Source organism: uncultured Kocuria sp. (genome assembly GCF_947500125.1).
Taxonomy (GTDB): Bacteria; Actinomycetota; Actinomycetes; order Actinomycetales; family Micrococcaceae; genus Kocuria.
Genome location: NZ_CANMRA010000004.1, coordinates 112,124 through 168,441, shown reverse-complemented (window position 1 = coordinate 168,441; position 56,318 = coordinate 112,124). Strand labels below are relative to the sequence as shown.

Annotated in this window: 48 protein-coding genes, 3 tRNA genes and 3 pseudogenes (2 of these 54 running past the window's edge); 23 read left to right on the top strand and 31 right to left on the bottom strand. The window is 73.9% G+C overall.

Annotated elements, in window-relative coordinates:
• Positions 1–1,187, top strand: the 3' portion of a protein-coding gene (locus tag Q0817_RS04355; RefSeq protein WP_298584824.1) for an MFS transporter. The gene continues 61 nt to the left of window position 1, outside the view; the window shows 1,187 of its 1,248 coding nt (coding positions 62–1,248); its start codon lies off the left edge, out of view; the stop codon is at positions 1,185–1,187.
• Positions 1,188–1,228: 41 nt separating this feature from the next.
• Positions 1,229–2,179, top strand: a pseudogene (locus Q0817_RS04350) (Gfo/Idh/MocA family oxidoreductase); the annotation flags it as partial.
• On the opposite strand, the gene Q0817_RS04345 reads toward Q0817_RS04350, so the two are convergent.
• Complete coding sequence (locus tag Q0817_RS04345) at positions 2,122–3,639, bottom strand: carboxylesterase family protein (RefSeq protein ID WP_298584822.1); 1,518 nt, start codon at positions 3,637–3,639, stop codon at positions 2,122–2,124. The pseudogene Q0817_RS04350 and the gene Q0817_RS04345 sit on opposite strands and share 58 nt — an antisense overlap.
• A gap of 263 nt (positions 3,640–3,902) precedes the next feature.
• On the opposite strand from Q0817_RS04345, the gene Q0817_RS04340 reads away from it, so the two are divergent.
• The gene (locus Q0817_RS04340; RefSeq protein WP_298584820.1) at positions 3,903–4,961 is read left to right on the top strand and encodes a DMT family transporter; all 1,059 of its coding nucleotides are present in this window, start codon (positions 3,903–3,905) and stop codon (positions 4,959–4,961) included.
• Positions 4,962–5,005: 44 nt separating this feature from the next.
• Complete coding sequence (locus Q0817_RS04335; protein WP_298584818.1) at positions 5,006–6,709, top strand: glycoside hydrolase family 13 protein; 1,704 nt, start codon at positions 5,006–5,008, stop codon at positions 6,707–6,709.
• 76 nt (positions 6,710–6,785) lie between these two features.
• Here Q0817_RS04335 and Q0817_RS04330 read toward each other — a convergent pair whose 3' ends face one another.
• From Q0817_RS04330 to Q0817_RS04315, 4 genes are all read right to left on the bottom strand, one after another.
• A complete protein-coding gene (locus Q0817_RS04330; RefSeq protein WP_298584816.1) occupies positions 6,786–7,247 on the bottom strand; it encodes a hypothetical protein in 462 nt (153 codons plus the stop codon).
• A gap of 105 nt (positions 7,248–7,352) precedes the next feature.
• A tRNA-Phe gene (locus tag Q0817_RS04325) sits at positions 7,353–7,425 on the bottom strand.
• Positions 7,426–7,488: 63 nt separating this feature from the next.
• Positions 7,489–7,562: transfer RNA gene (locus Q0817_RS04320), tRNA-Asp, on the bottom strand.
• 79 nt (positions 7,563–7,641) lie between these two features.
• Positions 7,642–7,714 (bottom strand) — tRNA-Glu (locus Q0817_RS04315).
• Positions 7,715–7,867: 153 nt separating this feature from the next.
• Here Q0817_RS04315 and Q0817_RS04310 point away from each other — a divergent pair.
• A complete protein-coding gene (locus Q0817_RS04310; protein WP_298584814.1) occupies positions 7,868–8,221 on the top strand; it encodes a metallopeptidase family protein in 354 nt (117 codons plus the stop codon).
• Between the two features lie 10 nt (positions 8,222–8,231).
• On the opposite strand, the gene Q0817_RS04305 is transcribed toward Q0817_RS04310, so the two are convergent.
• Positions 8,232–9,311: a universal stress protein gene (locus tag Q0817_RS04305; protein WP_298584811.1), complete on the bottom strand. Its 1,080-nt coding sequence runs from the start codon at positions 9,309–9,311 to the stop codon at positions 8,232–8,234.
• 180 nt (positions 9,312–9,491) lie between these two features.
• Here Q0817_RS04305 and Q0817_RS04300 point away from each other — a divergent pair, with 180 nt between their 5' ends.
• Entirely contained in the window at positions 9,492–10,853 is a 1,362-nt protein-coding gene (locus Q0817_RS04300) for a D-arabinono-1,4-lactone oxidase (RefSeq protein WP_298584809.1), read from the top strand.
• 119 nt (positions 10,854–10,972) lie between these two features.
• Here Q0817_RS04300 and Q0817_RS04295 read toward each other — a convergent pair whose 3' ends face one another.
• The 9 genes from Q0817_RS04295 to Q0817_RS04255 form a co-directional block, all read right to left on the bottom strand.
• On the bottom strand, positions 10,973–12,400 hold the full coding sequence (locus tag Q0817_RS04295; RefSeq protein WP_298584808.1) for an FAD-dependent oxidoreductase: 1,428 nt from the start codon (positions 12,398–12,400) through the stop codon (positions 10,973–10,975).
• 99 nt (positions 12,401–12,499) lie between these two features.
• Complete coding sequence (locus tag Q0817_RS04290) at positions 12,500–13,453, bottom strand: ABC transporter permease (RefSeq protein ID WP_298584806.1); 954 nt, start codon at positions 13,451–13,453, stop codon at positions 12,500–12,502.
• The gene (locus Q0817_RS04285; RefSeq protein WP_298584945.1) at positions 13,443–14,198 is read right to left on the bottom strand and encodes an ABC transporter ATP-binding protein; all 756 of its coding nucleotides are present in this window, start codon (positions 14,196–14,198) and stop codon (positions 13,443–13,445) included. The genes Q0817_RS04290 and Q0817_RS04285 overlap by 11 nt, the downstream gene beginning before the upstream one ends.
• A 5-nt stretch (positions 14,199–14,203) precedes the next feature.
• Positions 14,204–15,352 (bottom strand): ABC transporter substrate-binding protein, encoded by a 1,149-nt coding sequence (locus tag Q0817_RS04280; protein WP_298584804.1) that lies wholly within the window; start codon positions 15,350–15,352, stop codon positions 14,204–14,206.
• A gap of 1 nt (position 15,353) precedes the next feature.
• Complete coding sequence (locus Q0817_RS04275) at positions 15,354–16,736, bottom strand: sulfate adenylyltransferase subunit 1 (RefSeq protein ID WP_298584802.1); 1,383 nt, start codon at positions 16,734–16,736, stop codon at positions 15,354–15,356.
• Between the two features lie 2 nt (positions 16,737–16,738).
• Complete coding sequence (gene cysD / locus Q0817_RS04270) at positions 16,739–17,671, bottom strand: sulfate adenylyltransferase subunit CysD (RefSeq protein WP_298584800.1); 933 nt, start codon at positions 17,669–17,671, stop codon at positions 16,739–16,741.
• 26 nt (positions 17,672–17,697) lie between these two features.
• Positions 17,698–18,465 (bottom strand): phosphoadenylyl-sulfate reductase, encoded by a 768-nt coding sequence (locus Q0817_RS04265; protein WP_298584798.1) that lies wholly within the window; start codon positions 18,463–18,465, stop codon positions 17,698–17,700.
• Positions 18,462–20,156 carry a nitrite/sulfite reductase gene (locus Q0817_RS04260; RefSeq protein WP_298584796.1) on the bottom strand — a complete coding sequence of 565 codons (1,695 nt, stop codon included), beginning with the start codon at positions 20,154–20,156 and terminating at the stop codon, positions 18,462–18,464. Before Q0817_RS04260 ends, Q0817_RS04265 begins: the two co-directional genes overlap by 4 nt.
• A 258-nt stretch (positions 20,157–20,414) precedes the next feature.
• Positions 20,415–20,894, bottom strand: a complete 480-nt coding sequence (locus Q0817_RS04255) for a general stress protein (protein ID WP_298584794.1) — start codon at positions 20,892–20,894, stop codon at positions 20,415–20,417.
• A 294-nt stretch (positions 20,895–21,188) separates the two neighbouring features.
• On the opposite strand from Q0817_RS04255, the gene Q0817_RS04250 reads away from it, so the two are divergent.
• Together Q0817_RS04250 and Q0817_RS04245 are read left to right on the top strand one after the other, a co-directional pair.
• Complete coding sequence (locus tag Q0817_RS04250; RefSeq protein WP_298584792.1) at positions 21,189–22,658, top strand: NCS2 family permease; 1,470 nt, start codon at positions 21,189–21,191, stop codon at positions 22,656–22,658.
• Positions 22,655–23,044 (top strand): YchJ family protein, encoded by a 390-nt coding sequence (locus Q0817_RS04245; RefSeq protein ID WP_298584790.1) that lies wholly within the window; start codon positions 22,655–22,657, stop codon positions 23,042–23,044. Before Q0817_RS04250 ends, Q0817_RS04245 begins: the two co-directional genes overlap by 4 nt.
• Before the next feature lie 10 nt (positions 23,045–23,054).
• Here Q0817_RS04245 and Q0817_RS04240 read toward each other — a convergent pair whose 3' ends face one another.
• The 3 genes from Q0817_RS04240 to Q0817_RS04230 form a co-directional block, all read right to left on the bottom strand.
• The gene (locus Q0817_RS04240; protein WP_298584788.1) at positions 23,055–23,420 is read right to left on the bottom strand and encodes a VOC family protein; all 366 of its coding nucleotides are present in this window, start codon (positions 23,418–23,420) and stop codon (positions 23,055–23,057) included.
• A gap of 9 nt (positions 23,421–23,429) precedes the next feature.
• A complete protein-coding gene (locus Q0817_RS04235; protein ID WP_298584786.1) occupies positions 23,430–24,314 on the bottom strand; it encodes an SDR family oxidoreductase in 885 nt (294 codons plus the stop codon).
• Positions 24,315–24,447: 133 nt separating this feature from the next.
• A complete protein-coding gene (locus Q0817_RS04230) occupies positions 24,448–25,473 on the bottom strand; it encodes an AraC family transcriptional regulator (protein WP_298584784.1) in 1,026 nt (341 codons plus the stop codon).
• A 69-nt stretch (positions 25,474–25,542) separates the two neighbouring features.
• On the opposite strand from Q0817_RS04230, the gene Q0817_RS04225 reads away from it, so the two are divergent.
• From Q0817_RS04225 to Q0817_RS04215, 3 genes are all read left to right on the top strand, one after another.
• Positions 25,543–27,150, top strand: coding sequence for an NAD(P)/FAD-dependent oxidoreductase (locus tag Q0817_RS04225; protein WP_298584781.1), 1,608 nt, complete (start codon positions 25,543–25,545; stop codon positions 27,148–27,150).
• Positions 27,147–28,142: an alpha/beta fold hydrolase gene (locus tag Q0817_RS04220; RefSeq protein WP_298584779.1), complete on the top strand. Its 996-nt coding sequence runs from the start codon at positions 27,147–27,149 to the stop codon at positions 28,140–28,142. Before Q0817_RS04225 ends, Q0817_RS04220 begins: the two co-directional genes overlap by 4 nt.
• 171 nt (positions 28,143–28,313) lie before the next feature.
• Complete coding sequence (locus Q0817_RS04215) at positions 28,314–29,663, top strand: NAD(P)/FAD-dependent oxidoreductase (RefSeq protein ID WP_298584777.1); 1,350 nt, start codon at positions 28,314–28,316, stop codon at positions 29,661–29,663.
• Between the two features lie 159 nt (positions 29,664–29,822).
• On the opposite strand, the pseudogene Q0817_RS04210 reads toward Q0817_RS04215, so the two are convergent.
• The 5 genes and pseudogenes from Q0817_RS04210 to Q0817_RS04190 form a co-directional block, all read right to left on the bottom strand.
• Positions 29,823–30,632 (bottom strand): annotated as a pseudogene (locus tag Q0817_RS04210) (macrolide 2'-phosphotransferase); the annotation flags it as partial.
• Positions 30,633–30,770: 138 nt separating this feature from the next.
• Positions 30,771–31,610: pseudogene (locus tag Q0817_RS04205) on the bottom strand (fused MFS/spermidine synthase); the annotation flags it as partial.
• Entirely contained in the window at positions 31,607–32,074 is a 468-nt protein-coding gene (locus Q0817_RS04200) for a GNAT family N-acetyltransferase (RefSeq protein WP_298584941.1), read from the bottom strand. The pseudogene Q0817_RS04205 and the gene Q0817_RS04200, both read right to left, overlap by 4 nt.
• Positions 32,075–32,145: 71 nt before the next feature.
• Entirely contained in the window at positions 32,146–32,463 is a 318-nt protein-coding gene (locus Q0817_RS04195; RefSeq protein ID WP_298584774.1) for a thiamine-binding protein, read from the bottom strand.
• A 165-nt stretch (positions 32,464–32,628) separates the two neighbouring features.
• The gene (locus tag Q0817_RS04190; RefSeq protein ID WP_298584771.1) at positions 32,629–33,198 is read right to left on the bottom strand and encodes a rhodanese-like domain-containing protein; all 570 of its coding nucleotides are present in this window, start codon (positions 33,196–33,198) and stop codon (positions 32,629–32,631) included.
• A 123-nt stretch (positions 33,199–33,321) separates the two neighbouring features.
• Here Q0817_RS04190 and Q0817_RS04185 point away from each other — a divergent pair, with 123 nt between their 5' ends.
• The 4 genes from Q0817_RS04185 (at position 33,322) to Q0817_RS04170 (ending at position 37,703) form a co-directional block, all read left to right on the top strand.
• Positions 33,322–33,579 (top strand): metal-sensitive transcriptional regulator, encoded by a 258-nt coding sequence (locus Q0817_RS04185; protein WP_058875528.1) that lies wholly within the window; start codon positions 33,322–33,324, stop codon positions 33,577–33,579.
• Between the two features lie 145 nt (positions 33,580–33,724).
• Complete coding sequence (pta, locus tag Q0817_RS04180) at positions 33,725–35,818, top strand: phosphate acetyltransferase (protein ID WP_298584765.1); 2,094 nt, start codon at positions 33,725–33,727, stop codon at positions 35,816–35,818.
• A gap of 49 nt (positions 35,819–35,867) precedes the next feature.
• Entirely contained in the window at positions 35,868–37,025 is a 1,158-nt protein-coding gene (locus Q0817_RS04175; protein WP_298584763.1) for an acetate/propionate family kinase, read from the top strand.
• A gap of 171 nt (positions 37,026–37,196) precedes the next feature.
• Positions 37,197–37,703: a hypothetical protein gene (locus tag Q0817_RS04170; protein ID WP_298584761.1), complete on the top strand. Its 507-nt coding sequence runs from the start codon at positions 37,197–37,199 to the stop codon at positions 37,701–37,703.
• A 37-nt stretch (positions 37,704–37,740) separates the two neighbouring features.
• On the opposite strand, the gene Q0817_RS04165 is transcribed toward Q0817_RS04170, so the two are convergent.
• Genes Q0817_RS04165 through Q0817_RS04155 form a run of 3 tightly spaced genes read right to left on the bottom strand, consistent with a single transcriptional unit; the run spans position 37,741 to position 40,093 of the window.
• A complete protein-coding gene (locus Q0817_RS04165) occupies positions 37,741–38,187 on the bottom strand; it encodes a MarR family winged helix-turn-helix transcriptional regulator (protein WP_298584759.1) in 447 nt (148 codons plus the stop codon).
• On the bottom strand, positions 38,184–38,873 hold the full coding sequence (locus Q0817_RS04160) for a CE1759 family FMN reductase (protein WP_298584757.1): 690 nt from the start codon (positions 38,871–38,873) through the stop codon (positions 38,184–38,186). The genes Q0817_RS04165 and Q0817_RS04160 overlap by 4 nt, the downstream gene beginning before the upstream one ends.
• The gene (locus Q0817_RS04155) at positions 38,870–40,093 is read right to left on the bottom strand and encodes an LLM class flavin-dependent oxidoreductase (RefSeq protein WP_298584755.1); all 1,224 of its coding nucleotides are present in this window, start codon (positions 40,091–40,093) and stop codon (positions 38,870–38,872) included. The genes Q0817_RS04160 and Q0817_RS04155 overlap by 4 nt, the downstream gene beginning before the upstream one ends.
• Positions 40,094–40,307: 214 nt before the next feature.
• Between Q0817_RS04155 and Q0817_RS04150 the strand changes: the two genes are divergently transcribed.
• Positions 40,308–41,225, top strand: a complete 918-nt coding sequence (locus Q0817_RS04150) for an IS982 family transposase (RefSeq protein WP_298584753.1) — start codon at positions 40,308–40,310, stop codon at positions 41,223–41,225.
• A gap of 34 nt (positions 41,226–41,259) precedes the next feature.
• Positions 41,260–43,671, top strand: a complete 2,412-nt coding sequence (locus Q0817_RS04145; RefSeq protein WP_298584750.1) for a TIM-barrel domain-containing protein — start codon at positions 41,260–41,262, stop codon at positions 43,669–43,671.
• A gap of 80 nt (positions 43,672–43,751) precedes the next feature.
• Here Q0817_RS04145 and Q0817_RS04140 read toward each other — a convergent pair whose 3' ends face one another.
• Entirely contained in the window at positions 43,752–44,312 is a 561-nt protein-coding gene (locus Q0817_RS04140; protein ID WP_298584747.1) for a hypothetical protein, read from the bottom strand.
• 296 nt (positions 44,313–44,608) lie between these two features.
• Here Q0817_RS04140 and Q0817_RS04135 point away from each other — a divergent pair, with 296 nt between their 5' ends.
• Positions 44,609–45,871 carry a glycerophosphodiester phosphodiesterase family protein gene (locus Q0817_RS04135; RefSeq protein ID WP_298584744.1) on the top strand — a complete coding sequence of 421 codons (1,263 nt, stop codon included), beginning with the start codon at positions 44,609–44,611 and terminating at the stop codon, positions 45,869–45,871.
• Between the two features lie 94 nt (positions 45,872–45,965).
• On the opposite strand, the gene Q0817_RS04130 is transcribed toward Q0817_RS04135, so the two are convergent.
• Positions 45,966–47,093, bottom strand: a complete 1,128-nt coding sequence (locus Q0817_RS04130; RefSeq protein WP_298584741.1) for an MFS transporter — start codon at positions 47,091–47,093, stop codon at positions 45,966–45,968.
• A gap of 185 nt (positions 47,094–47,278) precedes the next feature.
• Here Q0817_RS04130 and Q0817_RS04125 point away from each other — a divergent pair, with 185 nt between their 5' ends.
• Entirely contained in the window at positions 47,279–47,743 is a 465-nt protein-coding gene (locus Q0817_RS04125) for an OsmC family protein (RefSeq protein WP_298584738.1), read from the top strand.
• A gap of 64 nt (positions 47,744–47,807) precedes the next feature.
• Entirely contained in the window at positions 47,808–48,743 is a 936-nt protein-coding gene (gene ppk2, locus Q0817_RS04120) for a polyphosphate kinase 2 (protein WP_298584735.1), read from the top strand.
• Positions 48,744–48,938: 195 nt separating this feature from the next.
• On the opposite strand, the gene ppc is transcribed toward ppk2, so the two are convergent.
• Positions 48,939–51,755, bottom strand: a complete 2,817-nt coding sequence (ppc, locus tag Q0817_RS04115; protein ID WP_298584732.1) for a phosphoenolpyruvate carboxylase — start codon at positions 51,753–51,755, stop codon at positions 48,939–48,941.
• 253 nt (positions 51,756–52,008) lie between these two features.
• Here ppc and Q0817_RS04110 point away from each other — a divergent pair, with 253 nt between their 5' ends.
• On the top strand, positions 52,009–52,536 hold the full coding sequence (locus Q0817_RS04110; protein WP_298584728.1) for a hypothetical protein: 528 nt from the start codon (positions 52,009–52,011) through the stop codon (positions 52,534–52,536).
• Between the two features lie 59 nt (positions 52,537–52,595).
• Here the strand turns inward: Q0817_RS04110 and Q0817_RS04105 are convergent, their stop codons facing one another.
• The gene (locus tag Q0817_RS04105) at positions 52,596–53,099 is read right to left on the bottom strand and encodes a phosphoribosyltransferase (protein WP_298584725.1); all 504 of its coding nucleotides are present in this window, start codon (positions 53,097–53,099) and stop codon (positions 52,596–52,598) included.
• A 109-nt stretch (positions 53,100–53,208) separates the two neighbouring features.
• Between Q0817_RS04105 and Q0817_RS04100 the strand changes: the two genes are divergently transcribed.
• Both Q0817_RS04100 and Q0817_RS04095 read left to right on the top strand, forming a co-directional pair.
• Positions 53,209–53,784 carry a cysteine hydrolase family protein gene (locus Q0817_RS04100; RefSeq protein ID WP_298584722.1) on the top strand — a complete coding sequence of 192 codons (576 nt, stop codon included), beginning with the start codon at positions 53,209–53,211 and terminating at the stop codon, positions 53,782–53,784.
• 176 nt (positions 53,785–53,960) lie between these two features.
• On the top strand, positions 53,961–55,913 hold the full coding sequence (locus Q0817_RS04095; RefSeq protein ID WP_298584719.1) for a hypothetical protein: 1,953 nt from the start codon (positions 53,961–53,963) through the stop codon (positions 55,911–55,913).
• A 132-nt stretch (positions 55,914–56,045) separates the two neighbouring features.
• Here the strand turns inward: Q0817_RS04095 and Q0817_RS04090 are convergent, their stop codons facing one another.
• Positions 56,046–56,318, bottom strand: partial view of a cation diffusion facilitator family transporter gene (locus Q0817_RS04090; RefSeq protein WP_298584716.1) — the end only. The gene runs 459 nt beyond the window's last position; only the last 273 of its 732 coding nucleotides appear in the window; its start codon lies beyond the right edge, outside the window; it ends in the stop codon at positions 56,046–56,048.

Here is a 56,318-nt window from a genome sequence, read left to right as displayed (position 1 = left end):
TGGTCGTGCTCGCGGTAGTGGCCGTGGCCGTCAACCTCCGTCCGGGGGCCACCTCGGTGGGGCCCGTCCTCGCCGAGGTGCAGCAGGGGCTGGGGCTGAGCCCCACGATGGCCGGGGTGCTGACCGCCCTGCCCGGGCTCACGTTCGCCGCGGCGGGGGCGTGCGCGGCCGCGCTGTCCCGCAGGACCGGGATCAGCGGTGCCGTCACCGCCGGTCTCGCCCTGGTCGCCGTCGGGCTGCTGGCCCGGTCGGTCACCGGATCGGTGCCGGTGTTCCTGGGCCTGTCCGTGCTGGGCTTCGCGGGCATGGCCGTCGGGAACATCCTGGTGCCGGCCTTCGTCAAGCGCCACGGGGGCGGGCGCACGGCGGCACTGAACTCCCTCTACACGACCGGTCTGGCCGTCGGCGCCACGCTGCCCCTGCTGGCGGCCGGGCCGCTGGCCGCGCACGGACCGGGCGGATGGCGGTCCGCACTGGGCCTGTGGGGCCTCGTGGCCATGGTCGCCGTCGTCCCGTGGGCGCTCGTCACCGTCCGCGACCGGCGCGAGCCCGCCACGGCCCCGGGCCGGGCGCTGCGCGCCGGACGCGGCTCCTCGATCCTGCGCTCCCGCACCGCCGTGGCGCTGTGCGTCTACTTCGGCATCCAGTCGATGCACGCCTACGTCCAGTTCGGCTGGGTGGCCCAGATCTACCGCGACGGCGGCCTGGAGCAGGCGCAGGCGGGACTGATGGCCGCCCTCATCGCCGCCATGGGCATTCCGGGAGGGCTGCTCATGCCCGTCCTCGTGGCCCGCTCGCCCCACCTGAGACGGTGGATCGTGGGCCTGGGCGCGTGCATGGTCGCGGGCTATCTCGGGCTGCTGCTGGCACCCGCCGCCGTGCCCTGGGCCTGGGCCCTGCTGCTGGGGGTGGGCAGCTTCGCCTTCCCCACCGCCCTGGCCCTGCTCACGGCCCGCTCCCGGGACCCCCGGGTCACCGCGCAGCTGTCCGGGTTCACCCAGCCGGTGGGCTACCTGCTCGCGGCGGCCGGCCCCTTCGCCGTCGGCGCCCTGCGCGAGGCCACCGGCAGCTGGACCGCGCCCCTGCTGCTGCTGATGGGCACCGCGGTGCTCCTCGTCGTCGCCGGCGGCGTCGCGGCCGCGCCCCGCTACGTCGACGACGAGCTCGCGGGCCCGCCGGAACCGTAGCGGCACAGCCGGGTCCCGCGCCGAGCGGCTATCGTGACCGCATGACGGAACAGGGTGCAGGGCGGGCGATCACCGCCGGACTGGTCGGCTACGGCATGGCAGGACGCGACTTCCACGGGGAGCTGCTGCGGCAGGCCGGTGGCCGGGTCACCGACGTGGTCACCGGTAACCCGGAGCGTGCCGACCGAGCGGGCGCCGACTGGCCCGGAGTGCAGGTGCACCGGGACCTGGCCGGTCTGCTGGCGGGCTCGAGGCCCGATGTGCTGGTCATCGCCTCCCCCACCGGGCTGCACGTGGAGCACGCGCTGGCCGGCCTGGAGGCGGGGATCCCCGTGGTGGTCGACAAGCCGCTGGCCATGGACCACGAGGGCGCCACGGCCGTGGTCCGCCGCGCCGAGGCGACGGGGACCCCGCTGACGGTCTTCCACAACCGGCGCTGGGACAGCGAGCAGCTGACCCTGGCCCGTGTGCTCGCCGAGGGGCTCCTCGGGGACGTGCACCGGTTCGAGCGCCGCTGGGAGCGGTGGCGCCCGGTGCCCAAGGACCGCTGGCGGGAGAACGCGGTCGGCCAGGGCGGCGGGCTGCTGCTCGATCTCGGGCCGCACCTGGTGGACGCGGCGATCCAGCTGTTCGGGCCGGTGGCGGCGGTGCGGGCCGAGCTGCGCGCCCTGACGACGCCCACCGAGGACGACGTCTTCCTCGCCCTGGACCACGCCTCGGGCACGATCAGCCACCTGTGGGCCGGGAGCCTGGTCGGGGCGCCGGGTCCGCGGACCCGGGTGCTCGGCTCGGACGGAGCCTTCCTCGTTCCCGGCCACGACGACAGCCCGGGACCCTTCGACCTCCTGGGTCCCGGGGAGGGCAGGACGGGTCTGCTGGTCCGCGGCACCGAGACCACCCCCGTGCCCACCGCCCCCGGCGAGCCGGCCGACTTCTACCGGGCCGTGGCCCGGTGGCTCCTCGAGGACGGCGAGGCGCCGGTGGACCCCCGGGACGCCGTGGCCGTCGCCGCGGCCCTGGACGCGGCCCGGCGCAGCGCCCGCACGGGGGCGCAGGAGGTTCCCGCCGGCTCCTGAGGGCGGCGCGCCGCCCCGCGGGAGGCGGGTTGCGGGGAGCTGCGCGCCCCGGCCGACCGGTAGCGCAGGACACCGGGGACGCACCCGGTGTCCGCCAGCCGCTCGCCGCGGGCGAAGTCGGCCCACAGCCGCCGGAGCCGCCGGCCGTGGTCCTGGACGTCCGCCCACGCGGCCCCGGCGAGCAGCCCGGTGCCGGCCCAGGTGTCCTCGTCGCCGAACAGCAGCGGGAGGTCGATCGTGTGGGCGGCGCCGTACGGGTTGCCGGGGGCGGCCCAGGTGAGCACGTAGGTGTGCGCCGTTCCGCCCGCCCTGGCGTGCCGGGCGGCGAAGCGGCGGACGGCCCGGGAGTAGACGGCCGAGGTCACGTGGCCGACGACGGCACGGCGGAGCACCGGTCCGAGCAGCGGGACCCGGGTGGCCCGGTGCAGGACGGGCAGCCCGGGCAGATAGAGCCTGGCCTCCTCGGCGGTGCGGCCGACGAGGACGTCGATGTGCGGGGCCACGCGGTCCCAGGCCGCCTCGACGTCCTCCTCGTCGGGCAGGGGGTGGTGCCCGTACTGGGTGCCGAACGGCATCCGGCCCATCAGACCGAAGGAGGAGGCGCGGGCCTCGACCTCGGACTGCAGGGTCACCACCTCGGCGGCCGGTGTCCCGGCGGTGACGGTCTCGGCCAGGGCCGCCATGGCCGCGGTCATCGCCGCCCGGCCGCGGGCGATGCCCAGCGGAGGGCTCTGCAGGATGGCCCGGCGGAACAGCGACTCCGCGCCGGGCACGGCCATGAGGTGGGCCACGGCGTCGCCGCCGGCGGACTGGCCGAACACGGTCACCCGGTCCGGGTCCCCGCCGAAGGCCGCGATGTTGCGCCGCACCCAGCGCAGCGCCTCGAGCTGGTCGAGCAGTCCGAGATTCGCCGGGCGGTCCCGCCCCGAGCCGAGGTAGCCGAACAGTCCCAGCCGGTAGGTGACGCTCACGACCAGGACGCGCTGCTCGGCGACCAGGGGCCGGGGGTCCATGATCGGGGCGTCCCCGGCGCCGGTGGTGTAGGAGCCGCCGTGGATCCAGACCATCACCGGCAGCCGCTCCCCCGTCTCCCGCTCGAGGGGCAGGGTCACCGACAGCCGCTGGCAGTGCTCGTCCCGCGGGAGCCCGGCGAGGGTGTCGCCGAGGACCTCGGCCAGGAAGGGCGAGTGGGCCTGGGGGCAGGCCGGGGCCGGTTCCGTGGCGTCGAACGGCTCCTCCCGGTCCGCGACCGCCACGGGCGCGGCGAACCGCTCGGCCGTGGCGTACGGGATCCCGGTGGCCCGGACGACGTCGCCGTCGACCCGGCCGCGCACCGGACCGCTGGGCGGGGCGAACGTGCACGTCGCAGTGGTCATGCTTCCTTCTACCACGCCGCCCGCAGGTGTGTCGGCGGCGCGCACGGACCGGCCGCGCCCCGGGCCGTCCCGTGCGGCGCCGGCCCCGCGGGGAGACTTGGAGGCGCCCCTCGGCGGCCCTGGGTAGATTGAGCTGTCGACCGACAGGAGCCGCCCATGGCCGCACCCCCGCAGCGCCCGGCCCGATCCGCCCGTTCCGCGCGCCTCCGCGCGGTGGCCTCCGACGTGCCGGCTGCACGGTGAGCCGCACCGTGAGCCGCGCTGTGAGCCCCACCGTGAGCCGCCCCGGGCACCGCGCCGGCGTCGCCGCGATCCTGGTCACCGCGGTCCTGTGGGGCACCACCGGGACCGCGGCGACCTTCGCCCCCGGCGCCGGCCCCCTGGCGATCGGGGCCGCCGCGCTGGGGGTGGGCGGACTGCTGCAGGCGGCGATCGCCCTGCCCGCGCTGCGCCGCTCGCGGCGGGCACTGCGCACCCACGCCGGGCTCGTGGCGGCCGGGGCCGTGGCGGTGGCCGTCTATCCGCTGGCGTTCTACAGCTCGATGCACCTGGGCGGCGTCGCCGTCGGCACGGTCGTCTCCCTGGCCTCCGCGCCGCTGGCCTCCGGCGTGCTGGAACGCTTCCTCGAGCGCCGCCCCCTGAGCCCGTGGTGGATGCTGGCCGCGTTCCTGGGCGTCCTCGGGAGCGCCCTGCTGTGCCTGTCCCGGGCCGGCGGGTCCGGGGCCTCGGCCACGGACACCGCCGCCGGCATCGGGCTCGGCCTGGTGGCCGGGGCGACCTACGCGCTGTACTCGTGGGTGGTCCACCGGCTGATGGGCCGCGGGGTGGGGCGCGCGGCCTCGATGGGCGCGGTCTTCGGGGCCGGCGGGGCGCTCCTGCTCCCCGTCCTCGCCGTCACGGGGGCGCCCCTGCTGGCCTCGGCGCAGTCGTTCGCCGTGGCCGCGTACATGGCCCTGGTGCCGATGTTCCTCGGGTACTTCCTCTTCGGCGTCGGGCTCACGCGGGTGCGCCCGAGCACGGCGACGACCCTCACCCTGACCGAGCCGGCCGTCGCCGCGGTCCTGGCCGTCGCGGTCGTGGGCGAACGGCTGACGGCCGCCGGCTGGACCGGGCTGGCTGTCATCGCCGCCGCGCTGGTCGTCCTGGCGCTGGCCCCCACCAACGTCGTCGTGCCCCGGCCGGGCGCGCCCGGCGGAGCCCCGGCCGCCCGGGCACCGGCCGCTCGGGCACCGGCCGGCGGGGTGCCCGGCGCGGCGCACCCGGTCGGGGCGCGCGCGGCCGCGGAGGGGGCGGCCGTGACACCGCGCCCGGGGACTGACTAGGTTGGGGACGCCCCCGCACCGGACGTCCCCGAGGAAGAACCCCCATGACGCAGCAGGTCAGCCAGCCCCCCACGACCGAGAACGACCCGTGGTGGCGCTCCGCGGTGATCTACCAGATCTACCCCCGCTCCTTCAACGACTCCGACGGTGACGGGCTGGGCGACCTGCCCGGCGTCGTCGAGCGACTCGACTACCTCGCGGACCTGGGCGTGGACGTCCTGTGGCTGTCCCCGTTCTACGTCTCGCCGCAGCACGACGCCGGCTACGACGTCTCCGACTACCGGGACATCGACCCCCGCTTCGGCACCCTCGAGGACTTCGACCGGATGCGCGCCCGGACGGCGGAGCTCGGGATGCGGCTGATCGTGGACCTGGTGCCCAACCACACCTCGAGCGAGCACGAGTGGTTCCGGGCCGCGGTGGCCGCCGGGCCCGGCAGCCCCGAGCGGGACCGGTACATGTTCCGGGACGGGCGGGGCGAGCACGGCGAGCTGCCGCCGAACAACTGGCGCTCCGTGTTCGGCGGCGAGGCCTGGACCCGCCTGCCGGACGGGCAGTGGTACCTGCACCTGTTCGACAGCACCCAGCCGGACCTCAACTGGGAGAACCCGGAGGTGTGGGAGGAGTTCCGCTCCGTCCTGCGCTTCTGGCTGGACCGGGGCGTGGACGGCTTCCGCGTGGACGTGGCGCACGGCCTCGTCAAGGCCGAGGGGCTGCCGGACTGGGACCGGCAGGTGCACATGGTCGAGGGCGAGTTCGACGCGCGGGAGCACGACGACCCGGACACCCCCATGCAGGAGTCGAGCCCGTACTTCGACCAGGACGGCGTGCACGAGGTCTACCGCGACTGGCACCGGGTGCTCGCCGAGTACGAGGGCGACCGGATGATGGTGGCCGAGGCGTGGGTCGAGCCGGCACACCGGCTGGCGATGTACGTCCGCTCCGACGAGATGCACCAGGCGTTCAACTTCGACTTCCTGGTGGCCGGGTGGGACTGGGCCCGGATGTCCCGGGCGATCGAGGACTCGCTCCGGGAGGCGGCGGGAGTCGGCGCGCCCACCACCTGGGTGCTGTCCAACCACGACACCGTCCGGCACGTCTCCCGCTTCGGTCTCGCCGACCCCATCGCCTACCCCAAGGGGATCGACGCGGACGGCGAGCAGCCGGACCACGAGCAGGGCCTCGCCCGCGGCCGCGCCGCCGCCCTCGTGGAGCTCGCCCTGCCCGGCTCCGCCTACCTGTACCAGGGGGACGAGCTGGGCCTGCCCGACCACACGCGCCTGCCCGCGGAGCTCCGCCAGGACCCGGCGTTCGCCCGGACGCGGGGTGAGGAGATCGGCCGCGACGGCTGCCGAGTCCCGCTGCCCTGGGCCGCGGAGGAGCCCGGGCACGGCTTCGGGCCCGACCCGTGGCTGCCGCAGCCCGAGGTCTTCGCGGAGCTCGCGGCGGACCGGCAGGTGGGGGTGCCCGACTCCACGCACACGGTGTACCGCACGGCGCTGCGGGTGCGCCGGGAGCTCGGACTCGGCCGCGGCACCTTCGCGTGGCACGCGAGCCACGACGCCGCGACGGGCCTGCTCTCCTTCGTGAACACCACCGGCGCCGGGGAGCGGATCCTCGTGGCGGCGAACCTGGGCGGCGCCACGGTCCCCCTGCCCGCCGGAGAGCCGCTCGTGCTCAGCCGGCAGGACGCCGTGCTGGACGGCGCCCTGCGGCCCGAGCGGGCGGTCTGGTGGCGCCTGGCCTAGCCGCTGCCTCCGCCCGGGACCGGGTGCCGGTGCCCCCGGGGCCGGGCGGCCCGGCCCCGGGTCCCGACGGGGCCCATCAGTCCGAGGGGGTGGGCTCCGCGCACGCCCGGCGCAGCCAGTCGCCGACCGGGGACAGCGTCCGCTGCAGCTCGGCCAGCTCGGCGGGCTGCACGGAGGGGCCCGCGGCGTCCAGGGCGGCCACGGCGTCGTCGAACGCGGGACGCAGCTCGGCGGGCAGCCGCGGGACGAGCTCCCGCACGGAGGCGGCCGCGTCCTGCGGTCGGAAGTGGGGGTCCGGCTCGTCGCCGGACAGCGGCACGAGGGTCAGTGCGGTGTAGGCGCTCGCCACGTCGAAGCAGGTCTTCGGCTCCGAGGAGGGCCCGGACGGCACCGGTGAGGGCGAGCCCGTCGCCGTCTCGAGGACGAGCCCGGGCGGCTGCTGGCCGGCGCCGCAGCCCGTGAGCGCCAGCAGGCACAGGGCGGACAGCGCGGCCGCTGCTGCCCCGCGGGGGCTCGGGCGACGGGGATGGCGGCTCACGGCTCCCAGGGTAGGGAGCGAACCTCGGTGTCGGCTGGCAGCCGCCGGGACGACCCCCGGCACGACGAAACCGCCGGCCCCCGAGGGGACCGGCGGTTTCCGCGGTGGCTCCGACCGGCGTCGATCCGGTGACCTTACGATTTTCAGTCGTACGCTCTACCAACTGAGCTACAGAGCCCCGGCACATCCGCAGCGGATATGCCGCGACGGCGCCGCATCGTGTCGATGAACGCCGTCTGAGCGACCCTGACGGGACTTGAACCCGCGACCTCCGCCGTGACAGGGCGGCACGCTAACCAGCTGCGCTACAGGGCCTTGCTGTTTCCAACGAGGATTGATCTTACCAGCATTCCTCGGCGGTTGTGCAAATCGGCGGGAAGACCCTCCGATCGCGTACCCCCAACGGGATTCGAACCCGTGTCGCCGCCGTGAAAGGGCGGTGTCCTAGGCCACTAGACGATGGGGGCCGGACACCCGCGTCGACGGCCACGACCTCGGCGACCGAGGACCGTGACACGGGGGAAACCGAGTACAGCTTAGAGGCTCGCCCGGAGTCCGCACAATTCCCGTCCGGCCCCGGGACCCAGCCGGCGCACGGGCTCGTGCGGTAGGAAGGGACGGTGATCGAGATGACCCGCAAGGAGTTCGACGGCGCCGTCGACGACGCCATCGACCTGATCCCGGACGCGCTCTTCCGGGCGATGGACAACGTGGTGATCCTGGTCGAGGAGGAGCCGCCGGAGCACTCCCCGGAGCTGCTCGGCCTCTACGAGGGCGTGCCCCTCACCGCCCGGGACGGCGGCTGGGGCGCCGGCTCCCTGCCGGACCGGATCTTCGTCTACCGGGGACCCCTGCAACGCATGTGCGCGGAGCGCGAGGAGCTCGTGGAGGAGATCACGGTCACCGTCATCCACGAGGTCGCCCACCACTTCGGCATCGACGACGACCGCCTGCACGAACTGGGCTGGGGCTGAGCCGGTCCGCTCAGGCGTCCCAGGGGCGGATGTCGTCGGAGTCGAAGTCCTTGCGGGTCTCGATCCGCTCGTCGTAGCGGTCCGGGACGATCAGCACGGGCCCGGCGGCGTTGTGCAGCACGCCCTGCGACGTGGAGCCCAGGAGCATCCCGGCGAACCCGCCCCGGCCGCGCGTGCCCACCACCACGAGGCCGTTGCGCCGGGTCTGCTCGACCAGCACCTGCACCGGCGCCCCGTCCGCGAGCTCGGAGCGGATCTCCAGGTCCGGGAACCAGCTCTCGAGCCAGGCGACCCCGCCGTTCAGCGCCCGCGCGACGTCGTCGTACATCACCTCGAAGTCCACCGCGGTGGGCATCCACGCGAGCGCCCCGCTCACGGGCGGGAGCGCGCACAGCACCGTCAGCGGCACGCCGAGCAGGCGTGCCTCCTCCGCGGCGTAGAGCATGGCCGCCCGGGCCTGCGCGGAGCCGTCCGAGCCGACGACCACGCGGTCCACGAGGGCCCGGGTGCTCGTGAGCTCCTCCGCGCCCAGGTGCTCCTGCGCCCACGGGAGGGGGACCACGCCCGTGGGGCACTTCGCGTGCGCCGGCACGGCCGTCGAGACCGTGCCGAGCAGCCGGCCCAGCAGACCGCCCCGGCCGCGGGAGCCCAGCACCAGCAGCTCCGCCGTGCGGCTCAGCTCGAGCAGGGCGCCGGAGGGGTCCCCCGTCTCGACGGTCGCCCGCAGCTCGACCCCCACCTCCCGGACCTGGTCCGCCGCGTGGTTCAGCAGCTCCTCGACGCCCTGGGTGAGGGCGGCCTCGTCCACGGTGGCGTAGCCGGTGTCGAATCCCGAGCCGGAGAACACGGGCAGGCTGTACGCGGTGACCAGGCGCACCGGGCGGCCGCGGCGGCGCGCCTCCCGGGCCGCCCACCGCAGGGCCCCGAGGCTCTGCTCGGATCCGTCGATGCCCACGACGATCTCCCCCGTGGCGTCGAGGGAGCGGCTCTGCCCGCCGCCCGAGGGGATGCGCCGCCGCACCGCCTCCTCGCCCAGGCTGGTCTCGTGCGGCTCCTCGCGCTCCCGGTCCCGGGACGGGTGGTCGGTCATGGTGCTGCCTCCTGTGCGCGTCCTCGGTCCGCGGCGCTCCGGTCCCGCCGCGGGCTTCGCCTCCGATGGTACGCGCGGCGGGGCGACGGCCGGTGCCTCGCAGGGCACCGCGGCGGCCCTCCGGGATGAGAGGATGAGGACGCACTGTGCACCTGCCTGCGAGGAAGGACGGTCCCGCCGATGAGCGAGGTCTCGCTGCCCGACGCCCTGCCCGGCGAGACCGGGACGAGTGAGTGGGCCACCTGGGGCAGGACGCACTCCGTCACCCCCCGGCACGTGCTGCGCCCCGCCACGGTGCCGGAGCTCGTGGAGGGCGTCGCCGCCGCGGCGCGCCGCGGCCTGGGCGTGCGCGCGGTGGGCTCCGGGTGCAGCTTCTCGGCGCTGCCCCTCGCCCCCGACGTCATGCTCGACCTCTCCGCGCTGTCCGGGCTGTCGGACGTGGACCAGGACGCCCTCCGGGTCACGGTCCTGGCGGGCACCACGATCCGCGACCTGAACCAGGAGCTGGACGCCCACGGCCTGGCCGTGACCAACTTGCCGGACAGCGACTGGCAGACGGTCGCCGGCGCCGTCTCGACCGGCACCCACGGCACCGGTCTGGCCTTCGGCTCCCTGTCCCAGCAGGTGGTCGCCCTGAGCCTGGTCACGGCCGCCGGCGAGCTGGTGGAGTGCTCCGCCGAGCAGCGCCCCGAGCTGTTCCAGGCCGCGCGCGTGGGCCTGGGCGCCGTGGGGGTCCTCGCGAGCGTCACCCTGGTGTGCGAGCCGACGTTCCGGCTGCACGCGGCGGAGCTCAAGGAGCCCCTCGGCCAGCTCGTGGACACCCTGGGGAGCCGGATGTCCGGGGCCGACCACTTCGAGTTCTTCTGGACGCCGGGCACCGCCACCGCCCAGACCCGGATCCTGACGCGCCTGCACAAGCTCCCGGACTCCTACACGCGGCCCGGCTCCCCCGTGGCCCGCACCGTGCGCCGGCTCGACGACGCCCTGCTGCGCAACACCCTCACCGCGGGGCTGCACCAGCTGGCCACCGTCCTGCCGCGGTCCACGCCGGGGATCAACCGCCTCGACGCCCTCACGAACAGCCCGCGGCAGTACAGCGACCTCTCCTTCCGGGTGTTCACCGTGCCGCGCCGGACCCGGTTCGTCTCCTCCGAGTACGCGCTGCCCGTCGAGGAGCTCGTCGTGGCCTTCCGGGAGCTGCAGACGCTCATCGAGCGCCGCGACTACTCGTTCTCGCTCCCGGTGGACGTGCGCTGCTCCGCGGCCGAGGACGCCTGGCTCTCCCCCGCCCACGGCCGCGAGACCGGGTGGATCGCGCTGCGGCAGTACTGGCGGAGGTACGACCCGAAGGTCTTCGCCGCGGCCGAGGAGATCTTCGTGGCCCACGGCGGCCGCCCGCACTGGGGCACCGTGCACACGCAGGACGCGGAGCACCTGCGCTCGGTGTACCCGCGGTTCCAGGACTTCCTCGACGTCCGGGCGTCGGTCGATCCCGACGGGGTGTTCCTCAACGACCACGTCCGCGGGCTGCTGGGCCTGTAGACCGGCCCCTCACGGAGGGGAGAACGGCGAGGGGGCCGCGTCCGGCAGGACGCGGCCCCCTCGCCGCTCGGCACGGCCGGCCCGGAACGGTGGTTCGGCACGGCCGCGCGCAGCGCGGCTCAGACGGGCGAGGAGACCGGCTCCGCCACGCCCTCGCGGGAGACGCTGACCATCTCCTCGCGCTCGACCACCTTGACCCGCTCGCGCGGGTTGCCCTCGGCGTCGTGGGAGGACTGGCCGAGGCCCTGCTCGTACTCGTCGAGGGCCAGCCAGCCCTCCCAGGTGGTGTACTCGACGCCGCGGGCCTCGAGCACGTCGTTGACGGACCGGGGGTCGGGGCGGGTGGCGCCCGGGAGCACCGAGCGGTCCTCCAGGAGGTGGGTGACCGTCTCGAGGGCGTCGGACTTGGTGGCGCCGATCAGCCCCACCGGACCGCGCTTGATCCACCCGGTCGCGTAGAGGCCGTGCAGCACGGTGCCGTCCTCGGCCAGGACCCGGCCCTCCGCGTTGGGGATCACGCCGCGGCCGTCGTCGAACGGCAGCTCGGGCAGACGGGAGCCCAGGTAGCCCACCGCGTGGTAGACGGCCTGCACCGGGTAGTCGACGTGCTCGCCGGTGCCGGACACGGAGCCGTCGCCGTTGAGCCGCGTGCGCTCCATGCGCAGACCCGTGACCCGGCCGTCCTCCCCGAGCACCTCGCGGGGGCTCTGCAGGAAGTGCAGGTGCAGCCGCCGGGAGGCGGTCTTCGGGGAGTCGTCGGCCCGCCACTTCTCGAGCGTCTTGACCATGACCTTGACCTGGTTGTTCTCCGCGATCGCCTGCTCGGAGCCCTCGTCGTAGACGAAGTCCTCGTCGTAGACCACGATGTCGACGTCCCGCGACTTGGCGAGCTCGCGCAGCTCGAGGGGGGTGAACTTCACCTGGGCGGGGCCGCGGCGGCCGAAGATGTGCACGTCCGTGACCGGGGACGCCTTGAGCCCCTGGTAGACGTTGCCGGGGATCTCGGTGACGAGCATGTCGTCGGCGTGCTTGGAGAGCACGCGGGCGACGTCCAGGGCCACGTTGCCGTTGCCGATGACCGCGATCTCGCGGGCCTCGAGCGGCCAGGTGCGCGGGAAGTCCGGGTGGCCGTCGTACCAGGCCACGAACTCGGCGGCGCCGTGCACGCCCTTCAGGTCGTTGCCGGGGATGTTCAGCGGGGCGTCGTAGACGGCTCCGGTCGCGAAGATCACGGCGTCGTAGTGGGCGCCGAAGTCGGCCAGGGTCAGGTCGCGGCCGAACTCCACGTTGCCGAAGAAGCGGATGTCGCCGCGGCCCAGGATGGCGCGCAGCGCGGTGATGATGCCCTTGATGCGGGGGTGGTCGGGGGCCACGCCGTAGCGGATGAGGCCGAACGGGGTCGGGTAGCGGTCGAACAGGTCGATGCTGACCTCGAGCTCCCCGTTCTGCACGGGCGCGGACTTGGTCAGCATGTCCGCGGCGTAGATGCCGGCCGGGCCGGCGCCGATCACGGCGACGCGCAGGGGGCGGGTGGTGGTGTCAGCCACGTGGGGTCCTTTCGATTGCGCGCACGGCGTCCACCGCGCGCATCGTAGATCGGGTTCAAGGGTAGTGAATCAAGCGCAGAATCTCCTGGGTGAGCGTGCTCACGACCGGTGGCCGAGCAGCCCCCGCCCGCGCAGCAGACGCCGTTCCACGGGGTTGAAGAACAGCAGCTCCACGAGGATGCCGACGGCGAGGATCGCGAGCACCGCGACCATCACCACCGCCATGTTCGACACGGTCCGGCCCTGGGCGAGCAGGGAGCCGAGGCCGAAGCCGATGGAGCCGCCGATCGCGATGAGCTCGGCGCCCATGAGCGAGCGCCACGAGAACGCCCAGCCCTGCTTGAGGCCGGCCACGTAGCCGGGCAGGGCCGCGGGCAGCACGACCCGGCTCGCCATCGTCCAGCCCGACGCGCCGAGCACGTGCCCGGCGCGGCGCAGCTGCGGCGGGATCTGGTCCACGCCGGCGAGCATCCCGTTGACGATGGAGGGGACCGCGCCCATGAGCACCACGAAGTACACGGTGGCGTCGGAGAGCCCGAACCAGATGATCGCGGCGGGCACCCACGCCACGGAGGGCAGCACCTGCAGCCCGGAGATGAGCGGGCCCACGGCGTTGCGCAGCCCCTGCCACTGCGCCACCAGCAGACCCAGCGGGGTGGCGACGGCCACGGCGATCAGGAAGCCGCTGACCCCGCGCCACAGGCTCGTGCCCAGGGCGCCCAGCACCGTGCCGTCGGAGAGCAGCACGGCGACCTGGCGGGCGACGTCGAGCGGGCCCGGCACCACGTCCGGGCGGGGACCGAGGACGGCGACGAGCAGCTGCCACAGCAGCAGGGCGAACAGCAGCGCCACCAGGGGCGGTGCCACCTTGGTGCGCAGCACCTCGGCCCCCGGCGTGCGGCGGGTGCGCTCGGTCTGCAGGGCGTCGAGCCCCGCGAGCTCGTCGGCGCCGGGGCTCGGGCGGGTGCCGGCCGGGGCCGCGGGGGGCGCGACGGCGGGGCGCGCCGCGGCCGGCGGGGCCGGGACGGAGGGTGCGGCGGTCTCAGGCGGCATGGCGGCTGATCTCCTCCCGGAGTCGTGCGGTGATCGTGCGGGTCAGTTCCCCGAGCGTGTCGTCGAGCGACTGGGCGTTGCCCTCGAAGCCGTAGGCGTCGGGGTCCTTCCAGGGGCGGGTGTCCCACTCCTGGACGATCCGTCCCGGGCGGGAGGACATGAGCAGCACCCGCTGGCCCAGGCGCACGGCCTCGCCCACGTTGTGGGTGATGAACACGATGGTGCGGCCGGTGGCGCGCCAGATCCGCAGCAGCTCCTCGTGCAGCAGGTCCCGGGTGATGGCGTCCAGCGCGGAGAACGGCTCGTCCATGAGCAGCACCTCACGGTCCTGGGCCAGCGCCCGGGCCAGGGCCACGCGCTGGCGCATGCCGCCGGAGAGCTCGTGCGGGCGCTTGTCCCCGGCCTGGGCGAGCCGGACGAGCTCGAGCAGCTCGCGGGCCCGCTCCGGGCGCTCGGCCCGCGGCATGCCGCGCAGCTCGAGGGCCAGCTCCACGTTGCGGCGCGCGCTCAGCCACGGGAAGAGGGCGGCGTCCTGGAACATCAGGGCCGCGCCCTCGGCCGGGACGGTCACGGAGCCGCCGGTGGGCTCCTCGAGCCCGGCCACGATGTTGAGCAGCGTGGACTTGCCGCAGCCGGAGGCGCCGAGCAGCGCCACGAACTGGCCCCGCTCGACCGTCAGGTCCACGTCCTCCAGGACGGGGCCGTCCACGGGGCCGAAGCTCTTGCTCAGGCCCTCGAGCCGGATCGCCGTCACGGTGACTCCTCCCCGGCCGGGGCGGACGGGCGCACCCGCGCCAGGAACCGCTCGTCCACGAGGCCGTCCAGCGAGGCGCCCTGGGTGGTGCCGGCCGCGACGCCGTCGGCGAGCAGGGCGGGATAGGTCCCGGTGAGCGGGTCGAGCGTCCACTCGAGGGTCCGCAGGGCGTCCAGCACCGTGGTCTGCGGCAGGGCCTCGGTGCCGGCCTGCACGAGCCCGGCGTTGAGCGTGTCCGCCACCGCCACCGGATCGTCCTCGTGGGCCTCGAGCCACTCCACGGAGCGCTGCAGACCGCGCACGAGCCGCTCCACGGTCTGCGGGTGCCGCTCCAGGTAGTCCTGGCGGACCACGAGCACCGTGGTCGGGAACCGGCCGTCCTCCCACAGGTCCCGCTCGTCCACGAGGACGCGGGCGCCCTCCTCCTGGACGGCGCGGGTGGCCCAGGGCTGCGGCAGCCAGCCGCCGTCGATCTGGCCCTGGCGCAGCATCTGCAGCGCCTGGCCGCTGGGCATGGGGGTGATGGCGGTGGCGCGGGGGCCGTCGCCGTCCACGCCGTAGTCGTGCTCGGCCAGCCACGTGCGCAGGGCCACGTCCTGGGTGCCCCCGAACTCAGGGGTCGCCAGGGTGCGCCCGGCGAGGTCGCCGGAACCCGCGACGTCGCCGGTCACCACGAACTGGGCACCGCCGGAGGCCGCGCCCGCCACGATCGTGAGGGACTCCCCGCCGGACTGCGCGTAGGAGTTGATCGCCGGGCTGGGACCCACGAACGCGGCGTCCAGGGTCCCGGCGTTCATGGCCTCCACGGCGGTGGGACCGCTGGTGAACACCTGCGGGGAGAGCTCGGTGCCGCCCAGCTCCTGGGCGAAGAGGTCCTCCTGCAGTCCCACCAGGGCGGGCCCGTGCGTGAGGTTGCCGAAGTAGCCCAGGCGCAGCTGCCCGGCGTCGGAGGTCTCGACCGCGGCCTGCTCCCAGGCCGCGAAGGTGCCGTCGGCGCGCAGCCACGTGGCGGCGGCCGTGAGCGCGGTCAGGAGCGCGAGGGCGGTCAGCACCAGCGGCCAGCCGGGGCGGCGGCGGGGCGCGGCGGGGCGCCCGCCGTCGCCCGCCGTCACCGTGGCGAGGTCCAGCGGCTGCTGCCGGCCCACCTCAGGCGTCCCGCACGAGCCCGGCCGCGAGCGTGTTGCCCGTGGCCGGGTCGACGACCAGGAAGGCGCCGGTGCGCCGCAGCCGGTCGTAGGGGTCGACGGGCAGCGGGGAGGCCAGCCGGAGCCGGACCCGCCCGATGTCGTTGAGCTCGAGGGTCGCCGCGTCCCGGAGCACGAGCTCCTCGAGGTCCAGCCGTCCCTCGAGCTCCTGGACCATGGCCTGCACCGTGGCGGCGCCGTGCTTGACGAGCACGCGGGCGCGGGGCTGCAGGGGCCGCGCCCCGAGCCACGCCACGGACGCGACGAGGTCCTGGACGGGCTCTGGCAGCTCGGCGTCGGCGCTCGCGACGAGGTCGCCGCGGGCGATGTCGATGTCGTCGGCCAGCCGCAGGGTCACGGACAGCGGCGCCGCCGCCTCCGTCAGCTGCTCGCCGGGCAGGGGCGCCCCCGGGGCGGGGGCGGTTCCCGCCACGTCGATGCCGGTGACCGTGGTGCGCCGGCCCGCGGGCAGGACCACGACCTCGTCCCCGACCGAGACGGTGCCCGAGGCGATCTGGCCCGCGTAGCCGCGGTAGTCCCGCAGCCGCTCGGCGTCCGCGCCCGGCGCCGTGCCGCCCTGCGGGCGGATGACGTACTGGACGGGGAAGCGGAAGGGGCGCGCGGTGCCGCGGCCGGACTCGTCCACCGTGGGCAGCTCCTCGAGCACGCGCAGCAGCGGGCGCCCGGAGTACCAGGGGGTCCGCGCGGAGGGCTCCACCACGTTGTCACCCTCGAGGGCGGAGACGGGCACCACGTGCACGTCCTCGACCCCCAGCCGGGCGGCGACGGCGGTGGCGTCCGCCGCGACCCGGTCGAAGACCTCCTGGTCGTAGTCGACGAGGTCGATCTTGTTCACGGCGACCACCACGTGGGGCACGCGCAGCAGCGACACGACGGCCAGGTGCCGGCGGGTCTGCTCGACCACGCCGTGGCGGGCGTCCACGAGCAGCACGACCGCGTCGGCCGTCGAGGCGCCCGTGACGGTGTTCTTCGTGTACTGCACGTGGCCGGGGCAGTCGGCGAGGATGAAGGAGCGGCGGTCCGTGGCGAAGTAGCGGTAGGCCACGTCGATGGTGATCCCCTGCTCCCGCTCGGCGCGCAGGCCGTCGGTGAGCAGGGCGAGGTCGAGCCGGCCCGTCCCGCCGCCGAAGCCGCGCTCGGCGGAGGTGCGGCCCACGGCCTCGAGCTGGTCGGCGAGGATCGCCTTGGCGTCGTGGAGCAGCCGGCCCACCAGGGTGGACTTGCCGTCGTCGACGGAGCCGGCGGTCGCGAAGCGGAACAGCGAGCCGGGGTCGATCGTGGGGACCTGCTCGGTCGCCGGCGCGGCGGTGCTGGGGGAAGTCATGTCTAGAAGTACCCGTCCTTCTTGCGGTCCTCCATGGCGGCCTCGGAGATCCTGTCGTCCGCGCGGGTGGCCCCGCGCTCGGTGAGCGTGGACACGGCGACCTCGGCCACCACGTCGGCCACGGTCCGCGCCCCGGAGAGCACGGCGCCGGTGCAGGACATGTCCCCCACGGTGCGGTAGCGCACCGTGCGCCGCTCCACGGTCTCGGCCCCGGCCGGCGCCGAGAACTCGCCCACCGCCATCCACATCCCGTCCCGGCGGAACACGTCCCGCTCGTGGGCGTAGTAGATGGGCGGCAGCTCGATGTTCTCGCGCTCGATGTAGCGCCAGATGTCGAGCTCGGTCCAGTTGCTGATGGGGAACGCCCGCACGTGCTGGCCGGGGGTGTGCCGGCCGTTGTAGAGGTTCCACAGCTCGGGGCGCTGGTTGCGGGGATCCCACTGGCCGAACTCGTCGCGCAGGGACAGGATCCGCTCCTTCGCGCGGGCCTTGTCCTCGTCGCGGCGGCCGCCGCCGAACACGGCGTCGAACCGGTGCTCCGCGATGGCGTCCAGCAGCGGGAGGGTCTGCAGCGGGTTGCGGGTGCCGTCGGCGCGCTCGAGCAGCCGGCCGTCGTCGAGGTAGTCCTGCACGCTCGCCACGACCAGCCGCAGGCCGAGCCGCTCCACGGTGCGGTCCCGGAAGTCCAGGACCTCCCGGAAGTTGTGGCCGGTGTCCACGTGCAGCACCGGGAAGGGGATCCGTCCGGGCCAGAAGGCCTTGGCGGCCAGGTGCAGCATGACCACCGAGTCCTTGCCGCCGGAGAACAGCATGGCCGGGCGGTCGAACTCCGCCACGACCTCGCGCAGGATGTGGATGGACTCGGCCTCGAGCGCGTCGAGGCTGCTGTGCACGCCGGCCTCCGCAGGGGCCGGGGCGGTGGTCGGGGTGGTCACGTTCGCCTCCGTCGTCGTAGGTGCGCTCACAGGTGGATCCCGCACTCGATCTTGTCGTTGCCGGCCCAGCGGCCCGCGCGCGGGTCCTCGCCCGGGGCGGTGGGCCGGGTGCAGGGGGCGCAGCCGATGGAGAGGTAGCCCTCCGCCATCAGCGGGTTCGTCGGCACGCCGTGGTCCTGCGACCACTCGACCAGCTCGTCGAGGGTCCAGCGCACCATGGGGTTGACCTTCACGAGCTTGTGGGTCTCGTCGAAGGTGACCATCGGGGCGTTGGTGCGGGTCCACGACTCGTCCCGGCGCACGCCGGTGAACCACACCTCGTAGCCCGCCAGGGACTTCTTCAGCGGGGCCACCTTGCGGATCGCGCAGCACAGTCCGGGGTCCCGGGCGAAGAGGTCCTTGCCGTGCTCCTCGTCCTGCTCGGCCACGGTCAGCTCCGGCAGGGCGTCGACCACGGTGATGTCGAGCATGTGCGCCACGGCGTCCCGGGTGCCGAGGGTCTCCGGGAAGTGGTAGCCGGTCTCGAGGAAGAGCACGTCCACGCCGGGCAGCTGCTCGGCGACCAGGGCCGGGAGCACGGCGTCGGCCATCGAGCAGGCCACGGTGACGTTGCGCAGGTCGAAGTTCTCCGCGACCCAGCGGATCGCCTCCTCCGTGGAGGCCTCGCCCTCGGCCGGGACCCGGCCCTCGGCGTCGAGCTCGGCGTGCAGCGCGGCGGCGCCGGCCGCCGCGAGGTCGCGCAGCCGCTGCTCGTCGCGCAGCGCGGGGCGGGTGCCCGTGTCGGTGCCGGTCATGCCAGGTCACTCTCCTCGACCCTGCGGGTCCACTCGGCGAAGCTCTCGTCCTCGGTGCGCTGGGCCAGGAAACGGCGGACCAGCCGCTCGACGTAGTCGGCGAGGTCGTCCTGGAACACCTTCAGCCCGCGCACGGTCCGGCCCAGCTCGGCCTCGGCCCGGTCGTCGTCGGCGAGCCCGCCGCCCAGGTGGACCTGGTAGCCGGGCTTCTGCCCGCCGTCCTCGGTGGGCAGCAGCTGGCCCTTGAGCCCGATGTCCGCGGTCTGGATGCGGGCGCACGAGTTGGGGCAGCCGTTGACGTGCATCGAGATGGGGTGGGGCAGCTCCACGCCGTCGAGCCGTCGCTCGAGCTCGTCGATGGTGTCCGAGGCGGTCTGCTTGGTCTCGACGATCGCGAGCTTGCAATACTCGATGCCGGTGCACGCGACGGTCGAGCGGCGGAACGCGGAGGGCTTCGCCTGCAGGTCCAGGGCGTCGAGGTCGGCGACGGCGTTCTCGACGTCGGCCTCCTCGATGTCGAGCACGACGAGCTTCTGGTGCGGGGTGGTGCGCAGCCGGTCGGAGCCGTACTTCGCCATCACGTCGGCCAGGGCCAGCAGCTTCGCCCCGGAGACCCGGCCCACGCGCGGGGCCACGCCGATGTAGAACCGGCCGTCCTTCTGCCGGTGCACGCCGATGTGGTCGCCCGGCGTGGCCGCCTTCTCCGGTGCGGGACCGTCCGCGAGCTCGTAGCCGAGGTACTCGTCCTGGAGCACCTGCCGGAACTTCTCGGGGCCCCAGTCCTGGACCAGGAACTTCAGGCGGGCGCGGTTGCGCAGCCGCCGGTAGCCGTAGTCACGGAAGATGCTCGTGACGCCCTTCCACACCTCGGGCGCCTGCTCCTCGGTCACGAACGCGCCCAGGCGCTTGCCGAGGAACGGCACCACGGACAGGGCGCCGCCGACCCACAGGTCGTAGCCGGGGCCGAGCTCGGGGTGGACCACGCCCACGAACGCGCAGTCGTTGATCTCGTGCACCACGTCCAGGGACGGGTGGCCGGTGATCGCGGTCTTGTACTTGCGCGGCAGGTTGGAGAACTCCGGGGAGCCGATCCAGGTGGACTTGATCTGCTCGATCACCGGGGTGGGGTCGATGATCTCGTCCGCGGCGATCCCGGCGAGCGGGGAGCCGAGGATCACGCGCGGCACGTCGCCGCAGGCCTCGACCGTGTCCAGCCCGGCGTCCTCGAGCCGGCGCCAGATCTCCGGGACGTCCTCGACCCGGATCCAGTGGTACTGGATGTTCTGGCGGTCCGTGATGTCGGCCGAGTCCCGCGCGAAGTCCGCGGAGATCTGCCCGAGCACCCGCAGCTGCTCGCGGGTGAGGGCCCCGCCGTCGAGCCGGACGCGCATCATGAAGTACTCGTCCTCGATCTCGGCGTCGGACAGCGAGCCCGTGCGCCCGCCGTCGATGCCCGGCCGGCGCTGGGTGTAGAGGCCCCACCAGCGGAAGCGGCCGTGCAGGTCCTGCGGGTCGATCGAGGCGAAGCCGTGCTTCGAGTAGACCTCCTCGATCCGGGTGCGCACGTTGAGCCCGTCGTCGGCCTGTTTGAAGACCTCGTTGGGGTTCAGGGGGTCCCGGCCGTCGACCTTCCACTGCCCCTCGGGCTTCGGCTTCCGGGCAGCGCGGGGCGCGCGCGTCGTCTGTGTCATGCCTCGATTGTTCGCGCGTCCCGCGGGGCAGTCACGCCGATCGTCACAAACCGCCATGAACCGTCGCTCCGGGACACAGGGGTGGACACGGGGAGCGGCTTGTGCAAGGAGACCGGGCCCCGGTCCGCCCGGGGCAGGGCGGACCGGGGCCCGGTGGGTCCGTGCTGTCCTGTCTTGTCCTGAGCCGTCCTGTGCCGTGCCGTGCCGTGCTGTGCCGTGCTGTGCTGCGCCGTGCTGTCCGGTGCCGTGGGCGGACGCTCAGGCCGTGGGGCGCTCACCGGCCAGGTGCGCCGCGGCGTCGTCGACGTGCTCGGCGTCGACCAGGACGTCGTAGGCGTCGGCCTCGAAGCCCTGCACGCTGCGGAAGTCCCGGCGCCCGCCGGTCGTGGCGTGGCCCACGAGACCGAGGACCAGGCCCCAGACGGCGCCCAGGGCAACGCCCCAGAGCACCACGCTCAGCCAGGCGCCCACGGCGAAGAGGCCGAGGAGCAGCCCCACGAACAGGCCGAGCCACGCGCCGGAGGCCATGCCGTAGAGGGCGGCCTTCCCGTTGGTCATCCGCCCGGTGACCTGCTCGACCGAGCGCAGGCCGGTGCCCACCACGCGGACGTGCTCCACGGGGAACCCGGCGTCGGAGAGCGTGTCGACGATCTCCTGCGCCGCGTCGTAGGTGGGCACCGTGCGGAGGATCCGGTAGTTGCCGGACGCGGTGGGAGGGATCGGTGAGGGCTGGCTCATGAGGGGTGCGCTCCTTCGTGCGGTCGTCGTTCCGGTCGTCGTTCCGCTCGCCGCTCCGGCCGTGGTGCCGGCCGGCCGCGGGGGCCGTGCGGACCGCGGCCCGCACGACCACGTCAACGAGTCCTGGCGGCCCGGTGTTCCGCACCGCGACGACTCCCCGGCCGGGCCCCCGCGCCGGGGACGCGCCCGGACGCAGGAAGGTAGTGTCGTCCCGGTGGCAACGGTGCCGCTGTCAGCCCGGGAGCGCTCCTCGTGGAGTCGTGCTCCCTCCCGTCGAGTGCCTGAAGGACCACCATGGCATCCTCCGCTTCCGTCTCCACGGAGACTCCCTCCGGCCCGCCGCGCAACGGCCTGGACCGCTTCTTCAAGATCAGCGAGCGCGGCTCCTCGGTGACGAGCGAGGTCCGCGGCGGCGTGGCGACGTTCATCGCGATGAGCTACATCGTGGTGCTCAACCCGCTGATCCTCGGCTACGGCCCGGACGGCGCCGGCAACGTCCTGGGCGGTGAGCGCGTCGCCGCCGTGACGGCGCTCGTCGCCGGTGTGCTGACCATCCTCATGGGCGTCGTGGCCCGCGCGCCCTTCGCGATCGCCACCGGTCTGGGCGTCAACGCGTTCCTCGCCGTGACCATCGTGACCACCCCGGAGCTCACCTGGCCGCAGGTGATGGGGCTGGTGGTGTGGGCGGGTCTGATCATGTTCGTCCTGGTGCTCACGGGCTTCCGCACCGCCGTGTTCAACGCCGTGCCGGCGTCCCTGAAGACCGCCATCGTGGTGGGCATCGGCCTGTTCATCGCTCTGATCGGCTTCGTGAACGCCGGCTTCGTGCGCCGCATCCCGGACGCCGCCGGCACCACCGTGCCCGTGCAGCTCGGCGACGGCGGGACGCTGCTGGGCTGGCCCATGCTGACGTTCGTGGTCGGCCTGCTCCTGACCGTGGCCCTCATCGTCCGCAACGTCCGCGGCGCCATCCTGATCGCCGTGGTCACCACGACGATCCTCGCCCACGTGCTCGAGGCGGTCGTCCCGTCCGGCTCCTCGGTGGACGCCCCCACCGGGTGGTCGCTCGTGGTGCCGGCGGCCCCCACCTCGTTCGTGGCGCTGCCGGACCTCTCCCTCGTGGGCTCGGCCGCCCCGCTCGAGGCGTTCCAGAGCCTCGGGGCCCTCGCCGCGGCACTGCTGATCTTCACGATCCTGCTCTCGATCTTCTTCGACGCGATGGGCACGATGGTCGGGCTCTCCCAGCAGGCCGGGCTCGTGGGCCGCAACGGGCAGATCCAGAACGTGGACAAGATCCTGCTCGTGGACGCCGCGGGCGCGATCGCGGGCGGCGCGGGCTCCGTGTCCTCCAACCAGATCTTCGTGGAGTCCTCCACCGGCATCGCCGACGGCGCCCGCACCGGCCTGGCCAACGTGGTCACCGGCGTGCTGTTCCTGCTCGCCATGTTCATCACCCCGCTGGTCAACGTGGTGCCGTTCGAGGCCGTGGCCCCGGCCATGGTCGTGGTGGGCTTCCTCATGGCCAAGCAGGTCGTGCGCATCGAGTGGGACGACTGGGGCCTGTCCGTGCCCTCCTTCCTGACGTTCGCCGTCATGCCGTTCACCTACTCGATCGCGGACGGCATCGGCGCCGGCTTCGTCTCCTACGTCTTCATCCGTCTCGTGCAGGGACGCGGCAAGGAGGTCCACCCGCTGATGTACGTCGTGGCGGCGGCCTTCGTGGTGTTCTTCGGCAAGGGCGTGGTCGAGGGCTGGATGGCGTGATCGACGACGACGCCCGCTGCCCCTGCGGCACCGGGGAGACCTACGGCGCGTGCTGCGGCCGCTTCCACGGCGGCCGCCCGGCGCCCACGGCCGAGCTGCTCATGCGCTCGCGGTTCAGCGCCTTCGCCGCCGGGGACGAGGCCTATCTGCTGGCCACGTGGCACCCGGGCACGCGCCCGGAGTCCGTGGGGCTGAACCCCGCACTGCGCTGGACCCGGCTGGACGTCCACGGGGTGACGGGCGGCGGTCCCTTCGACGCCGAGGGGTGGGTGGACTTCACCGCCCACTGGCGCGGTGCGGGCGGCACCCGGGGGACCCAGCGGGAGAACTCGCGATTCCGGCGGGAGGACGGCCGGTGGTACTACGTGGACGGCGTGGTCGCCTGAGCCCGCCGGGTCACGCGTCCTCGAGGTCGGCGAGCACGCAGAACTCGTTGCCCTCCGGGTCGGCCAGCACCACCCAGGTCACCTCGGGCCCCTGTCCCACGTCCGCGCGACGGGCCCCGAGGGACTCCAGGCGCGCGACCTCCGCGTCCTGGTCGGTGTCCACGGCGCGCAGGTCGAGGTGCAGGCGGTTCTTGACCGTCCGGGGCTCGGGGACGAGCACGAAGTCCAGGTGCGGGCCGCCGCCCTCGGCGGGAACAATCCCCACGTAGCCCTCGGCCTCCCCGTGGACGACGTAGCCCAGGGCGGCGCACCAGAAGCGCGCGAGGGTCTCGGGATCGCGGCAGTCGACGACGACGGCGGAGAGCGTGCTGGTCATGCGCTCAGCCTAGGTCCGGCGCCGTCGCCCGGGAAGACGCCGCAGGACCCGGGGCGCGTGCTTCAGGACCCGGGGTGCGTGCCGCAGGACCGGCCAGTAGGAGCCCGGGAGGACTCGCGCCACGAGATCCGGCAGCACGGCGCTGGGGGCCACGAGCAGCCGACCCCGGCGCCGCTCCACGGCCCCGAGGATGTCGGCGGCCGCCCGCTCCGCCGGATAGCTCAACAGCGCCGCGAAGTCCTCCCGGTCCTTCCGCGCCCGATCCTCGGTCACGACGGCCGGGGTGCGCGCGGTCTCGGCGATCCGGGTCCGGACCCCGCCCGGGTGGACCACGGTGACCCCCACGCGCCCCGCCAGCTCGTGGCGCAGGCCCTCGGTGAACCCGCGCAGGGCGTACTTGCTCGCGGAGTAGGCCACCTGTCCGGGCGGGGCGATCAGGCCGAACAGGCTGGAGAGGTTGACCAGGTGGCTGCCGGGGGCGGCGAGCAGGGCGGGCAGCAGCTCGCGGGTGAGCACCACGGGCGCCCGGAAGTTGATGTCCATGAGCCAGTCGAACTCCTCGGCGGAGACCTGCTCGAAGGTCCCGCCGAGTCCCACGCCCGCATTGTTGACCAGCAGGTCGATCCGCGGGTGCTCGGCCCGGATCCGCCCGGCCACCCCGGGCAGCGCGGACAGCTCGGCCAGGTCGGCCACGACCGTGCGCACCGGCAGGTCCGGGTGCCCGGCACGGATCGCCCCGGCGACGGTCTCGAGTCCCGCCGCGTCCCGGTCGAGGAGCACCAGGTGGGTGCCGCGGGCGGCGAGGCCGTGGGCCAGCTGCTCGCCGATGCCGGAGGCGGCGCCGGTGAGCACCGCGGTGGCGCCGGCGAAGCGGAAGGGTGCGGACGGGGACACGGGCTGCTCCTGGGGTCGCGGTTCGGGGGTCGTGGATCGGGGTCGTGGATCGGGGGCCTGCTGTCCAGTGTGCGGGCGGGCCCCGGTCGCCGCTTGACCCTCCGCGACAGGAAGTTGACGCGCCGCGACACCGTCAGGCGGTCCGGGGGCCCCGACGGCGGACGTCCCGCGGTGGGGCGCCCCACCAGCGGCGGGCGCACCGGGTGAGGGCCGAGGACTCCGAGAGCCCCACCAGCCCGGCGATCTGGCCGAGCGGGACGTCGGTGGTGGTGAGCCAGCGCAGGGCCGCGCTGCGCCGGGTCTCGTCGAGGACGGCGCCGAAGGTGGTGCCCTCCTCGGCGAGCCGGCGCTGCAGGGTGCGGGGGTGCAGGTCCAGCACGCGGGCCACGGCCTCGATCTCCGGGGCCGCGGTGCCGAGCAGCTGCACCAGCACGCCCCGGACCCGGGGCGCCCACGCGGAGCCGGCCCCGGGGAGCTGGGTGTCGAGGAAGGCGAGCGCCACCTGCCGGACCCCGGCGTCCCCGTGCAGCGGCCGGGCGAGCGTGCTCGTGGGGATCCGCAGGAGGACCTCGGGGCGGCCGGTGCGCACGGGCGCGCCGAAGAACTCCTCGTAGGCCCGCAGCGGTGCCGCCGGCCGGTGGGCCAGCTCGACCGTGCGCAGCCCGTAGCGACCGCCCACCAGGGAGGTCAGGGCCCGGTGCAGCAGGCCCAGGCCGAGGTCGGTGCCCTGGGGACTGCCGTGCCCGGGGTCCCGGGCGGTCGCGGATGACCCGCCGTAGCGCACCGCGGTCACCCCGCGGGCGCCGTAGGGGTCCTGCACCAGCGCCAGCTCGAGGGACGGGGCGTGGACGAACAGGTAGCGGGAGGTGCACTCGAGGGCGTCGCGCACCGTCTCGGAGTGGCGGGCGGCGAGCGCGAGCGGGCCGAGCACACCAGGGTCCTGCCGGGCGGCGACCCGCAGTCCCAGGTCGGGGCAGCACAGCTCCCGGGCGGCGGTCTCGAGCACCCGCCCCACGGCCCGCTCCGGCACCAGGAGGTCGTCGGTGTCCAGGGCGGCCCGCGGCAGGCCGGCGGCGTCCGCGAGGGCCTCGGCGTTGCCGCCGAGCTCCGCGACCGCGGCGCGGAAGCCGCGCAGACCCGCGGACCGGATGACCGTCATGTCGCCCAGGGTCAAGCAATCGTCGCGCAGCGTCAAGTCTTCCGGGGTGCGCCGGGCGATCCTGGAACCATGCCAGCACCTTCCACCGCCAGCGCATCGCCCGGTGCGACCACCAGCGACTCCCCCGGCGAGCTCCCCGGCGCGGCCCCCGGCGCGGCCCCCGGCGCGTCGTCCGGCGGGACCGACCACCGGGACGTCGTCGTCGTCGGAGCCGGCCTGTCCGGCATCGGCGCGGCCTACCGCCTGCAGACCGAGTGCCCCGAGCTGTCCTACGCCGTGCTCGAGGCGCGGGACGCCCTGGGCGGGACCTGGGACCTGTTCCGCTACCCGGGCGTGCGCTCCGACTCCGACATGTTCACGCTCGGCTACTCCTTCAAGCCGTGGCGGGACCCGCAGTCGATCGCCGACGGACCGTCGATCCTCGCCTACATCCACGAGACGGCGGAGGAGTTCGGCATCGGCCAGCACCTGCGCCTCCGCACCAGGGTGGTGTCGGCGGACTGGTCCGGGACCGAGCAGCGCTGGACCCTGGGCCTGGAGGTCCGCGACGAGGACGGCACCGTGCACCGGCGCACCATGACGTGCTCGTTCCTGTACTCGTGCGCCGGCTACTACGACTACGACCGCGGCCACGACCCCGTGCTGCCCGGCCTGGAGGACTTCCGCGGCCGGGTGGTGCACCCGCAGTTCTGGCCCGAGGACCTGGACTGGACCGGCCGGCGCGTGCTGGTGGTCGGCAGCGGCGCCACCGCGGTGACCCTGGTACCGGCCATGGCCGCCGAGGCCGCGAGCGTGACGATGCTGCAGCGCTCCCCCACGTGGATCAGCGCCGTGCCCGGCCGCGACAAGCGGGCCGACGTGCTGCGCCGGTTCCTGCCCCCGGGGCTCGCCCACCGGGTCATCCGGGCCAAGAACATCCTGTTCAGCACGGCCGTGTACCAGTTCTGCCGGCGCCGCCCGGCCGCGGCCCGGCAGTTCTTCACGTCCCGGGCCGCGCGCGTGCTCGGCTCGGAGGAGCTCGTGGCCGAGCACTTCACCCCGTCCTACGACCCGTGGGACCAGCGGCTGTGCGCGGTGCCGAACGCGGACCTGTTCAAGGCCCTGCGGAAGGGGCGGGCGGAGGTCGTCACCGACACGATCGACACGTTCGTGCCGGAGGGCGTGCGGCTCGGCGGCGGCCGGGTGCTCGAGGCCGACCTCGTGGTCACCGCCACGGGTCTGCGGCTGATCCCCTTCGGCGGGATCGTCCTGACCGTGGACGGGACGCCGGTGGAGCTGTCCGAGCAGTTCGTGTGGAACGGGGCGATGCTCACCGGCGTGCCGAACTTCGCGCTGTGCATCGGCTACACCAACGCGTCCTGGACCCTGCGCGCCGACCTCACCCACCGGCTGGTGTGCAAGGTGCTCCGGCACCTGCGGCGCCACGACGCCGGGGCCGTGGTGCCGCGCGCGCGCCGGGACATGGCCGAGCACCCGCTGCTCGACCTCAGCTCCGGCTACGTCCAGCGCGCGATCGGCGCCTTCCCGCGCCAGGGCGACCGGCACCCGTGGCGGGTGCGGCAGAACTACCTGCTGGACTCCGCGACCACCCTGCGCACCCCGCTGTCGCGGACCCTCGACCTCGTCCCCCGCACCGCGGCCCGCCGCGGTGCCCGCCCGCAGGAGGCCCACGCATGACCGACCAGCACACCTCGCACCCCGCAGCGGACGCCTCCACCGCGGAGCTCCCTGCCGCGGAGCTCCCTGCCGCGGAGGCCTCCGCCGGGGACGTCCGCGTCGAGGGGCTCCACGCCACGACGACGACGGTGGAGGTCGCCGGCCGGCCCGTGCGCATCCGCCGTTCCGGCCCCGCGGAGGCGCCGCCGGTCGTGCTGCTGCACGGCATCGGCCGCAGCCTGGAGGACTGGTCGGCCGCCCACGAGCTGCTGGCGCGGGACCACCGGGTGCTCAGCATGGACCTCCCCGGCTTCGGGCTCACCCCCGCCGGCGCGGAGAAGCCCGGGCTCGGGACGTTCGCCCGCGCCGTGGTCGGGGTGCTCGACGCGCTCGGCGAGGACCGGCCGGTGCACCTCATGGGCAACTCCCTGGGTGGCGCCGTGGCCATGACCGTGGCCGCCGAGCACCCCGGGCGGGTCGCGGGGCTGCTGCTGGCCGACAGCGCCGGGTTCGGGCGGGAGGCCAACGTCTCCCCCCTGCCCATGCTGTGGGGCGGCCTGTCCCACCTGCCCGTGGTGGGCCACCGGTTCCGTCCCCTGGCGCGGGCCGCCGCGGTGCGGTCGAACCAGAGCTGCTTCTTCGACCCCGCCCTGGCCACCCCGGAGCGGCTCCGGCACGCGGCGCTGGTGGGCTCGCAGCCGGACTTCCGGGCCACGTTCCTGGGCACCTACCGCAGCATCGGACTGCCGGTGGTCGGCGTGCTGCCGGGGTGGCGGAGGGCCCTCCTGGCGAAGGTGCGGGCATCGGGCCTGCCCGTGCTCGTGGTGTGGGGCGACCAGGACGCGGTGCTGCCCGCCCACCACGCGGAGGCCGCGGCCGCGGCCCTGCCGGAGGCCCGGCTGCACGTCTTCCCGGACACCGGCCACATGCCCCAGATCGAGCGGACCGAGGAGCTGGTGGAGCTGGCCCGGGAATTCGTGGCCTCGGTCGAGGAGTACCGTTCCACCTGTTGACCACGCCCGCGCCCCGTGGGTCCACAGCCGCCGCCGAGCAGGTGCGTCCTGCCGGAGAGGGTGACGCCCTCCGGCAGGAGCACCACCGAGCACGGTGTCCGGTCAGCAACCCGATCGGGAGTCCGATCAGGCATCCGGCCAGGAGTCCGACGAGGAGGACGAGGGACAGACATGAGCGAACACTTCGACGTGGCGGTGCTGGGCATGGGGCCCGGCGGTGAGGTCGTGGCCGGCCGGCTCATCGCGGCCGGGAAGAAGGTCGCGATCCTCGAGCGGGAACTGATCGGCGGGGAGTGCGCCTACTGGGCGTGCGTCCCCTCCAAGACGGTCCTGCGGCCCGTGGAGGCCCGCACCGAGGTCCGCCGGACCGCCGGGATGTCCGGCGCGGACCTGGATTGGAACGGGGCCCGGGAGTACCGCGACGTCATGGCCCGGCACCTGGACGACTCCGCCCAGGCCGAGGGCTACACCGACCAGGGCGCCACCGTGATCCGGGGAGAGGCCCGTCTCACGGGACCGGGCCGGATCCGGGCCGGCGATCGGGAGATCACCGCCGAGCACGTCGTCCTGGCCACCGGCTCCCAGGCCGTCGTCCCTCCGATCGAGGGCATCGAGGAGGTCACCGCGTGGACGAACCGGGAGACCTACACCACCCGCGATCTGCCGGAGCGGGCGGTGATCGTCGGCGGCGGCGCGGTCGGGGTGGAGACGGCCACGTTCCTGGCCGCCTACGGGGTCGAGGTCACCCTCGTCCACCGCGGCCCACGGCTGCTGGGCCGGGAGGAGCCACGGGTGGGGGAACTCCTGCACGGCTACCTCGTCGAGGCCGGCGTGGACGTCCGCCTGCAGGCCTCGGCCACCGGAGCGCGACGGGTCGGCGAGGACAGCGTCCTCTCCCTCGACGACGGGACCGAGGTCGTGGCCGACGTCGTGATCTTCGGCACCGGCCGCAGGCCCCGCACCCAGGACCTCGGGTGCGAGGACGCCGGGGCGGAGCTGGGCGAGCACGGCGAGGTGCTCGTCGACGAGCACTGCCGCGCCGGGCAGAACCTGTGGGCGATCGGCGACGTCACCGGCGTCATGCCCTTCACCCACGTGGCCAAGTACCAGGGGCGGATCGCCGCCGACGCCATCCTCGGACGCCCGCGCCCGGCCGGCTACGAGGGCATCCCGCGGGTGGTGTTCGCCGACCCCGAGATCGCGACCGCCGGACTGACCGGGGACCAGGCGGAGCAGCGCGGGATCCGCACCGCGGCCGTCGAGCTGGACCTGGCGCGGTCCCTGGCCCGCCCCTGGACCTACGAGCGGGACCCGCGCGGGCACCTCGGCCTGCTGGCCGATGCCGAGCGGAAGGTGCTGATCGGTGCGTGGGCGGTCGGCCCGATGGCCGGCGAGTGGATCCACCAGGCCTCGCTGGCCATCCGCACGCAGCTGCCGCTGGACGTGCTGCGCGACCAGGTCGCCCAGTTCCCCACCTACCACGAGGCCTACCAGGCCGCCCTGGACGAGCTCGACGTCTAGCGGACGGACCGCCGTGGGACGCCCGCCCCGCGGCGGGCCCGGCCGACGGCCTTGGGCCCGTCGGCCGGGCGTCGCCGGGAAAGGACCGGAGGAAGAGCGCCGCAGGAAAAGGCCGTGGAAAAGGCGGCGGGAACGGGCCGGTGGCAGGACCGGGACGCCTCAGGGGCGCAGCTGGGCGGCGGCGGCCGCCCGGTGCCCGGGCTCCCCGGAGGTCAGGGCGAAGAGGGCGTAGTTGAGGGGGCCTGCGGCCACGAGGGCCTCGCAGCGCGCGGCGAGGCGGGGTTCGTGGCGGCCGGTGAGCTCCTCATAGGCGCGGACGGTCACCGCGAAGGACCCGGGCGGGGCGATCAGGTGCTGGTACATGAAGTCCAGGGCCGGGTCGCCGACCCTGGCCGTCGTCCAGTCCAGGACGGACAGGATCCGGCTGTCGGCGTCGAGCAGCAGATGGGCGGGATAGAGCTCTCCGTGCGTGAGGACGGTGCTGCGCGGCCACAGGCCGTCGTCGTCGAGCCACGCCCGCCACCGGGCCAGGAGCTCCGCGGAGACGTCGAACTCCCCGAGCACCCGTTCGAGGTCGGCCGCCCACCGGCGGCGCACCTGGTCGGGGGTCTCGACGGGGACGCCCGCGGCGGCGGCCGCGGTGGGGTCGAGGCGGTGGAGGGACGCGACGGCCTCCGCCAGGGACCGGGCGTACTCCGGCGAGGACGGGTCGTAGTGCCAGACCGGCTGTCCCGCGGCGTCGAGGGTGAGGCCGGGCCGTCCCGGCAGCAGCGGATAGCCGACGAGCTCCGGCCCGGAGATCCGCCAGTCGGGGACGGCGACGGCGAGCCGCGGGCGCACGAAGGCGAGGATCCGCCGCTCCTCGGCCACCTTCGCCGCGACGTCGGGGCGGCGCGGGATCCGCAGCACCCACTGCTCGCCGGTCCCGGAGCCGGCGGCGAACGCCACCCGGTAGTCCAGCCCCGCCTCGTTGAACCGGACGGTGCCCGGCTCCAGGTCCAGGCCGTGCCGCAGAGCCAGCGCACGCACGTCCTGCTCGGTCGCCGGCTCAGGCTCCACGGCGGCCCCCTCGGTCGCGGGGTCGTGGCGCGGCGGGGTGCCGCCCACGAACGAGCGCACCCACGCCTCGTCCTTGTACTGGGCGGGCACCGCGCCGCCCAGCAGCTCCCGGCTCAGCGCGGCCGCCCCCGGCGAGCCCTCCAGCGGCAGCGGCACGGAGGAGGCAGCGAGGACGATGTTGCCGTAGCGGCGGCCCTTGAGCATCGCCGGGTCCGCCACGGCGGCGACGTGCTCGAAGACCTCGGACAGCGCGGCGAGCTCGGCGCGGGCCCCGGCGAGGTCCCGGGTGTCGCCGCAGTTGAGCACGTACAGCCCGCCCGGGGCCAGGACGCGCTGCACGTGGCGGGCGAACTCGACCGTGGTCAGCGGCTCGGGGGTCAGGGTCCCGGCGAAGACGTCACGGACCACGACGTCCCGGGTGGCGGGGCTCAGCGACTCCGTGACGGCCCGGGCCTCCCCCACCCGGATCCGCAGCAGCGGGGCGCGCGGGAGGTCGAACCACTCGCGGACCAGCTCGGCGAGCCGGCCGTCGAGCTCGACGACGACCTGCCGCGCCGCGGGGTGGGCGTGGGCGAGGTACCGGGCCAGGGAGCAGGCGCCGCCGCCGAGGTGCAGGACCCTCAGCCGTTCCGGGTCCAGGTGGGCGCCGACGTGGGCGTCCACGAGCGCGGCGATCCAGCGCATGTACTCGAAGTCGAGCCGTTCGGGGTGCTCCGGGTCCACGTGGGAGGAGGGGACGCCGTTGACGTGCAGCACCCAGGAGCCGGGGGCGTACGCGTCCGGCACGAGTTCGGCGGTGCCGGTCGAGATCTCGTAGGACCCGGCCGCGGGGCCGGTGGGACCGGCGGGCCGCGGCGCGGCGCGCGAGCGGCGAGACCCGCGGCTCACGCGGATCCCGTCCGCAGCATCCGATGCATGTGCTGCCCGGTCCAGGGCCCGCCGGCGGGGAAGGACGCGGCCAGGGACCGGAAGCCGTGCTTGGCGTAGAAGCGTTCGGCGCGGGCGTTGCCGTCCATGATCCACAGGTACGCGTCCGCGGGGCCGATCGCGGCGTCCAGCAGGGCGGCGCCGAGGCCCGTCCCGTGGGCGGCCCGCAGCACGTAGAGCTGGAACAGCTGCAGGGGGACGGGAGGGGCGGGCACCCCGGCCCGCCCCTCCCACGCGGCCGGGGCCGGGCCCGCGGAGACGAGCCCGAGGGCGGCCCCCTCGTCGTCGACCGCGAGGAGGGTGCACACGTCCGGGTCGGCCAGGAGGGCGCGGTCGTAGCCGGCGGTGCGCTCGGCCGCGGTCTGCTGCCGGTCGGCGAAGGCGTCGCCGAAGAGCGGACGGTAGGTCTCGTCGAGGCAGCGCAGGTGCAGGGCGGACCAGGCCTCGGCCTCGGACGGTCCGGCGGCCCCCAGGTGGACCGCGGCGGGGGCAGGGCTCAGGACTCGATCGCCTGCCGCTGGATCGCGGCCTCGAGGCGCTCGACCTTGCCCTGCAGCTCGCCCGTGTGGCCGGGACGGATGTCGGCCTTGAGCACGAGGGAGACGCGGGGCCCGTAGTCGCCCACGGCCTCGGTGGCGCGCTTGACGACGTCCATGACCTCGTCCCACTCGCCCTCGATCGTGGTGAACATGGCGTCGGTCTCGTGCGGCAGGCCGGACTCGCGGACCACGCGGACGGCGGCGGCAACGGCGTCGTGGACGGAACCGCTCGGGTTCTCGCCACCGGACGGGGAGACGGAGAAGGCAACCAGCATGCTCCCATCCTCCCACCCGGCGGCGCCCGGGTGAACCCCGGGGACGACGCCGGCCCCGCCGCCACGTGGGTGACGTGGCGGCGGGGCCGGCGCGGGACGAGCTGATCGGTGGATCGGCTCTGTGGATCAGCTCTGTGGATCAGCTCGGCGGCTCGGGTCAGCGGGTCACTGGCCGGCGAGCTGCTCCAGCACGGCGTCCTTGGAGGGATCCTTGGCCCCCTGGTTCCAGGGCATCTTCGAGAGCACGTTGGCCATGGCGCAGGTGTTGGACAGCGCGGAGTACGCGAGGCCTCCGCCGACGCCCGCGGCGACGGCGCGCAGCTTCGGCGAGACCAGCTGGCCGCCCACGACGCTCGCCAGCACGAGCGAACCGGCGACCATGCGGACCTGACGGTCCATGGCCCAGGTCGAGGCGCCGCGGACGACCGCGCCGCCGGCCTTCTCGAAGTCGTCGACGGTGCCGTCGACGACGTAGGTGTTCTCGGTGCCGGCCGAGGAGAGGATGCCCTGGGCACGGGAGGCCCGGGCGCCGGAGCGGCAGATCAGGGCGACCTTGCCGCCGAGGGCCTGGGCGATGTCCTGCGCGTGGTCGGCCACGAGGTCGACGGGGACGTTGTAGGCGCCGTCGATGTGCTCGGCGGCGAACTCGGCGGCGGAGCGCACGTCGAGGACGGCGACCTCCTCGCCGGACTCGATCCAGGACTTCAGCTCGGCGGGGGCGACTTTCGAGGTCATGCGGCAGTTCCTTCCGGGTGGCGGTGGGTGTGACTCCAGTGTGCACCATACCCCCCTGGGTATGCAAGATCCCCCAGGGGGTATAGAATGGTGGAAGCCGACCACCACACCCAGGAGCGCCCCGTGCAACTCGACCCCCAGGACCTCACTCCCACCATCAACCGCCTCAAGCGGGCCCAGGGCCAGCTCGGCGCCGTCATCCGCATGCTCGAGGAGAGCCGCGACTGCAAGGACGTGGTGACGCAGCTGTCCGCGGTCTCCCGCGCCCTCGACAAGGCCGGCTTCAGCATCATCGCCACCGGCCTGGACCAGTGCCTGCGCCAGGAGGACCCGAGCCTGGACAAGGCCGAGCTGGAGAAGATGTTCCTCTCCCTGGCCTGAGCGGCCCCGGCCGGGCGAGACCCGACCGGGCGACCCGACAGGGTGAACGACGCGGCCACCGGTGCGATTCCCGGGCGGGGACCTCCGGCGGGCGGGCCCTACACTGGGCACGGACCCAGCCCGACCGTCGGAGGACCCCGCCACCATGACCCAAGGCATCTACGTCAGCGCCATGACGCCGCAGTCCGGCAAGTCGCTCGTGGCCCTCGGCCTGGCAGACTCGCTGTTCCGCAAGACGGACCGTCTGGGCTACTTCCGGCCCGTCCACCTCGGGGAGACCCCGGCGGAGGACCCGATGGTGCAGCTGATGAAGCGCAACTTCGACCTCCCGGACGAGCGTTGCCGCGGCGGCGTCTCCCTGGCCCGCACCCGGGAGCTGCTCGCCGCCGGGGACCACGACGAGCTCGATGCGATGGCCGTGACCGTCTACGGCGAGATGGCCCGGCACTGCGACGTGGTCGTGGTGGACGGCACCGACCTCCTGGCGCACAACGCGGCCACCGCCGAGTTCGACATGAACGCCCGGATGGCCAACAACCTCGGCACCTCCGTGCTGGCGGTGATCGGCGCCGACGAGTCCGAGAGCCCCGAGGACGTGCTCAACGCGATCGAGGTCACCCGCGCCGAGCTCAACCAGGTGCGGTGCGACATCTTCGCGGTCATCGTCAACCGCGCCCGCCCGGACTGGGTGGAGCAGATCGAGCACAACGCCGCCCGCGGCGTGCGGGGCCTGCCCGTGTACGTCATCGCCGAGAACGAGGCGGTCGCCGCGCCCACCGTCGCCGAGCTGCGGGACCGGCACGGCTTCGGGGACGGCCCGTCCACGGTCTCCCTGGACCGCGACGTCAAGGGCGTGAAGATCGCCGCGATGACCGTGGGCCACTACCTCGAGCAGCTCGCCGACGGCGACTTCGTCATCACGCCGGGAGACCGCTCCGACATCGTCGTCGCGTCCCTGGCCTCCGCCCTCTCCCCCGCCCTGCCCGTCCCCTCCGGGATGCTGCTGACGGGCGGATTCGAGACCGAGGGGCGGATCCGGGAGCTCACCGCCGCGGCGCCGTTCCCCGTGCTGACCACCGGGCTGGACACCTACCGGGCCGCCCGGGAGGTGTCCCGGACCCGGGGCACCCTCTCCGGGGCGCACCCGCGCAAGGTCGCGGCCGCGCTCGGCGAGTGGGCCCGGCGGGTGGACGGCGAGGAGCTCGTGAGCCGGCTCGACCTGCCGCGCCCCGCCAAGCGCACGCCCCTGCGCTTCCTGCACGAGCTCGTCGAGACCGCCCGGGCGGAGCGGAGGAACATCGTGCTGCCCGAGGGCGAGGACCCCCGCATCCTGCGGGCCGCCGAGATGATCCACCGTCGCAACTTCTGCGACCTCACGGTCCTCGGCGACCCCGGGCGGATCGCGCAGCTGTGCCAGACGGAGGGCATCAACCTCGACTTCGCCGAGGAGGGGCTGACCCTCGTGGACTTCGAGCACGACGAGGCGCTGCGCGAGAAGTACGCCGGGGAGTACGTGCGGCTGCGCGCCCACAAGGGCGTGCAGAAGGAGACCGCGCTGGAGCGGATGCTGGACGGCTCCTACTTCGGCACCATGATGGTGCAGATGGGGGACGTGGACGGCATGGTCTCCGGGGCCGCGCACACCACCGCCAACACGATCCGCCCGGCCCTGGAGTTCGTGAAGACCTCCGAGGGCGTGAAGATCGTCTCCTCCGTGTTCTTCATGCTCCTCGAGGACCGCGTACTGGTCTACGGCGACTGCGCCGTGAACCCCAACCCGGACGCCCAGCAGCTCGCGGACATCGCCCTCGCCTCCGCCCGCACCGCCCGCCGGTTCGGGGTGGAGCCCAAGGTGGCGATGCTGTCCTACTCGACCGGCGGGTCCGGCTCCGGCGAGGACGTGGACAAGGTCCGGGCGGCCACCGAGATCGTGCGCGACGCGGACCCGGAGCTCGAGGTGGAGGGCCCCATCCAGTACGACGCCGCGGTGGACGCCTCGATCGCGGCCTCGAAGCTGCCCGGCTCCGCCGTGGCCGGCCGGGCGACCGTGTTCGTCTTCCCGGACCTCAACACCGGCAACAACACCTACAAGGCCGTCCAGCAGTCGGCCGGGGCCGTGGCCGTGGGCCCGGTGCTGCAGGGGCTGCGCAAGCCCGTCAACGACCTCTCGCGCGGGTGCACCGTGGACGACATCGTCAACACGGTCGCGATCACCGCGATCCAGGCGCAGGGCATGTGACCCGGCCCGCCGTCCCCGTCCCCGTCCCCACTGCCCCAGGGAGTCCTCCATGCTCGTGCTCGTCGTCAACTGCGGCTCATCCTCGCTCAAGTACCAGGTCCGGGAGCTCGAGGCCGGCGAGGACGGCGGGACGGTGCTGGCCTCCGGGCTGATCGAGAACATCGGCAGCTCGCGGATCCAGGACCACACGCAGGCGCTCGAGCTGCTCGCGGAGCGCCTCGAGACCGAGCTGGAGGGGCGCACGATCGACGCCGCGGGCCACCGCGTGGTCCACGGCGGCGAGCGGTTCTCCGCGCCGGTGCTCGCGACCAACGAGATCATCCGCGACATCGAGCGGCTGGTCCCGCTGGCGCCCCTGCACAACCCCGCCGCCGTGCTGGGTCTGCGGGCCGTGCAGAAGACGTGGCCGCACCTGCCGCAGATCTGCGTCTTCGACACCGCCTTCCACCGCACCATGCCCGAGCACGTGTGGCGCTACGCGGTGCCGGAGGAGTTCTACGAGCGCTGGGGCATCCGCCGCTACGGGTTCCACGGCACCTCCCACGACTGGGTGACGGGGCAGGCGGCGCAGTTCCTGGGCGTCCCGCGCGAACGGTTCAGCTGCGTGGTGGCGCACCTGGGCAACGGCGCGTCGGTGACGGCGGTCAAGGACGGCGCCTCCTACGACACCTCGATGGGCTACACCCCCCTGGCGGGTCTCGTGATGGGCACCCGCACCGGGGACCTGGACCCCTCCGTGGTCACCGCCGTCCTGCGCCGGGACCCGGGGATGACCCCCGAGCGGCTCGACGCCGTGCTCAACAAGGAGTCGGGTCTGCGGGCGATCGCCGGCGACCACGACATGCGCGCCGTCCAGGAGGCCGCCGACCGCGGCGACGAGCGCGCCGAGCTGGCCCTGGAGATGGCCGCCCACCGCCTGGCGAAGTACGTGGGCGGCTACCACGTGGCCGTGGACGGCGCGCAGGCGCTGGTCTTCACGGCCGGGATCGGGGAGAACGCCTCGGCCTTCCGCGCCCGCGTCTGCGGCCGACTGGGGGCCCTCGGGGTCGTGCTCGACGACGACGCCAACGCCGCCCGCTCGCGGGAGGTGCGCCGGATCTCCGCACCGGGCTCCGCGCTCGAGGTGCTCGTGGTGCCCACCGACGAGGAGCAGGCGATCGCGGCGGCGACCGCGGCCCTCGTCGCGGGCGAGCGGCCCGGCGCCTGAGCCGGTCCGGGCGTCAGGCCGTCCGAGCCGGTCCGGGCGTCACGGGCCGCCGCACAGAGGACGTCGCCCCGCCGGGTGTTCGCAAAAGCGACTCCGGCCGATAGGTTCGGTGCTGGGCCCCTGACGGGACCCCTCCCCTGTGACGGACCCTTGCGCCAGGAGGCACCGACGATGTCCCAGCAGCCCTACGAACCCCGGGGCCACGGCGGCCCTCCGCCGCTCGGCGCACCGCCCTACGCGACGGCCCGCCCGCCCCGGCCACCGATGACCCCCGACCTCCGGCTGCTGCTCCGGCTCACCGTGGCGTCCTTCGTGGTCGCGGTCCTCGGCGGCGCGGTGGGATACCTGGCGGCGCCCGAGCAGTATTCCGGCGTGCCCGCGGGGACGCCGTTCGGGACGATCGCCCTCGTCATCTCGGTCCTCTTCGGCTTCGGGCTCACCGCCGGGCTCTACGCCCTGGTGTACTTCCCGCTGCGCGAGCAGCGGCAGTGGGCGTGGATCCTCGGCATCGTCTTCGCGTCCATGGCGCTCCTGAGCACCCTGGCCAACGCCGTGCTGGTGCTCGTGGTTGCCACGGGCACCTCGATCGGGCTCGTGACGGGCGCGCTCAAGGCCGTCGTGGACGTGGCCTGGCTCGTGGTGGCCGTCCGCCCCGGGGTGCGGGCCGCACTGCGCTGACCGGCCGGGCGGCCGGGACGCCGTGGCCGCCCCGCCCTCAGGCCAGGTTGCGGGCCAGCCGGTGCATGACGGCGGCCAGCCGTTCGGCGTCGTCGCCCTCCAGGGCGTCGAGGAACAGCTCCTCGACGTCGCGGGCGTGGGCTGGCCGCAGGCGGCGGAAGGCGTGCAGCCCCTCCTCCGTGAGCTCGGCCTCGAGGCCGCGCGCGTCCTCGGCGCAGCGGCGGCGCCGCACCCAGCCGCGCTTCTCGAGGACGCCGATCTGGTAGCTGAGCCGGCTCGGGGAGAAGACCATCCGCTGGGCCAGCTCCCCCATCCGCAGCCGGTGGTCCTCGGCGTTGCGCAGCAGCAGGAGCACCTGGTAGTCCATGAGCGAGCAGCCGTGCTCCTTGAGCCGGGCCTCGACCTCGGTGGTCAGCCGGGCGGTGGTCTCGAAGAACAGCTGCCACACGTCCCACGGGCGCGCGGCGGCCCCGGGACCGGTCACCGGCCGGCCCGGGCGAGCAGGTCCGCGAAGTCCGGGACCCCGGCGAACTCGTCGCCGCGCTCCTGGCGCGCGGCACCGGCCGGGAGCGCACCCGCCGTCCGTGCGTCCTGCCCCGCGCCCGCGGCGAGCAGGCGCGCCAGCTGGGCGCCCGCCCGCCGGATGCGCGACTCGAGCGAGACCCCGGCCCAGTCCTCCGTGGCCGCGTAGACCCCCAGGGGCAGCACGAGGGCCTTGAGGTGGGCGAAGAGCGGGCGCATGGCCGAGTCGAGCATCAGGGAGTGGCGCGCGGTGCCCCCGGTGGCGGCCACCAGCACGGGCAGATCCTCCAGTGCGGCCTCGTCGAGGAGGTCGAAGAAGGACTTGAACAGCCCCGAGTAGGACGCCTTGAACGTCGGGGTGGCCGCGATCAGGGCGTCCGCCCGCGTGACCGCCTCCAGCGCGGCCCGCAGCGGCGGACCGGGGAACCCGGTGAGCAGGTGGTCGGCGATGGCGTGGGCCAGCGGGCGCAGGTCCACGCGCTCGATCCGCACCGGCGCCCCGTCCAGTCCGTCGCGGACCGCCTCGGCGAGCCGGTCGGCCAGCAGCGAGGTGGAGGACGCGTCGGACATCCCCGCCGAGACCACCACCAGGGTGAGCGGGTGCACCCCGGCGGGATCCGTCGTCGTCGTGAGGTGGCGGTCGCTCATCGGTGGGCCCTCTCCGTGGTCTGCTGCGTGGTCTGCTGCGTGGTCTGCTGCGTGGTCTGCTGCGTGGTCTGCGTCGTGGCCTGGGCGGCGCGGGCCCGCCCGGCGGGCGAGTCCTCGGTGCCGCCGGGCACCGGGTCCTGGCCGGCGCGCCGGCGGGCCACCAGCGAGGCGTGGGTCGGGGCCTCCGGCACGTGGGCGGGCTTGAGCGCGGCGAACTCCCGGCGCAGCACGGGCACGACCTCCTCGCCGAGCAGGTCCAGCTGCTCCAGGACGGTCTTCAGCGGCAGGCCCGCGTGGTCCATCAGGAACAGCTGGCGCTGGTAGTCGCCGGCGTAGTCGCGGAACGCGAGGGTCTTCTCGATGACCTGCTGCGGGGAGCCCACCGTCAGCGGCGTCTGCTCCGTGAAGTCCTCCAGCGAGGGCCCGTGGCCGTAGACGGGGGCGTTGTCGAAGTAGGGGCGGAACTCCCGCACGGCGTCCTGGGAGTTCCGGCGCATGAACACCTGGCCGCCCAGGCCCACGATCGCCTGGTCGGCGGCGCCGTGGCCGTAGTGCTCGTAGCGGGCCCGGTAGAACTCCACCATCCGGCGGGTGTGCTCGGCGGGCCAGAAGATGTTGTTGTGGAAGAAGCCGTCGCCGTAGTAGGCGGCCTGCTCCGGGATCTCGGGGGAGCGGATGGACCCGTGCCACACGAAGGGGGCCACGTCGTCGAGCGGGCGCGGGGTCGAGGTGAAGCCCTGCAGGGCACTGCGGAACCGGCCCTGCCAGTTGACCACGTCCTCCCGCCACAGCCGGTGAAGCAGGCTGTAGTGCTCGATCGCCAGGGGGATGCCCTGCCGGATGTCCTGGCCGAACCACGGATAGACCGGGCCGGTGTTGCCCCGCCCCATGGTGAGGTCCACCCGCCCGCCGGAGAGGTGCTGGAGATAGGCGTAGTCCTCGGCGATGCGCACCGGGTCGGTGGTGGTGATCAGGGTGGTGGCCGTGGACAGCTGGATCCGCTCGGTCTGCGCCGCGATGCTCGCCAGCAGGATCGGCGGGTTCGCCGGGGCCACGAACGGCGGGTTGTGGTGCTGGCCCGTGGCGAAGACGTCCAGGCCCACCTCCTCGGCCTTCTTCGCGATCTCGACCGTGGCCCTGATCCCCTCGTGCTCGGTGGGGGTGCGCCCCGTGGTGGGGTCCTCGGTGACGTCCCCGATGGTGAAGATGCCGAACTGCATGTCGTCCTCCTGCTCCGCAGCGGCGCCCGACCGGACGCCCCGCACACTTGCTTCAAATTTGAACTACTCCCTACAAGGCACCCCCGGGCCGGATTATTCCCGTCCGGGCCCGCCTAGATGAGTAATTCCAAGGGGTGGGGGTCTTGGCGGGATGGGGCGAGGGTGCCCAGAATCGGCGTTGCTACCCGTGTCGCCGAACCCCTGGAGGTCCGTCGTGGACGCCGATCTGGACACCCTCGCCACCGCACTGTACGTCACGGCCGATGACTTGTTGAAGGCCCATTCCGACCGCGCCCCGCACCGCCCACCGACCGGGATCGCACCGCGGATCACGGACGCGGAACTGATCACCCTGGCCGTGCTCCAGGCCCTGGGCGGGTTCACCAGCGAGGCCCGCTGGCTGCGCCACGCCGGGGTGCACCTGCGCCATCTGTTTCCGCACCAGCCCCAGCAACCCGGGTACAACAAACGCCTGCGGGCCCTGACCGACACGATGGCCTGGCTCATCGGGGTCCTGGCCGCGGACACGACCATCGCCGGTGACGACGTGTGGCTGGTCGACTCCACCCCGGTGGAGTGCGCCCGGTCGAGGGAAACGGTCAAACGCTCGGCCCTGGTGGGGTGGGCGCAGTACGGCTACTGCGCCTCCCACTCCCGCTACTTCTGGGGACTGCGCCTGCACCTGGTGGCCACTGTGCACGGGCTGCCGGTGGGCTGGGCGCTGACCGGGGCGAAGGCCGACGAGCGGGCGGTGCTCACCGAGATCCTCACCGGCACGCCCGGGCTGACCGATGCGCACCGGAGCCGGCAGCTGGTGATCGCCGACAAGAACTACTACGGCAAAGCGTTCGAGACCGAGCTGGAGGAGGCCGGGCTCGAGCTGCTGCGCCCGGCCCGGGCGGGGGAGGCACCCCGTCCCGGGGCCCGGTTCTTCAAGCCCCTGCGCCAGATCATCGAGTCCGTCAACAACACCCTCAAGGCCCACCTGGACCTGGAGCGCCACGGCGGACGCACCGTCCGTGGCGTCTGCGCCCGGATCGCCCAGCGGCTGCTGGCCCTCACGACCGCGATCTGGCACAACGACCGTCTCGGCACCGGGGTCCGTCGATCCCTGACCGCCTACGACCACTGACCACCCCTTGGAATTACTCATCTAGGGTGGACGCATGCCTCTCCCCCACTTCCGTCCCCCCGGAACCGGGACCGTCGACCCGGGCGCCGTCGTCGCCGGCGAGCGCTACCGCATCAGCGTGCTGAGCCCCGGGCTGCTGCGCCTGGAGTACAGCCCCACCGGGCGCTTCGAGGACCGCCCGTCCGCGTTCGCCGTGGACCGCCGGTTCCCGGTGCCCGACTTCCGGGTGCAGCGCACGGACTCGGGGATCGAACTCCTGACGGAGCGGATCCACCTCAGCTACGACGAGGGCGCCTTCAGCCCCACGGGACTGTCCGCGCAGATCCGCGGCGGTGTGACCAACTACCACAGCGTGTGGCGCTACGGCGCCCCGGCCCCCACCCTGGGCGGGACCGCGCGCACCCTGGACGAGGCGGACGGGCCCATCCCGCTCGAGCCGGGCATCACGTCCCGCGAGGGCTTCGGGGTGGTCGACGACTCCGCCTCGGTGCTGCTCACGGAGGACGGCTGGTACGCGCCGCGCGGCGGCGAGGAGGGCGCCGTGGACCTCTACTTCTTCGGCTGGGGCCACGAGCACCAGCAGGCGCTGCGGGACTTCTACGCCCTCTCGGGGCCGCAGCCCGTCCTGCCCCGCTGGGCGCTCGGCAACTGGTGGAGCCGCTACCACGCCTACGACGAGGCCGAGCACCGGCAGCTGGTCGCCGACTTCGAACGGCACCGGCTGCCGTTCTCCGTGCTGGTGGTGGACATGGACTGGCACCTCACCGACGAGCACGTGGAGCGCCGGCACGGCTCGGGCTGGACGGGCTACACCTGGAACCGGGAGCTGTTCCCGGACCCCCGCGGCTTCCTCGCGTGGGCGCACGAGCGCGGCTACCGGGTCACGCTCAACCTGCACCCGGCCGACGGGGTGCGCTCCTTCGAGGACGCGCACCCCGCGATGCTCGAGGCCCTGGGCCGGGACCCGGGGTCGGAGGAGCCCGTGGCCTTCGACGTCACCGACCGCGACTTCGTGGCCGCGTACTTCGAGGTCCTGCACCGCGGCCTGGAGGCCGACGGCGTGGACTTCTGGTGGATCGACTGGCAGTCCGGGCCGCACTCCCGGCTGCCGGGCGTGGACCCCCTGTGGGTGCTCAACCACTACCACTTCCTGGACTCGGGCGCGGACGGGTCCCGTCCGCTGACGCTCTCCCGCTACGCCGGGCCGGGCAGCCACCGGTACCCGGTGGGCTTCTCGGGAGACACCGTCATCTCCTGGGCCTCGCTGGCGTTCCAGCCGTACTTCACGGCGACGGCGGCGAACATCGGCTTCGGCTGGTGGAGCCACGACATCGGCGGGCACATCTTCGGCGCCCGCGACGACGAGCTGGCCACCCGCTGGCTGCAGTTCGGGGTGTTCTCGCCGATCCTGCGCCTGCACTCGGGCGACAACGACTTCATCGCCAAGGAGCCGTGGCGCTACCGCGCCCCCTACGCGGAGGTCATGGAACGCGGCCTCCGCCTGCGGCACCGCCTGGTCCCGTACCTGCACACCGCGAACCGGGCCGCCGCCGTGGAGGGCGTCCCCCTGGTGCGTCCGCTGTACTACGAGCACCCCGAGGCGGAGCAGGCCTACCGGTACGGGCACCAGTACCTGTTCGGGGCCGAGCTGATGGTCGCCCCGGTCACCTCCCCCGCGGACCCCGTGGTCACCCGCGCGGCGGTGACGGTGTGGCTGCCGGAGGGGTCCTGGACGGACCTGTGCACGGGCACCGTCTATGACGGCGGGCGGGAGCTGGTGCTGCACCGCCGCCTGGAGGACGTCCCCGTTCTGGCCCGGGCCGGCGCGATCGTGCCCCTCGCCGGGCCCGACGACGACGCCGCGCCGGGCATCGGCAACCCCGCCGAGCTGGAGGTCCTCGTGGTCGCCGGCGCCTCCCACGCCTCCGTGCTCGACGAGGACGACGACAGGGGCGACGGCCGCGACCCCGGCCGCTGGGCGCGCACTCCGCTCGCCCTCGACGTCGCCGCCGGGGAGTTCACGGTGGGCCCGGCGCGGGGCCACCTCGGGTGCGTTCCGGCGGCGCGCACCTGGGTCCTCACGTTCATCGGGTTCGAGGAGCTGACGGAGCTCACCGTGACCGTGGACGGGCAGAGCGTGCCCGTCCGGGCCGCCCGGCACGGGGACGGGGTGCGCGGGCACCGCACCTCCCTCACCGTCGAGGGAGTTGCGCCCGGGGCGCGGATCGGAGTGCGGTCGGCCGGACTGCGCACCGTGGCCGCCCCGGATCCCGCCGCCCGCGTCTTCGACCTGCTCAACGACGCCCAGATCGGCTACGAGGTCAAGCAGCGGGTGCACGAGGCCGTGCGGCGAGACCCCGTGGGGGCGCTCGGGCAGGCGCCCGCCCTCGGGGTCGAGGGACCGCTGCTGAGCGCGCTCACGGAGCTGGTGCTGGCCGTGCGATGACGGGGCGGCCCGCACGGGGCGGTCTACAAGGGCGGTCTGCAGGAGTCGTGGCGCCGTCCGCGCCGCTCAGCCGCCGCGGATCAGCGCCCTGCGGCGGGTCCGCCCTCGTCCGGGCCGAGCTCGACGACGAGGATCGGCAGCGACAGCCGTTCGGCGGTGAAGGACACCACCCGGGCGTGCGGGATGCCCCTCTCCCGGACGAAGCGGCAGGCGACCAGTCCGTGGTCCCTGTTCTGGCCGATCATCAGCAGCCACTGTCTGCCCGCGGCGTCCAGCGCGTGCGCCTGGCGGTCCAGGTTCCGTCCCGCCGGGTCCTGCGCGGTGCCGCACTGGGCGAAACGGGCGGCGTAGGCCCTCATGTCCGCCTCGGTGCGCAGCAGCCCGGCGGCGACCCGCTGGAGGTCCTGGGTCCTCAGCTCGGGGGCGATCTGCTCCTCACGGATCTCGCGGATCCGCCCCCCGGTCCCGTCGCCGAGGACCTGGTGACCCGTGCAGCTGGTGCGCTCGATCCGCCGCAGGCGTGCGTCGTCCTTGTGCAGCTCCTGGTAGGCGCTGATCAGCGCATCGATCTCGGCGTCCAGGCCGGACCGCTCGGGCTCCTGGGGACCGCTGCCGTCGCGCGCCGGTCGTGAGGGGGACAAGCCGGCCTCCTGACCACTGGACGTTGGCGTCGCCATGTCAACGGTGCAGCCCCAGGGCGTATTCCGTCATGAACCTGTGGTCCGTCATGAACCTGTGGTCCGTCATGAGCCTGTGGGACCACGCCACCTGCACGTCGGCGGGCAGGAGCACGCTCCCGGCGGCGCCGGCCACGTCCCGGGCGGCGGATCCACGTTGCCCGCTCCTCGTCTGCGCTTCACCTCGCGTTGATCCGGGGGTCTCTTCGCCCCCGTTGACTGGCCGTGCCACCACTGCCGACCGGAAGGACGCTCCCCCCATGAGCACCCCCCGCTCCCCGTTCCGCCCGCTCCACACCGCTGCCGCCGGCGCCCTGTCGGCCGTCGCCCTGATCGGGGTGTCGGCCCCTGCCGTGGCCGCCCCCACCGCGACCGTCCCCGCTGCGCCCCCGGCCGCCTCCGTCGCCGCGGAGGACCGCCCCCTGGTGATCGGCCACCGCGGTGCTGCCGGCACCGCGCCGGAGAACACCGTGTCCGCGTTCAAGGACGCCCGCGCCGCCGGGGTCGACTACCTCGAGATCGACGTCCAGCTCAGCGCCGACGGGGTGCCGTTCCTGTTCCACGACAACACCCCGGCGCGCACCACGAACGTCGCCGAGGTCTTCCCGGGCCGCGAGCACGACCCGATCACCTCCTTCACCTGGGCCGAGCTCCAGCAGCTCGACGCCGGCTCCTCCTTCGACCAGAAGTTCGCCGGCGAGAAGATCCCGCACCTCGACGACGCCGCGAAGGTCGCCACCGTCAACACCGGCGTCTACATCGAGATCAAGTCCCCCACGAACTCCCCGGGCATCGAACAGGTCGTGGCCGAGTCCCTCGCCCAGGACAAGGACTGGGCGCAGCTGCTGGCCGCCGGCAAGGTCACCGTCATCGGCTTCGACGAGACCTCCAACCGGGCCTTCGCCGCGCTCGCCCCCGAGGTGCCCCTGCAGCAGCTGACCGGCACGGTGCCCGACACCGCGACGCTGGAGCGGTGGGCCGGTTTCGTGGACTCCGTGGGCACCAACTACCGGGCCCTGGACGCCGAGGGCGTCACGCGCGTCGACGCCGCCGGGCTGGACCTGGGGGTCTACACCGTGAACTCCCCCGAGGCCGTCCAGGCCGTGATCGACCTCGGCGTGGACATGGTCACCGGGGACTTCCCGATCCAGACCGGCCGCTACCTCGACGGACAGAACCCCTACCCCGCCGAGCACGGTGTGCAGATCGCCGACTCGGTCAACGACGTCCCGGGCAACGACCTCCAGCCGGAGATCGGTGAGCACGTGGTGCTCACCAACACCGGCCCCCGCACCGTGGACGTCAGCGGCTGGCTCCTGCGCGACGCCGCCAACAACGTCCTGGCGGTGGGTGAGGGCTACGAGCTGGCCCCGGGCGCGCAGCTGCGCATCCACACCGGACCCGGGACCGACACCGAGGGCGCCTACTACAACGGCGGCACGGGTTCCGTGCTCAACAACGGCGGCGACTCCGTCGCGCTGTGGACCGACGAGGACACGCTGCAGGACGTCTTCGCGAACTGAGCCAGGATCATCCCATCCGCTGTCGGGGCACGCACCCCGGGACGACGCCCCCGGGGTGCGTGCCCCGGCACCGGATCGACAGGGGCTCGGGGGCCTACCGGCGCAGCGCGAGCGGCAGGGTCAGCAGCGAGATCGCTCCCGCGATCAGCAGTGCGGTGCTGAACGAGGTTCCCGCGGCGACCATTCCCACCACGACCGCGCCGAGACCGGTTCCGATGTCGAAGCCGATGTTCCACACCGCGCTGGCAGGGCCGTAGTGCGGTCGGCTGACGGCGTGGAAGGTCACGACCAGCGTGAGGTTCTGCAGGCCGCCGTAGCTGACGCCCACCATCGCGGCTCCGGCCAGCAGGGCCCAGGCCGCGGTCGCCTCGGGATCGCGGACCGCCCAGGCGAGCACGGCCATGCCCACCGCGGTCAGCAGCACCAGCGGCCAGATGAACCTGGACGGTCCGTGCCGGTCGGACAGCGCGCCGATGCGCCAGCGCGCAAGTGCGGCGATGACGCTCATGAGCAGCAGCGCCAGGGCGGTCAGGCCGGCGCTGCTGCTCATCTGCGCCATGAAGGTGATCAGCGCGCCACCGGCCAGGGTGACGCCGGTCAGCAGCGCCATCGGGCGGAGGAGGCGCCGGTAGGGTGCCCGCCCCTGTTTCGCCGGGACGTGGTCCAGCATCCGGGCCAGACCGACTGCGGGCAGGGCAGCAGCAGCGGGCAGGGCGGCCACGGCGAAGACGGCCCAGAAACCGAGCTGTTCGGCGATCCAGGGCCCGGCCGACAGGAACAGTACTTGCGGTCCCGCGATCGCCAGGCCGTAGGCACCGATCGCCTTCCCACGGTGCTGTGGTTCCACCAGCTCGGCCACCAGGGCGCTGCCGCTCACGGTGAGCACGCCGAAGCCCAGCCCGCGCACCGCGGAGAGCGCCAGGGTCGGCCCGAGCGCGTCGCTGAGCCCGTGCGCCAGTGCGGGCAGCCCCAGGAGGAGCATGCCCGTGACGAGGACCGGTGCCCAGCCCCAGCGGCGCAGCGCGCCGGGGACGAACAGCTGCGTGAGCACGGTGAAGAGCATGAGCACGCCGTTCACCAGCCCCGCGCCGACCGTGTCGGCCCCGCCGCGCACCGCCCACAGCGGTGCGACCGGCAGCAGCGCCGCATACCCCGAGAATCCCAGGGCGGTCATCGTCAGCAGCAGCGGCATCCCCGGCGCCCGCCAGACCGGGCTGCTCACAGGTGACCGGGGCCGGCCAGGACGGTTCCGCCGTCGCGGCGGACGCCGACGGGCGTCCGTCCGTCCCGGTGGTCTCGCGGATCTGCGGGTGGCTGGTGGTGACGGGCATCGATGATCGGCATGGTGGCGCCAGTCTATGTACGGGATCCGCCCGCCGGCCGATGCGGGATTGGCATGATGGACCCATGAGCGAAACCCAGGACCCCACACCGCGTTCCGTCGAGCTGACCCGCACCGCCACCGGCCACTACACCGCCCGCAACCCGGCGGGGGCCGAGATCGCCTTCGGCCGTGGCGAGGGCCTGCTGTCCCCCGTGGAGCTGCTGCTGGCCGCCATCGCCGGGTGCTCGGCCATCGACGTGGACATCGCGACCTCCCGCAGCGCGGAGCCCTCGGAGTTCCGGGTCGGGGCCACGGGCCGGAAGATCGTCGAGGAGAACGGCGCGAACCGCCTGGAGGACCTGAACCTCTCCTTCCACCTCTCGTTCCCCGACGACGCGGCCGGCCGCAAGGCCGCGAGCATGGTCGAACGCCTCGTCACCCTCTCCCACGACAAGTACTGCACGGTCTCGCGGACCGTGGAGCACGGGACCGCCGTCGCCCACGACGTCCGCGTCGGTGTCGACGGCGCCGCGGACGACACCCGGTAGGCGCCCGCGCGCGCGGCGACGCCTACACTGCGCTCAAGAGACCCTGACCGGAGAGGATCGGCCGATGCCCGACGGAAAACGGCAGTGGATGCCCGCTGACCAGTGGGCGGTGCGGGAGAACCTGCGGGAGTTCATCGACCACCTCACACAGATGGGCTACACCGTGCCCCACGGTCACGAGGAGGACCCGGACCTCATCGATCCGGGGGGCTCGGCGGTGGAGACCTGGCGGGAGGAGCACCCCTACGACGAGCTGATGAGCCGGGAGGAGTACGAGTTCGAGAAGTACCAGCTGCAGATCGAGCTGCTGAAGTTCCAGTACTGGGGCCAGGACCACGACCTCCAGCACGTCATCGTCTTCGAGGGCCGCGACGCCGCCGGCAAGGGCGGGACGATCAAGCGCTTCACCGAGTACCTCAACCCGCGCGCGGCCCGCGTCGTGGCGCTGACCAAGCCCTCGGACCGCGAGGCCGGACAGTGGTACTTCCAGCGCTACATCCGCCACCTGCCCACCACCGGGGAGATGGTGCTCTTCGACCGCTCCTGGTACAACCGCGCCGTCGTGGAACCCGTGATGGGATTCTGCACCCCGCAGGACTACGCCCGGTTCATGGACCAGGCCCCGGTGTTCGAGAAGATGCTCGTGGACTCGGGCATCCACCTGACCAAGTTCTGGTTCTCCGTCACCCAGCAGGAGCAGCGCACCCGGTTCGCGATCCGCCAGATCGACCCGGTGCGCCGGTGGAAGCTCTCGCCGCAGGATCTCGCCTCCCTGGACCGGTGGGAGGACTACACCGAGGCCAAGGAGGAGATGTTCCTGCGCACGGACACCGACCACGCCCCGTGGACCACGGTGAAGTCCAACGACAAGAAGCGCGCGAGGATCAACGCCCTGCGCTTCTTCCTGGACCAGTTCGACTACGAGGACAAGGACTCGTCCGTGGTCCACCCGGCCGATCCGCTGATCGTCCGGCGCGGCCGCGACGCCGTCGGCGATTGAACCCCTCGATCCGGGCCGCGGACCGGGTCGACGGCCCTCTCCTGCGGGGACGGCGCCACGCCGCCTCCCCGCCGGTGATGCTGCCGTGCACCAGCAGCACGGGCGGGCCGGTCCCCCAGTGATCGACGTGGATGCCCGGCACGTGTGCCTCCTCGTGTCCGCGTGGTCGGCACGGCGGGCGCCCCGCCCCGGCGATCAGCCGGTGTTGCGCAGGCCGGCGGCCACACCGTTGATGGTGATGAGCAGGGCCCGCTGCAGCCCTTCGTCGACCTCCTGGCCCTCGGCGTCCTGCTCCCGGATCCGGCGCAGCAGCTCGACCTGCAGGTAGGAGATGGGGTCGAGGTACTGGTCCCGCACCTCGAGCGTCTGCTTCAGGGTGGGGTTGCCGTCCAGCAGCTCCGCCTGCCCGGTGAGCCGGGCGAGCTCGTCGAGGGTGAGCTCGTACTCGCGGCGGATCACCTCGAACACGTGCTGGAGCCGTTCGGGCACGAGCGCCCGGACGTAGTGGGCGGCGATCTCCAGATCGGTCTTGGCCACGGTCATCTCCACGTTGGAGATCACGGAGCTGAAGAAGTGCCAGCGCTCCAGCATGGTGCGCAGGTCCACCTCCATCCCCGCCTCGCGGGCGGCGCGCAGGCCCGAGCCCACGCCGAACCAGCCCGGCACGATCTGGCGCGACTGCGTCCAGCCGAACACCCACGGGATGGCCCGCAGCCCGGAGAGGCCCTTGTCCGACGACGGGCGCTTGGCCGGGCGGGAGCCGATGTTCAGCGCGCCGAGCTGCTCCACCGGGGTGGCGGACAGGAAGTACTCCGGCAGGTCGGGATCCTCGACCAGGCCCGTGTAGGCGGCGAAGGCGGCGTCGCTGACCACGTCCATGACCTCGCCCCAGCGGTCCAGCTCCTCCTCCGTGGAGCGCGGGTCCTGGTGCAGGGCGGTGGCACGGAGCACGGCCGCCAGGGAGAGCTCCAGGTTCTCGCGGGCCAGGGCGGGCAGGGAGAACTTGTCGCTGATCACCTCGCCCTGCTCGGTGAACTTGATCTCGCCGGCCAGGACGCCGCTGGGCTGGGCCAGGATGGCGTCGTGGGTGGGTCCGCCGCCGCGGCCCACGGACCCGCCGCGGCCGTGGAAGAGCCGCAGCCGCACCCCGTGCCGGGCGGCGACGTCGCGCAGCCGGCGCTCCGTCCGGTGGATCTCCCACCGGCTGGTCATCACCCCGGACTCCTTGTTGGAGTCGGAGTAGCCGAGCATGACCTCCTGGACGTCGCCGCGCGCCGCGACCACGCGCCGGTAGGCCGGGTCGGAGAGCAGCTCGTCGATGACCTCCGCGGAGCGGCGCAGCTCCTGGACGGTCTCCAGCAGCGGGGCGAAGCCGAGGGTGGCGCGGTCCTGCTCGCCCGTGAGGTCCACCAGCCCCGCCTCGCGGGCCAGGATCACGGGGGCGAGGATGTCGTCCGCGTCGCGGGTCATGGACACGATGTAGGTCTCGACGACCTCCTCGCCGTAGGTCTCCTGGGCCCGGGCGATCTCCCGGAAGACGGCGAACGTCCGGTCCGCGTCGCCGTCCAGGTGCACGGCCCCCGTGGCGAGCCCTGGCGGGGCCAGGGGCCGGCGGCCGGCGAGCTCCCCGGAGAGCACCGCGGCGCGGGCGGCGCGGTCCATGTCCGCGTAGGGCTGCTCGAGCTCCCCCAGCCGGTCGAGCAGCTGCCCCACGGCCTCGTGGTGGGCGTCGGCGTGCTCGCGGACGTCGAGGGTGGCCAGGCCCAGGCCGAAGCCGGCGATGGTGCGGGTCGCCGCGGCGAGCGAGCCGTCGGCGGCCAGCGCGCCCGCGTTGTTGCGCAGCGAGCGGGCCACCACCTCGAGGTCGGCCACGAGCTCGGCGGTGGTCCGGTAGTCCCGGCCCGGTTCGTGGGCGGTCTCCTCGGCGAACCGGCGGCGGGTGTTGATCAGCTTGGCCTTGATGCAGGTGAGCTTGAGCCGGTAGGGCTCCTGGGCGTTGAGCTCCAGCACCCGCGGGTCCAGGCCGGGCAGGTGGGCCACGTCCCGCTCCACGGACTCGCGCAGCTCGGGGTCGACGTCGACGATCGCGGTGGAGGGGGACAGCCGGGAGACGAGCACGTCCAGGAAGCTCAGGGCGATGTCCACGGCCGCCTGGCCCTGCAGCTGCAGGACCCGGCGGGTCATCTCGGGGGTGACGTTGGGGTTCCCGTCCCGGTCCCCGCCGATCCAGGACCCGAAGCGCAGCGGCGGGGGGCCCGCCGGCAGGTGCACGTCGTGCTGCGACAGCTGGTCCTCGAGGTCCGCGAGCAGCACGGGCATGGTCTCGACGAGGACCTCCCGCAGGTAGTACAGGGCGTTGCGGGCCTCGTCGAGCGGGGTGGGGCGGTTCTGGCGCAGCTCGTCGGTCTGCCACAGGAGCTCGATCAGCTCGGCGAGGCGCCGGTCCTGGCTGCGGCGCGCGGCGGAGCCCTCGGGGGTCTCGCGGGCCAGGATGTCGGAGAGGTGCCGGATCTTGGTCAGCACGGAGCGCCGGGAGGCCTCGGTGGGGTGCGCGGTGAACACCGGCCGGACGTCGAGGCTGCCCATCGCCTCACGCAGGGCGTCGGGACCGGCCTCGGCGGCGACGTCGGTGACGGCCGCGGCGAGCCACCCCTCGTCCTCGGGGCGGCGGCCGAGCACGCGCACGCGGTGCACCTGCTCGGCGGCGTTGGCCAGGTGGAAGTAGTGGGCGAAGGCCCGCACCAGGTCCGTCGCCCGGTCCAGGGGCAGCGAGCCGAGCAGGTCGCGGACCTGGCCCGCGGCGTCGTCGGCCCCGGAGGCCTTGGCGTCCTTCGCGTCCTTGGTGAGCCGGCGGACCTGCTCGACCAGCTCCAGCAGCTCCTGGCCGCGCTGGCGTGCCAGGGTCTCCCCCAGCAGGGTCGTGATGCGGCGGACGTCCGCACGCAGCGGGGCGTCGATCACGCCGGCCGGATGGCGGGCGGGGGCGGCGGTGCGGTCGTGCTGGGTCGTCATCTCGCGGCTGCTCCTGGCTGGTCGGTCGTCACGGTTGCGCGCGCGACCGACGAGCGGTCGCGCCGTCGGTGCCTACCGTGCCAGCCTACCCCGGGTGACCCACGTCGCACGGACCCGGCCCCCAGCACGGCCCCCGCAGCACGAACCCGCAGGACGACCGCGCGGGACGACCCCGGGAGAACCCGTGCCGGGCGGACCCGGGAGCGGTAGGTTCGGCGGTGAGCACACCTCGTCCGCACCAGGAGGCACCACCATGAGCCAGCACCCGCACGGTCCCGGCGGTCCGTACCGCCCGGGCGGCGGGCAGCCCCCGCAGTTCCCCGGCGGGCCGGGCCCCATGATGGTCCCGCCCCGGCCGCCGATGACCGCCCAGCTGCGGCTGCTGCTGCGGCTCACCCTGCTCTCCCTGGGGGTGAGCGTGGCGAACAGCCTCGTGGAGACGGCCGCGGGACCCAGCACGCTGCCCGGCATGGAGGACGTGGTCCGGGTCCCGGGCCTCCCCGGGGGCGGGCTGGCCGCGGCCGTGATGCTGTTCGGCGTGCTGCTGACGGTGGCGCTCTACGCGCTCGTCTGGTTCCCGCTGCGCGAGCAGCTGCAGTGGGGCTGGATCCTGGGCCTCGTCTTCTGCTCCCTGGCCGTGCTGGGCGACGTGTTCGACCTGGCCGTGTACCTCCTGGGCGGGCACCTGCTGCCGGGGCTGAGCACCACCGTCCTGGTGGCGGTCAACGTCGTGTGGCTCATCGTGGCGGGCCGTCCCGGGGTCCGCGCGGCGCTGCGCTGACGGAGCCGGACTGCTGGAGCCGCCCTGACAGGGCCGCCCTGACGGAGCCGCGAGGACGGTCAGGCGGTGGCGGTGACCGGCGGGGCGGCCGACCACGGGAAGACGATCCACTCGTCGGTGGCCTTCCACAGGTAGTCGGGCCGGATCACGGAGCGGGGCTTGCCGTAGATGACGGCGGAGCGCGCTTCGGCGCCCAGCCCGCGCAGCAGCTCGAGCACCAGGGCGAGGGTCCGCCCGGAGTCGGCCACGTCGTCGACGACGAGCAGCCTCCGGCCCGCGATGGACTCGGTGTCCAGCATCGGGGCGAGCAGCACGGGGTCCGGCAGGGTCTGGTGGACGTCCGTGTAGAACTCCACGTTGATCGCGTCGGAGAGCTTGACCCCCATCGCGTAGGACAGCGCTCCCGCCGGGAGCAGCCCCCCGCGGGCCACGGCGATGATGATGTCCGGCAGGAAGCCGCTGTCCACGACGCTCTGGGCGAGCTCCTGGGTCGCTTCACCGAAGCGCTCCCACGTGAGGATCTCCTTGCCCTCGAGCTCGACTGCGTCCGCGTGATAAGCCATGCGCCTCAGGCTACCGGAGCCCCGGACGGGTGGAGCCGGGACCCCAATGGTAGTAAGTTCACTGATCGGATCGTTGCCCACGGGAGCTCCCCGCACCGGAGAGGACGCCATGACCCAGCACCCGGAGAAGGGCCGCACGGCCCTGCTCGTCATCGACATGCAGAACTCGTACTTCGACTTCCCCGAGCTCGAGGAGCAGCGGGAGTCCGTGACGGAGAAGGTCAACGAGCTGATCCGGGCGGCCCGCGAGGGCGGCTGCCCGATCGTGCTGGTCCGCACCCAGCACGAGCGGGACCGCTCCACGTGGACCGTCAACATGCACGACGACGGGCAGGGCTTCGCGTTCCCCGGCACGGAGCAGTCCGCGTACGTGGCCGGCCTCGACACCGAGGGCGGAACGGGACTGGTGAAGACCCGGGACAGCGCGTTCTTCGACACCGACCTCGCATCCCGGCTGCGCAGTCTGGGCGCCACCCACGTGGTGCTGTGCGGGATCTCCACGCACAGCTGCGTCTCCCAGACGGCGATCGACGCGTTCGCCCACGACTTCCGGGGCGCCGTGGCCCGGGACGCCGTGGCCTCCGAGAACACGGACCTGTCCCAGGCGCTGCTGGCCTTCCTCGAGGACGAGATGCGCCAGGACCTCCTCGGCCAAGAGGACGCCGTCGCGCGGCTGCGGGGCTGAGCGGTTGCGGCCGTGAGCGTCCGAGGGGTCCCGGTCCCCGCGTGACGTCCCGCGTCGCGGCCGCCCCCCGCCCGGTTCCGCCCCGGTCCGCGGCCGGAGAGCGGCGCCACAGGGTTTTCTCAAGTGTGACTTTGCATATTCGCGCTATCAGCACCGTCACTACTCGAGGAGACACCATGAACACCTCATCCGGTCCCCGCGAACTGCTGCGGGACCCGCCACAGCGTCCGCGAGGACGCCGCACGGTCGCCGCGGCCGCAGCCCTCGTGCTCGGTGCGGGCGGCATCAGCGCGTCGGTCGCCGCGACCGAGGTCGTCCAGCGCAACCCGGGCGGGCTGACCGCCGTGGGTCCCGTGAACACCGAGCACGGCTTCCCCGCCTGGTACGAGGACAGTGGCAAGGTCCGCACGGAACTGTGCCTGGAGGCCGACAACCCGCTGTGCGCCTTCCCGCCCGGGGACGTCCCGGACCCGCTGCAGCCCATCTCCTTCCCGGACAACTTCCCCGGCGAGGCCTTCTACATGCTCGCCGGCTCCGAGGTCGCCGTGCCGGGCGGCGGGGACGCGGTCCTCACCCTCGCGCTCGAGGCCGCCTTCGCCAACGAGAATCCCATTGCCGGGGACCAGGTAGTCTTCGCCCGCCAGCGCGTCGACGTGGACGACGCCGCACCCAACACCACCCTGACGTTCACGCACCCCTACGGCACCGTGACGGTCGACACCGACGAGCGGGGCCGCGGTCGCCTGGTGGAGGACGTCTCACCGGCCGTCGGCAACTTCCAGACGCCGCTCAAGGGGGACATCGGGCCGTTCCTGCAGTGGGACAGCGGGGCTCCCGAGGGCTACCTCGGCAATCCCGACGTCGAGCACACCGTGACGGGCAGCCCGCTCGGCACCAACTTCTTCGAGGTGACGACCGCGGACGGCGCCACCGCCCGCAACGACCAGTTCTCCGTGATGGGCAAGCTCTCCACCAACACGGGGGTGCAGGCCGACCGGGCCGTCGTCGGAGGAGGCCACATCGACGTCTTCGCCACGAGCCGCGGGGACCAGCTCGAGGTGGTCGGCCAGGACGGCGTGTTCAGCACCACGCCCATGGAGAAGGACGAGGGCGACTCCGAGCGGGCCTACGCCCGGATCGCGTACACGGGCGCCGCGCCGGCGAGCGTGACGGTCCGGAACCTCGGGGACAAGCCCGTCAGCAGCGCAGAGGTCGCCGTCACCGACGTCTCGGTGGCGACCGCCGCGACCTACGACGGCACCGCGCTGACCGTCGAGGCGACGTCCTCCTCCGGGACCGCCCCGGAGGTCGCCGGCTTCGGGACGCTCGAGGCCACCGGCACCGCGAACCTCTTCAAGGGCACGTTCACCACGGCCGCTCCCCCGGTCGAGGCCACGGTCTCCACCTCCGGGACGAGCAGCACCACCGTGCCCGTGGTGATCACCGGCGGGGAGGCCTCCCCGGTCGGGGAGGACCCGGTCGAGCCCCAGCCGGATCCCGGTCCCGTCACGGACGGCACGACCCCGGACAACCCCGACGTCGAGCAGCCCGCGGCCACCGCGGCCGTCGCCGCTCTGCCGGGATCGGTCGCCCGAGGGATGGCCACGGAGCTGGACGGCAGCGGGTCCACGAACGCCGCCACCTACGAGTGGTCGCAGGTGAGCGGGCCCGAGGTGAGGTTCAGCGACCCGACCGTGGCCAAGCCGAAGGTCATGGTGCCGTTCTTCACCACGATCGCCGCCACGGCACCGTCCGCCCCGGACGAGGACCCGGTCCTGCAGCTGGTGGTCACCAACGCCGCGGGGGTCGAGAGCGAGCCCGCGACGATCACGCTCGGCAGCGACGACGAGGTGACCGTCGCGGCGGCCTCCCGGCACCGGAGCGGCAAGGAGCTGCGGATCATGGGGACGGCGCTCGTCCCCGGAGCGCCCACCCTGCTGAACCCGGCCACGTCGGTGAACATCTACGACACGACCTCGGGCACGCCCGTGAAGATCGGCTCCGCCCCGGTGGACTCGCTCGGCAACTGGGAGTACCGGGCCAAGCCCGGACCGGGCGGGCGCGTCTCGAGCGTGCTCGTGCAGTCCACCCGCGGCGGAGAGGCGAGGGGGGTGGTCAGCAACCGGTGAGCATCTGAAGCAGCATTCCTCCCAGCCGGCCCGCGCTCCGACCCCCTCGGAGCGCGGGCCGGCCCCTGTGCGTGCCACGGTGTCCGGGGCGGCGCGGTCCCGGCGCAGGGGTCAGGGGTCAGGGGTCAGGGGTCAGGGGGCGCAGCAGGAGCAGCCGGGGCCGCACCCGCCGGCGCACCCGTCGCCGTGCTCCTCGTCGCCGTCCTCGTCGTCACCGAAGAGCACGGCCACCGGGGTGCAGCAGGCGTCCCCGCGCCAGGCCTCCAGGCCCTCCCTGACGGCGAACCCGGCGATGACGAGGGCGGCCAGCGGATCGGCCCAGGTCCAGCCCAGCGTGCTGTTGAGCACCAGGCCCACCAGCAGCACGGCCGAGAGATAGCTGCAGATCAGGGTCTGCTTGGAGTC

Excerpts from the sequence above, each read along its gene's own strand:
- Q0817_RS04190 (WP_298584771.1), bottom strand. The coding sequence starts at position 33,198 with ATGACCTCGAAAGTCGCCCCCGCCGAGCTGAAGTCCTGGATCGAGTCC.
- Q0817_RS04290 (WP_298584806.1), bottom strand. The coding sequence starts at position 13,453 with ATGCCGCCTGAGACCGCCGCACCCTCCGTCCCGGCCCCGCCGGCCGCG.
- Q0817_RS04225 (WP_298584781.1), top strand. The coding sequence starts at position 25,543 with ATGCCAGCACCTTCCACCGCCAGCGCATCGCCCGGTGCGACCACCAGC.
- Q0817_RS04250 (WP_298584792.1), top strand. The coding sequence starts at position 21,189 with ATGGCATCCTCCGCTTCCGTCTCCACGGAGACTCCCTCCGGCCCGCCG.
- Q0817_RS04305 (WP_298584811.1), bottom strand. The coding sequence starts at position 9,311 with ATGACCGACCACCCGTCCCGGGACCGGGAGCGCGAGGAGCCGCACGAG.
- Q0817_RS04100 (WP_298584722.1), top strand. The coding sequence starts at position 53,209 with ATGACCCAGCACCCGGAGAAGGGCCGCACGGCCCTGCTCGTCATCGAC.
- pta (WP_298584765.1), top strand. The coding sequence starts at position 33,725 with ATGACCCAAGGCATCTACGTCAGCGCCATGACGCCGCAGTCCGGCAAG.
- Q0817_RS04160 (WP_298584757.1), bottom strand. The coding sequence starts at position 38,873 with ATGAGCGACCGCCACCTCACGACGACGACGGATCCCGCCGGGGTGCAC.
- Q0817_RS04255 (WP_298584794.1), bottom strand. The coding sequence starts at position 20,894 with ATGAGCCAGCCCTCACCGATCCCTCCCACCGCGTCCGGCAACTACCGG.
- Q0817_RS04260 (WP_298584796.1), bottom strand. The coding sequence starts at position 20,156 with ATGACACAGACGACGCGCGCGCCCCGCGCTGCCCGGAAGCCGAAGCCC.
- Q0817_RS04240 (WP_298584788.1), bottom strand. The coding sequence starts at position 23,420 with ATGACCAGCACGCTCTCCGCCGTCGTCGTCGACTGCCGCGATCCCGAG.
- Q0817_RS04265 (WP_298584798.1), bottom strand. The coding sequence starts at position 18,465 with ATGACCGGCACCGACACGGGCACCCGCCCCGCGCTGCGCGACGAGCAG.
- Q0817_RS04220 (WP_298584779.1), top strand. The coding sequence starts at position 27,147 with ATGACCGACCAGCACACCTCGCACCCCGCAGCGGACGCCTCCACCGCG.
- Q0817_RS04155 (WP_298584755.1), bottom strand. The coding sequence starts at position 40,093 with ATGCAGTTCGGCATCTTCACCATCGGGGACGTCACCGAGGACCCCACC.
- Q0817_RS04195 (WP_298584774.1), bottom strand. The coding sequence starts at position 32,463 with ATGCTGGTTGCCTTCTCCGTCTCCCCGTCCGGTGGCGAGAACCCGAGC.
- Q0817_RS04215 (WP_298584777.1), top strand. The coding sequence starts at position 28,314 with ATGAGCGAACACTTCGACGTGGCGGTGCTGGGCATGGGGCCCGGCGGT.
- Q0817_RS04175 (WP_298584763.1), top strand. The coding sequence starts at position 35,868 with ATGCTCGTGCTCGTCGTCAACTGCGGCTCATCCTCGCTCAAGTACCAG.
- Q0817_RS04135 (WP_298584744.1), top strand. The coding sequence starts at position 44,609 with ATGAGCACCCCCCGCTCCCCGTTCCGCCCGCTCCACACCGCTGCCGCC.
- ppk2 (WP_298584735.1), top strand. The coding sequence starts at position 47,808 with ATGCCCGACGGAAAACGGCAGTGGATGCCCGCTGACCAGTGGGCGGTG.
- ppc (WP_298584732.1), bottom strand. The coding sequence starts at position 51,755 with ATGACGACCCAGCACGACCGCACCGCCGCCCCCGCCCGCCATCCGGCC.
- Q0817_RS04345 (WP_298584822.1), bottom strand. The coding sequence starts at position 3,639 with ATGACCACTGCGACGTGCACGTTCGCCCCGCCCAGCGGTCCGGTGCGC.
- Q0817_RS04105 (WP_298584725.1), bottom strand. The coding sequence starts at position 53,099 with ATGGCTTATCACGCGGACGCAGTCGAGCTCGAGGGCAAGGAGATCCTC.
- Q0817_RS04095 (WP_298584719.1), top strand. The coding sequence starts at position 53,961 with ATGAACACCTCATCCGGTCCCCGCGAACTGCTGCGGGACCCGCCACAG.
- Q0817_RS04335 (WP_298584818.1), top strand. The coding sequence starts at position 5,006 with ATGACGCAGCAGGTCAGCCAGCCCCCCACGACCGAGAACGACCCGTGG.
- Q0817_RS04275 (WP_298584802.1), bottom strand. The coding sequence starts at position 16,736 with ATGACTTCCCCCAGCACCGCCGCGCCGGCGACCGAGCAGGTCCCCACG.
- Q0817_RS04170 (WP_298584761.1), top strand. The coding sequence starts at position 37,197 with ATGTCCCAGCAGCCCTACGAACCCCGGGGCCACGGCGGCCCTCCGCCG.
- Q0817_RS04110 (WP_298584728.1), top strand. The coding sequence starts at position 52,009 with ATGAGCCAGCACCCGCACGGTCCCGGCGGTCCGTACCGCCCGGGCGGC.
- Q0817_RS04300 (WP_298584809.1), top strand. The coding sequence starts at position 9,492 with ATGAGCGAGGTCTCGCTGCCCGACGCCCTGCCCGGCGAGACCGGGACG.
- Q0817_RS04125 (WP_298584738.1), top strand. The coding sequence starts at position 47,279 with ATGAGCGAAACCCAGGACCCCACACCGCGTTCCGTCGAGCTGACCCGC.
- Q0817_RS04230 (WP_298584784.1), bottom strand. The coding sequence starts at position 25,473 with ATGACGGTCATCCGGTCCGCGGGTCTGCGCGGCTTCCGCGCCGCGGTC.
- Q0817_RS04145 (WP_298584750.1), top strand. The coding sequence starts at position 41,260 with ATGCCTCTCCCCCACTTCCGTCCCCCCGGAACCGGGACCGTCGACCCG.